The sequence below is a fragment of the Paenibacillus sp. FSL H7-0943 genome (assembly GCF_037963265.1).
GTDB lineage: Bacteria > Bacillota > Bacilli > Paenibacillales > Paenibacillaceae > Paenibacillus_AQ > Paenibacillus_AQ odorifer.
The window spans coordinates 3575630-3633300 of sequence record NZ_CP150148.1 but is presented as its reverse complement, the minus strand read 5'-3'; the positions used below and the strand labels follow the sequence as shown (position 1 = coordinate 3633300).

At 43.5% G+C, this 57671-nt stretch carries 39 protein-coding genes (1 of these 39 cut by a window edge); 4 read left to right on the top strand and 35 right to left on the bottom strand.

Going from position 1 to position 57671, the window contains the following annotated elements; all coding sequences use genetic code 11:
- Positions 1–30 precede the first annotated feature (30 nt).
- The 20 genes from NSQ55_RS15785 to NSQ55_RS15690 form a co-directional block, all read right to left on the bottom strand.
- Positions 31–1083 carry an LLM class flavin-dependent oxidoreductase gene (locus tag NSQ55_RS15785; protein WP_076141271.1) on the bottom strand — a complete coding sequence of 351 codons (1053 nt, stop codon included), beginning with the start codon at positions 1081–1083 and terminating at the stop codon, positions 31–33.
- A gap of 63 nt (positions 1084–1146) precedes the next feature.
- Complete coding sequence (locus tag NSQ55_RS15780) at positions 1147–2016, bottom strand: NAD(P)-dependent oxidoreductase (protein WP_248548657.1); 870 nt, start codon at positions 2014–2016, stop codon at positions 1147–1149.
- A gap of 157 nt (positions 2017–2173) precedes the next feature.
- Entirely contained in the window at positions 2174–2758 is a 585-nt protein-coding gene (locus tag NSQ55_RS15775) for a TetR/AcrR family transcriptional regulator (protein ID WP_339167946.1), read from the bottom strand.
- A 190-nt stretch (positions 2759–2948) separates the two neighbouring features.
- Positions 2949–3707, bottom strand: a complete 759-nt coding sequence (locus tag NSQ55_RS15770; RefSeq protein WP_076141269.1) for an ABC transporter permease — start codon at positions 3705–3707, stop codon at positions 2949–2951.
- Positions 3704–4477 carry an ABC transporter permease gene (locus NSQ55_RS15765; protein ID WP_076309489.1) on the bottom strand — a complete coding sequence of 258 codons (774 nt, stop codon included), beginning with the start codon at positions 4475–4477 and terminating at the stop codon, positions 3704–3706. Before NSQ55_RS15765 ends, NSQ55_RS15770 begins: the two co-directional genes overlap by 4 nt.
- The gene (locus tag NSQ55_RS15760) at positions 4474–5196 is read right to left on the bottom strand and encodes an ATP-binding cassette domain-containing protein (RefSeq protein WP_249267692.1); all 723 of its coding nucleotides are present in this window, start codon (positions 5194–5196) and stop codon (positions 4474–4476) included. Before NSQ55_RS15760 ends, NSQ55_RS15765 begins: the two co-directional genes overlap by 4 nt.
- Before the next feature lie 83 nt (positions 5197–5279).
- The gene (locus NSQ55_RS15755) at positions 5280–6287 is read right to left on the bottom strand and encodes a histidine kinase dimerization/phospho-acceptor domain-containing protein (RefSeq protein ID WP_339167939.1); all 1008 of its coding nucleotides are present in this window, start codon (positions 6285–6287) and stop codon (positions 5280–5282) included.
- The gene (locus NSQ55_RS15750; RefSeq protein ID WP_339167937.1) at positions 6284–6961 is read right to left on the bottom strand and encodes a response regulator transcription factor; all 678 of its coding nucleotides are present in this window, start codon (positions 6959–6961) and stop codon (positions 6284–6286) included. Before NSQ55_RS15750 ends, NSQ55_RS15755 begins: the two co-directional genes overlap by 4 nt.
- A gap of 202 nt (positions 6962–7163) precedes the next feature.
- Positions 7164–13961 (bottom strand): stalk domain-containing protein, encoded by a 6798-nt coding sequence (locus tag NSQ55_RS15745; RefSeq protein WP_339167935.1) that lies wholly within the window; start codon positions 13959–13961, stop codon positions 7164–7166.
- Between the two features lie 108 nt (positions 13962–14069).
- Positions 14070–15011 (bottom strand): hypothetical protein, encoded by a 942-nt coding sequence (locus NSQ55_RS15740; RefSeq protein ID WP_339167934.1) that lies wholly within the window; start codon positions 15009–15011, stop codon positions 14070–14072.
- A gap of 341 nt (positions 15012–15352) precedes the next feature.
- Positions 15353–20959, bottom strand: coding sequence for a hypothetical protein (locus NSQ55_RS15735; RefSeq protein WP_339167932.1), 5607 nt, complete (start codon positions 20957–20959; stop codon positions 15353–15355).
- Positions 20960–21255: 296 nt separating this feature from the next.
- On the bottom strand, positions 21256–22464 hold the full coding sequence (locus tag NSQ55_RS15730) for an SGNH/GDSL hydrolase family protein (protein ID WP_076184889.1): 1209 nt from the start codon (positions 22462–22464) through the stop codon (positions 21256–21258).
- A 17-nt stretch (positions 22465–22481) separates the two neighbouring features.
- Positions 22482–24713, bottom strand: a complete 2232-nt coding sequence (locus NSQ55_RS15725; RefSeq protein WP_339167929.1) for an FAD-dependent oxidoreductase — start codon at positions 24711–24713, stop codon at positions 22482–22484.
- 84 nt (positions 24714–24797) lie between these two features.
- The gene (locus NSQ55_RS15720) at positions 24798–26423 is read right to left on the bottom strand and encodes a response regulator (RefSeq protein WP_254857070.1); all 1626 of its coding nucleotides are present in this window, start codon (positions 26421–26423) and stop codon (positions 24798–24800) included.
- Positions 26420–28159 carry a sensor histidine kinase gene (locus NSQ55_RS15715; protein WP_076190274.1) on the bottom strand — a complete coding sequence of 580 codons (1740 nt, stop codon included), beginning with the start codon at positions 28157–28159 and terminating at the stop codon, positions 26420–26422. Before NSQ55_RS15715 ends, NSQ55_RS15720 begins: the two co-directional genes overlap by 4 nt.
- Positions 28160–28349: 190 nt before the next feature.
- Complete coding sequence (locus NSQ55_RS15710; RefSeq protein ID WP_076190275.1) at positions 28350–29936, bottom strand: extracellular solute-binding protein; 1587 nt, start codon at positions 29934–29936, stop codon at positions 28350–28352.
- Positions 29937–30002: 66 nt separating this feature from the next.
- The gene (locus NSQ55_RS15705) at positions 30003–30872 is read right to left on the bottom strand and encodes a carbohydrate ABC transporter permease (RefSeq protein ID WP_036677077.1); all 870 of its coding nucleotides are present in this window, start codon (positions 30870–30872) and stop codon (positions 30003–30005) included.
- A gap of 13 nt (positions 30873–30885) precedes the next feature.
- On the bottom strand, positions 30886–31833 hold the full coding sequence (locus tag NSQ55_RS15700; RefSeq protein ID WP_036677080.1) for an ABC transporter permease subunit: 948 nt from the start codon (positions 31831–31833) through the stop codon (positions 30886–30888).
- Between the two features lie 380 nt (positions 31834–32213).
- Positions 32214–32795 (bottom strand): TetR/AcrR family transcriptional regulator, encoded by a 582-nt coding sequence (locus NSQ55_RS15695; protein ID WP_076126541.1) that lies wholly within the window; start codon positions 32793–32795, stop codon positions 32214–32216.
- A gap of 91 nt (positions 32796–32886) precedes the next feature.
- Positions 32887–33897 carry a fumarylacetoacetate hydrolase family protein gene (locus NSQ55_RS15690; RefSeq protein WP_076184894.1) on the bottom strand — a complete coding sequence of 337 codons (1011 nt, stop codon included), beginning with the start codon at positions 33895–33897 and terminating at the stop codon, positions 32887–32889.
- A 166-nt stretch (positions 33898–34063) separates the two neighbouring features.
- Here NSQ55_RS15690 and NSQ55_RS15685 point away from each other — a divergent pair, with 166 nt between their 5' ends.
- Positions 34064–35086 (top strand): MBL fold metallo-hydrolase, encoded by a 1023-nt coding sequence (locus NSQ55_RS15685; protein WP_339167922.1) that lies wholly within the window; start codon positions 34064–34066, stop codon positions 35084–35086.
- Positions 35087–35287: 201 nt separating this feature from the next.
- On the opposite strand, the gene NSQ55_RS15680 is transcribed toward NSQ55_RS15685, so the two are convergent.
- The 5 genes from NSQ55_RS15680 to NSQ55_RS15660 all read right to left on the bottom strand — a co-directional run bounded on the left by NSQ55_RS15680 (position 35288) and on the right by NSQ55_RS15660 (position 39169).
- Positions 35288–36238 carry a hypothetical protein gene (locus tag NSQ55_RS15680; RefSeq protein WP_339167920.1) on the bottom strand — a complete coding sequence of 317 codons (951 nt, stop codon included), beginning with the start codon at positions 36236–36238 and terminating at the stop codon, positions 35288–35290.
- Positions 36198–36629 (bottom strand): sigma-70 family RNA polymerase sigma factor, encoded by a 432-nt coding sequence (locus NSQ55_RS15675; protein WP_339167919.1) that lies wholly within the window; start codon positions 36627–36629, stop codon positions 36198–36200. Before NSQ55_RS15675 ends, NSQ55_RS15680 begins: the two co-directional genes overlap by 41 nt.
- 9 nt (positions 36630–36638) lie before the next feature.
- On the bottom strand, positions 36639–36791 hold the full coding sequence (locus NSQ55_RS15670) for a hypothetical protein (protein ID WP_339167916.1): 153 nt from the start codon (positions 36789–36791) through the stop codon (positions 36639–36641).
- A gap of 224 nt (positions 36792–37015) precedes the next feature.
- Complete coding sequence (locus NSQ55_RS15665; protein WP_339167914.1) at positions 37016–37891, bottom strand: stalk domain-containing protein; 876 nt, start codon at positions 37889–37891, stop codon at positions 37016–37018.
- A 576-nt stretch (positions 37892–38467) separates the two neighbouring features.
- Positions 38468–39169: a cupin domain-containing protein gene (locus tag NSQ55_RS15660; protein ID WP_339167912.1), complete on the bottom strand. Its 702-nt coding sequence runs from the start codon at positions 39167–39169 to the stop codon at positions 38468–38470.
- A gap of 117 nt (positions 39170–39286) precedes the next feature.
- Here NSQ55_RS15660 and NSQ55_RS15655 point away from each other — a divergent pair, with 117 nt between their 5' ends.
- Both NSQ55_RS15655 and NSQ55_RS15650 read left to right on the top strand, forming a co-directional pair.
- On the top strand, positions 39287–41404 hold the full coding sequence (locus tag NSQ55_RS15655) for a DUF5054 domain-containing protein (RefSeq protein WP_339167911.1): 2118 nt from the start codon (positions 39287–39289) through the stop codon (positions 41402–41404).
- Positions 41405–41461: 57 nt separating this feature from the next.
- A complete protein-coding gene (locus NSQ55_RS15650) occupies positions 41462–43909 on the top strand; it encodes a glycoside hydrolase (RefSeq protein ID WP_339167910.1) in 2448 nt (815 codons plus the stop codon).
- A 445-nt stretch (positions 43910–44354) separates the two neighbouring features.
- Here NSQ55_RS15650 and cydC read toward each other — a convergent pair whose 3' ends face one another.
- The 5 genes from cydC to NSQ55_RS15625 all read right to left on the bottom strand — a co-directional run bounded on the left by cydC (position 44355) and on the right by NSQ55_RS15625 (position 52768).
- Entirely contained in the window at positions 44355–46082 is a 1728-nt protein-coding gene (cydC, locus tag NSQ55_RS15645) for a thiol reductant ABC exporter subunit CydC (protein ID WP_076184901.1), read from the bottom strand.
- Positions 46079–47923, bottom strand: a complete 1845-nt coding sequence (gene cydD / locus NSQ55_RS15640) for a thiol reductant ABC exporter subunit CydD (protein WP_339167908.1) — start codon at positions 47921–47923, stop codon at positions 46079–46081. Before cydD ends, cydC begins: the two co-directional genes overlap by 4 nt.
- A 68-nt stretch (positions 47924–47991) precedes the next feature.
- Positions 47992–49008: a cytochrome d ubiquinol oxidase subunit II gene (locus NSQ55_RS15635; RefSeq protein ID WP_076126522.1), complete on the bottom strand. Its 1017-nt coding sequence runs from the start codon at positions 49006–49008 to the stop codon at positions 47992–47994.
- Positions 49005–50369: a cytochrome ubiquinol oxidase subunit I gene (locus NSQ55_RS15630; RefSeq protein WP_248548643.1), complete on the bottom strand. Its 1365-nt coding sequence runs from the start codon at positions 50367–50369 to the stop codon at positions 49005–49007. The genes NSQ55_RS15635 and NSQ55_RS15630 overlap by 4 nt, the downstream gene beginning before the upstream one ends.
- A gap of 551 nt (positions 50370–50920) precedes the next feature.
- Positions 50921–52768: a hypothetical protein gene (locus NSQ55_RS15625; RefSeq protein ID WP_339167905.1), complete on the bottom strand. Its 1848-nt coding sequence runs from the start codon at positions 52766–52768 to the stop codon at positions 50921–50923.
- 80 nt (positions 52769–52848) lie between these two features.
- Here NSQ55_RS15625 and NSQ55_RS15620 point away from each other — a divergent pair, with 80 nt between their 5' ends.
- The gene (locus tag NSQ55_RS15620; protein WP_217696907.1) at positions 52849–53484 is read left to right on the top strand and encodes a TetR/AcrR family transcriptional regulator; all 636 of its coding nucleotides are present in this window, start codon (positions 52849–52851) and stop codon (positions 53482–53484) included.
- A gap of 82 nt (positions 53485–53566) precedes the next feature.
- On the opposite strand, the gene NSQ55_RS15615 is transcribed toward NSQ55_RS15620, so the two are convergent.
- The 5 genes from NSQ55_RS15615 to NSQ55_RS15595 all read right to left on the bottom strand — a co-directional run.
- Positions 53567–54556 carry an alpha/beta hydrolase gene (locus tag NSQ55_RS15615; protein ID WP_076184906.1) on the bottom strand — a complete coding sequence of 330 codons (990 nt, stop codon included), beginning with the start codon at positions 54554–54556 and terminating at the stop codon, positions 53567–53569.
- A gap of 254 nt (positions 54557–54810) precedes the next feature.
- Positions 54811–55083: a hypothetical protein gene (locus NSQ55_RS15610; RefSeq protein ID WP_076302957.1), complete on the bottom strand. Its 273-nt coding sequence runs from the start codon at positions 55081–55083 to the stop codon at positions 54811–54813.
- Positions 55065–55409: a class I SAM-dependent methyltransferase gene (locus NSQ55_RS15605; RefSeq protein ID WP_076302956.1), complete on the bottom strand. Its 345-nt coding sequence runs from the start codon at positions 55407–55409 to the stop codon at positions 55065–55067. The genes NSQ55_RS15610 and NSQ55_RS15605 overlap by 19 nt, the downstream gene beginning before the upstream one ends.
- Positions 55410–56165 (bottom strand): methyltransferase domain-containing protein, encoded by a 756-nt coding sequence (locus NSQ55_RS15600; RefSeq protein ID WP_339167904.1) that lies wholly within the window; start codon positions 56163–56165, stop codon positions 55410–55412.
- A protein-coding gene (locus NSQ55_RS15595; RefSeq protein ID WP_076302954.1) for a nickel ABC transporter substrate-binding protein crosses the window boundary here: on the bottom strand, positions 56162–57671 show its 3' portion. The gene runs 164 nt beyond the window's last position; the window shows 1510 of its 1674 coding nt (coding positions 165–1674); its start codon lies off the right edge, out of view; it ends in the stop codon at positions 56162–56164. Before NSQ55_RS15595 ends, NSQ55_RS15600 begins: the two co-directional genes overlap by 4 nt.

Below are 57671 nucleotides of genomic sequence, written 5' to 3'. Positions count from 1 at the left end.
GTTCGTTTACGTCTTATTCATAGATAATCCTTATCCCATTTGAGCTTCCCACTTGGCAATTTCCTCTCGAACTCGCGGCGCAACCTCTGTACCGAGCAGTTCTATAGCCCGCATAACCAACTCATGCGGCATCGTACTTAAGGGAACATACATCATGAATCGTGTAATCCCTACATGCTTACGCAGATGGATTATTTTTTGGGCGACTGTTTCCGGATCCCCTACATACAACGCACCATCAAAGCGTCGGGCAGCATCATAGCTGGAACGATCGTAGTACGCCCACCCCCGTTCTTTGCCGAGCTTATTCATACCGTACTGGGTAGACGGAAAAAAGAGTTCTGCCGCCTGTTCCGTATCTTCTGCAACAAATCCGATGGAATGTGAACCTACCTGAAGCCGCGATACATCATGTCCGGCATGAGCTGCCGCCTTTTTATACAGTTGTACAAGCGGTGCAAAATTGGTTGGGTTTCCACCGATAATCGCCAGGACTAATGGCAGGCCCAGAAGTCCTGCACGCACGGCAGACTCCTGGGTACCGCCACTACCAATCCATATGGGTAAAGAGTGCTGAACAGGGCGCGGGTATACACCCAGATTATTTATCGCTGATCGATGTCCTCCACTCCATGTAACTTTCTCAGATTCCCGTATTTTCAGAAGCAGCTCGATGTTTTCATTAAATAAATCCTCATAGTCATGCAAGTCATACCCAAAAAGCGGAAAGGATTCAACAAAGGAACCCCGGCCCGCTATAATCTCGGCACGTCCATTGGATAAGCCGTCAAGCGTGGCAAAATCCTGAAACACACGGACAGGATCAGCTGATGAAAGAACCGTCACAGCACTCGTCAATCGAATCTGCTTTGTTAGGGGGGCTGCAGCAGACAACACCACTGCTGGTGATGAAGCTGCATAATCTTCACGATGATGCTCACCTATGCCAAACACATCAAGTCCTACCTGATCCGCAAGGACGATTTCTTCGACGACTTCTCGTAATCGCTGTGCGTGACTCATCACAACTCCGGTCTCAGTATCAGGCTTTGTTTCTATGAACGAAGTAACACCTATTTCCATAGTTAATCTCTCCTTATATTTTCTCTTGCAATTCGCCCGACATCATCGGTGCAACCCAATTTTTTAAGAAGAATGCTCAAGACAACGGATTAAAGCCGTCCAATCCAACTCACCATAACCATTGGCAATTCCTTCAGACAAGTGATGGTGGATAAGCTGACCTAAAGGTAGAGGAGTTTGAACGGACTTCGCTGCCTCAATAGCCAATGCAACATCTTTTAACCCAAGCTTCATTTTAAAACCGGCCGGTTCAAAGCGTTGTTCGCTCATGATCGCTCCATAGTTCTGATATATTGGAGATTGAAAAAGAGCATTCACGACATTCATAAATCGGGACGAATCAATACCGTGCTTTTCTACCATTAGCTGCACTTCCGACAAAGCTTCCAGCATTGAAGCAATTAGAAAGTTAACGCCAATTTTCACAACGTTCCCTTCTTCGCCGTGATCCCCAATCTCTACTATCTCTTGACCCAATGCTGTTAAAACGGGAAGTACCCGTTGTCTTGCTTGTTCCGGACCAGCTAAAATAATACGCAATTTAGCTTCTTTAGCGGCATCTGGGCGCCCCATCACCGTGGCAGACACAAAGTGTTGCTTTCGCTCCGCATGCGAGACGGATAATTTTCGAGCCAGATCTACGCTGATTGTACTGGCAGAGATGTGAATTCCATTTTCCGACAATCCATTCAGAACACCATCTGGTCCCTCGACGACCTCCTTCAAAGCAGCATCATCAGAAAGCATGGTAATTACAAGATTGCTTTCTTTCACTGCCTCTAGCGGTGTTTTGGCATATCGTGCTCCCTGTTTCATTAAGGGTTCAACTTTTTCAGGGGTCCGATTAAAGATGACTAATTCATAACCCGCTTTCAACAGATTTTGGGCCATTGGGAGCCCCATATTTCCAAGCCCAATAAACGATACTTTCATTAGACACCTCTCCTTATTTTGAGGGATTTCTCAATAACGGAATGATCGTTCCATAATAATTAAAAAAAATATAGTCTAACACATACTCCTTAATTAGCACCTTCAAAATATGGGGAATATGATAACGGAACGATCGTTCCGAAATAATTAAAAAAAATTAGATTCCTGCTATTACAAAGCTAATCATCTCTTTTGCACGTTCCGGATTCTGATCTGCTTTGGCCATAATATTAATGCTTTGATGTAAATTCAACAATAAAAAAGACAACGCTTTGATATCAGTCGTTTTATCAATTTCTCCCCGTTGCTGGCCCTTTTCTAAAAGGTCACAAAAAGCTTGCTCTAATTCCAAAAAACTAGTCTTTATCAACTCATTAATTTTTTCATCTGGCGACTCCAATGTTGTAGCTACATTCGTAACAAAACACCCGCCCGGCAGGCTGGTATCGTATGCTGAAGCAATATGATACTCAAAAAATTGAAGAATTCCATCTCTAACGCTAGATGCATGTTCAAGAATAGCCTGCTTATTGAAATTCCCCTTTTTATAATGCTCAAGGGCATCTGTATACAAGGTTTGCTTGTCGGAAAACGTATCGTAAAGGCTGGATCTGCTGATGCCCATCACCTCAAGTAAATCCGGTATGCTAGCCGCTTCATATCCTTTTTTCCAAAACAACAGCATGGCTTGATGCAGGGCTTGATCTTTGTTAAATTCTTTTGTCCTAGCGATAAGTAACACCTCCCGTCATTGAAATATAACATATCTGAACTGATCAGTCCAGATTTATAAAATAAACGGACACTCATATTGGTGTCCGTTCTTAAGAGCAAATACTTATTTATTGAATTGCTCAAAAATATCTTTTATCCAAACATCAATGTTTGTTGCATATTATTCTAGTTTAATGATCAAATCAGCTAGTTCAGAGTTAGGCATCTCGTTTACGGTAAAATATAATAGCTGCTGTAATAAAGATCAGTGTCCATAACAGGGAGATACCTGTCCCTTCCATTGGTGTAAGGACATTTATTTCATTAGAGGAAGGTGGCATATACATATAATATCCTGCTGTATCCGGAAAAAAATATTTAGTATTGTCTAGAAAATCTTTCGACAATGGACTGACAATGAAGTAATAGCCAAGCAGTACCACTAAAGCAGGAGTAGTTCGTCTTAATAAAGCACCTATAGCTGCACTGAGAAGTGTGGTTAAAGTTAGATAGCCTGTTGCACCTGCTAATGATTTTATCATTTCGTCTATTTCAATCACTACTGCTGTGTCTTTCATCATGATAAAGGTATATAGTACACCTGATGCAGTAGTAAAAGACGCCGCAGGAATGGTTATAATGGTTAAGGCCAAATACTTCGTGGATAATTGAAACCCTCGCCAAGGTATCGTAGTTAAAGTAGTTCGAATCTGTCCCCCTGTATACTCTGAACAAGTAGCTAAGATACCAAGAATAATGAATCCTGCTTGAAGATATCCCATAGAAGAAAGTCCTGTATTCAGTATATTTTGCGTTCCTGCTGCCCCTTGTAGATCAACAGAAGTAAAAGCAGCGGCTAAACCTAAATTAAGAATGAATGTAACCAAAAGAGTGAGCCCTATCAATGGTAATGTAACTAATTTATCCAGTTCAGCACCCAGGATTTGTGTTATCTTTCTACTAGATGAGACACTCATGCTGCAACGTCCCTCCTATGGAATACAATAGCTGCAACAATGAAAACAACGACTACCCAGGCAAACATGACTAAACCGCCTGTGAAGGGGGTGTGAAACCTCTCGAATAAACTGCCTGTGGACGTGTTGTCCGTAAACATAAACATTTCAGCGCCAGCCCTATCTGGTAAGTAAAACGCCAACTTTGTAACCCTATACAACAGGACACTAAATGATACAACGGATGAATTTATTATGAGCACAGCAAGCGGGAGGATGCCATTCTTAGTTAGAAAAGTAATTCCAAGTGCTAAAAGAGCAGTGAATGTCCAGTAACAAATGGCACCGATAAGTCTGGACCATTCAAATGCAGGGGCATATTCACCAAGAATAAGATGCGTTGCAGACACAGTTGTCATAATAGCAACAATACAAAGCAGTATGCTGATCACAGTCACAGCACCTGCTTTTGCCAATAAAAAATGAATTCGGGATGAAACAACAGTTAAACTCGTTGTAATCTGTTGTCCTCCACCAGATTCACTGCTCTCTGTCAAATACTCACTGCTGACAGCAAGCACACCAAGAATAATAACGCCTTGCACACCAAGAGCTAACCCGATATAGCCAACTTCCGATAGCCGCGTGCTAACTCCAGCTATAATCTCCTCTTTTTGTGCTATGCTGTCCAAGGCAGAAATAAGCGCTGGGGCAAACGCTCCAATGAGAAAAGCAAGCCAAATACCCGGTAAGGAGAACAATTTAGATAGTTCCGCGTTGAATGCTCTCATACAACTTCACCCGCATTTTCAGATGTCAGGGCAAAAAAGGCTTCCTCCAGCGTGGAATAGTTACCTATTACTTCTTCCAATGTTCCATCTGCAACGATAGTTCCATGCTTAATAATCACCACATCATCAACCGTCTCTGCAAGCTCTCCCATTAGATGACTGGATAACAACACCGTATTTCCAGACTCAGCACGTTCACGTAAAAATGTCCGAATCCACCGAATTCCTTCTGGGTCGAGCCCATTTACGGGTTCATCTAAAATCAATACTTTTGGATCACCGAGTAGCGCAGCTGCTATTCCAAGTCTCCTCCCCATACCAAGAGAATACTTCCCAACTCTTTTTCCGGCTGCATTAGTAAGACCTACTATTTCCAGAACTTCCTCGACACGTGAGTTAGACAATCCTGCGGCACGGGCAATCCAACGCAAGTGTGCCCGTCCTGTTCGCATACGATGAGCTCCAAATCCATCAAGTGCGGCACCTACTGTTGATACAGGATTATGTAATTCTGCGTATGGCTTTCCATTGATTAGTGCACTCCCTGAGGTAGCACGATCTAATCCAAGCAGGATGCGAAGTGTAGAGCTTTTACCTGCTCCATTTGGACCTAGAAAACCAGTTACTCTGCCAGGTCTAGCTTTAAAACTGATACCTGATAAGATTTTCCCAGTTCCGCGATGTTTGACTAAGTTATTAATTGTAAGCAACCATAACACTTCCTTTCTGTTATGGTTCTAATTATAAAGAAGCAAAGTTACATCTCGGTTATCCTGCTGTTTACTTCTGGTTTAACTTTAGGTTAAACTCTACCAATAGCCACTGTTGTGCCGTTTTCATTTGATGTAAAGTCAGCTTTCAGCTTCATTTTATTCAACATATAATTTGAAGTCGATAAACCTATCCCCGCCCCACGCTCATAGGAAGAGTTATCCATCCCCGGACCTCTGTCTGCAACAATGATCTGTTCTTTTTCTACATCAACCACAATGTTTACATATTTCCCCTCTGCTGCATGGCGAAGAATATTCTGAAATAAATTATCCAGAACACGTGTCATCCATTTAGGATCTGCTTCCCAATAAAAAGTCTTCTCTGTCGGTAAATCAACCTCGATCCGGATTTCTTTTTCTTCAAATACAGGATACCACGCAGCAACAGATGCTCTTACTAAACGTCCAATATCTGTTGAAGTGGGCTCAAAAGGATGTTTTCCTGATGTAAGCAATGTATAGGAAAGTAAATCATCCATTAGATCTCCGACTCTAGTAATCGTATGGTTCATCTCTGATAATGAGTTTTGTCCTTCTAGACTCATTGATTCTTTATTTAATCGGGTGACATGTCCTCTCAAAATGGTAAGCGGCGTTCGTAAGTCGTGAGATAAATTCGCGATGAGTCGATGTCGTAACAATTCCTCTTCATGTTCTCGCTTGCGACTGTCTTCAAGCTGCTGAATCATCCAATTAAAAGAACTTCCTAACTGGTCGATTTCATCCATACGATCACTTTGAACGGATATTGGTTTAGGAAATGAATTATGATTAGCTGAAAATGACATGACTTCCTGTAAGCAGGTGAGACGTTTACGAAGACTCAAGAAGAAAATCCAAGAGATTACCACAAATGCGACAATAATAAAACCAAACAAAAGAAGTACAACGTAAAAATAATTTAACTTATTCAGCTCTTCTTCATTAAAAGGAGACGCAATGAACGCAGATAAGAAAATAAGTACGATCGGAGGTAAAAAGATAAATAGAAAATGTCCTTTTAGAAAACGACGAAATAATGATTTAGTCTGTCTCATAGTTTCACCCGATAGCCTATTCCCTTCAACGTTTCAATAATCTCTGGGGAGTCTGGATGGCGTTCCAGCTTTTGACGCAGTCGATGAATATGTACCATTAATGTTTTATCACCTGTGATATAAGCTTCTTCCCAGATGGCTTCATAGATTTGTTCTTTTGGTAAAACTTGATTAGGGTGGCGTAAGAAGTACTTCAAAATATGATGTTGTTTCCCTGTCAATATAATTTCTTCTCCTGTGTGTTTGTCAAATACCATTTGGATGTCAGGATCTACTTCAATATAATTCCCTAATGAAATGCGTTCGGAATGTGTTCCGCCCTTTCGACGGATTAATACTTCTAATCTAGCAATTAGTTCATCCGTATGGAATGGTTTCGTTAAATAGTCATCAGCAAATTGTAACCCTTCTACCTTATCATCTATCGATGTTCGAGCAGTTAACAGCAAAATAGGAACAGCAGGAGCTGCCTTTTTTAATCGTTTCCCCACAGTAAATCCGTCTAAACCGGGTAACATGATATCCAAAATAACGATTTCATGCTGATTTACTTCTTTTTCAGCTCCTTCACCAGAAAGCAGCCACTGTACTGAAAATCCTCGTTGTTCCAATTCTTCCTTTACCCAACTGCCGATCTTCTCATTATCTTCAATATATAACACGTTTCTTTTCAAGTAACTTCCCTCTTTCTAAACCGAGTTCACTATTAGACAGATTAACACAATCTAAAGAATTGTTTCCAGTTAAGACAATTTTATCGTTCGTGCGGACTTTCACCGCCAAGTTATCGTCCATGATTGCCGCACACTAGAAAACCCTCTAACATGGCAGTGCATGTTAGAGGGTTTCGAGCGTAGCTGCTAATTTTAGGAAATACTACTTCATGATACTAATAGATTTCGAAGTATTATCGAAGAATATATTTGCACCAAAATACTCAACAATGAAACGTAATGGGAGCATAGTACGACCGTTTACAAGTTCAGCTGCTACATCCATTCCTGGTGCAAGTTCACCGATCTTAATCGATAAAGTCTGACCTTTCAAGGTGATCATTACGGTTTTCGTAACGTTATCCCAGCTTACATTTGCTCCTAAGCTCTCGGCAATGAAGCGCAGTGGGACTAACGTTCTGCCTTTAACTACCGTTGAAGCAACGTCCATACTCATTTCGATTCCGTTTAATTTATATCCTGTCTTTCCTAAAGTGAATTCCAATTTCACAGGTTCAGGCTTGGCTGTAATGAAGATATAACCTAGTCCTTTTGCCGTGAAAGTAAATTTACCTGTCTCACGCTCATAGTTGCCGCCTAAACGCTCCATGTTACCGTTCAATTGAAGCATAACACCGCATAACATGTTAAGATCGTTTGTCGACAGCTTCTCTTTTGACAGATCGAAGGTTACGGGTATAAGCCCTGTATAATCCGTTACTTCCCGGCCATCCACGAAGATCTTTAATTCATATCCCCGCCCTATAGCTCCGCCTCTTTCATCTACAGGTATAATGACAACCTTCATCCGCTTTCCTGTATTCAACTGCTTCAACAATTCAGCGGACAATTTAACAGATATGGTGTCATTCGTAACGATTAGCGGTTTGTCGGCATTAATAATCGCACCGATCGTATCGCTTTGAATCTCAAGCTCATCTTTTCCGGCTGACATCGTCAATTCAATGGAATTACCCTTCTTCAGCTGCTCTTTGATTGTAGCATCAATACGCTCCGCTACTGATGACTCTGGCGAAGGAGTCGGCGTACTGCTGTGGCCATTTGAATTGCCGCCATTGTTATTGCCATTATGGCCACCACTGTCATTTGTAGTAATTACAATAGTTAACTCTATCGTATCCATGCCAGCATGATTGGAAGCCGTAATATTGAATTTGTAAGTTCCCGCTTCAGTAGGCACGCCTGAAATAATACCCGTAGCTCCTTCTAAATTCAGCCCAGCAGGTAAATAATTATCACTCACTTTCCAGGTAATCGGTTTGTCGCCGTAAACCGCTAATGTTACCGTATACGGTTGTCCAACGTTGCCGCTTAGCAGATTCTTAGTGATAATCTCCGGAGCTGTATCCACTGGCTTATCTTCTTTAATCTCGATGCTCAATTCTCGCTCATCTCTACCAAAATCATTCGTTGCTGCAACAGTGAATTCGTAATATCCCGCCTCTAGAGGCGTACCCGAGATAACGCCTGTTGCTTCATCTAGGTTCAAATCTACTGGCAAATCTCCTTCCTGGACCTTCCAAGAAATCGGTTCACTGCCATATACCGCTAGTGTTACTGTATACGGTTGTCCAACTTTGCCATTTGGTAAATTCTTAGTGATAACCTCCGGAGCTGTATCAACTGAGACATCTTCAGTGATCACTATATTGAACTGTTTTGTGTCACTGCCAACGTCATTGTTTGCTTGAACTTTGAACGTAAATTGACCCCATTGATCCGGTGTACCAGAGATAACACCTGCATCTTCATCCAAGCTCAATCCTGATGGTAATTGACCCTCTACAACAGCCCATTTGATCGGCTTATCGCCATCAGTGGTAAGAACTGCCGAATAAGGTTGTCCTACCTTGCCATCCGCATGCGAATTCGTCGTAATCGTTGGTGCCGTACCTGCGTCTTCAGCCCATTTCGCATATAATTCAATATCCCTTGTAACAGGATCAGCATCGAAATTCCAAGCATCGTTTAATCCTTTATCTTGATACCAACCGCCGAAAACAGTTTTATCTTTTGTCGGCGCTGTTGGCTCGGTAATTGTAGCGCCCATGTCAGCGAACTTCACCGCAACTTCGCTGCCCCCATTGGAATCAAAAGTTACCGCATAAGGGTTGTGCGCGCCGATGGAAGGCGTTCTGCCGCTAACTGAATTGCCGAAGAAGTCTGTTCTCTCCGTCATATGAGGCAGAGCATTCGCCCGATCCACATATGGGCTTACAATCTCGGCACCTGCACCATAGGCCAGGTTATTACCATCCGCAAGACGGAACCCGTTCATCGCACTGTAATCAAGCTTGGCATCCACTGTCCCACTGTTGGTAATCCAATGTTCAGGCGCAGATTTATAGTCTTTTAATATAGAATTCAGTTCCTCTTCCGTTACATAGCGGTTGTCTGTTGCTGTTACGCCTGCACCTAGATATCCGCCTCCACCTGCGTTCATACTGCCAAAAAGATTAGCCGGATATACAATGTTGTTCGTAAACCGTCCGGCTGCAAATGGAGCTGATGTTCCCCCGCCTTTAAGACCAACCTGGTTGTTTGCCCCAGTGTAGGCAAATATATTATTTTGGAAATAAATGTGCAAGTTGGAGGCTGTCGGGTCAAATACTAACGAACTGCTATTCTTTAATGGTGTGACGATGACATTGTTATAGTATAAGCCACTTAATTCCTCGCTCGTTGAAGAACCTCCTGCAAGCAATATTAGACTGTTAAAGCTCTTGTTAAAATCGGGGCTGCGGCCGTCGTTCACGCTAATATTATAGCGAACGATATTGCCCTTGGCAGCATTCATCTGTAAGTACCAACCACCATAGTTATTTCGGCTGTAATTGTATTCATACACATTGTCCTGACAATAGTTGTCAATGTCCCAAGCCATACCGTCATTACTTGCATGATAAGGGTTATCCACAGCTTCATTATAGCGGAAGATGGTGCCTTTACTTGCCATAATCCACGCAGCCGCATAGTTTTGCGAACCTAGATATGTTGGTGCTGTATTATTTGGCCCCCAGTTCGTAACCAGATTGCCGCTCTTATCGCTTAAATAGCTATAACCGTTGTCTGTGACCACATTTCGTTCCACAAGGGAGTTGTTCCCACCGGACATAACAATGCCATCTCCAACCGAACTAGAAATCCAGTTGTTTCTAAACACAGCGTTGGATGCCCAAGGATAGCTAGAATTACTCCAAGTAATGCCTGTGTTATTAGTCCCTGGATTGCTTGGCCCGTAGGCATTATTGCGAATACCTTCGTTATCACAACGAAGGGTTTTGTTGCCTTCAACCAATATATCCACATAACCATTAATAATGATGCCGCCGGATACCTTACTTGCTCCATTTGCTTGGTGCAGCCCATTAACATCATGAACATAGTTATCTCGAATGACGATTCCTTGCATACGAGCATCAGCATAATCTTGAATATTAAACTGACCTTGTCCCAGCTTCGAAATCCTTGACATTACAGCGATACCGGAGCGGCCGTCACCTGCCGCATTGCCGATGTTCGTTACTTCAATTCCACTGACTACCCAATAGTTTACGTCATATAACTCAATGGTACCGTTTAAGGATATGCCTGATGGGCTCGACGCTGTTCCTCCACCATTAATTACCGGGCGTTGGTTAGGGTCGGTCGTATTATATTTTGTAAGCGTAATCGGATTTCCTTCCTCACCATTGCCGCGCAGTCTGATTTGTTCGTTCCATACGCTATTCGCATCCAGATAAATAGTTGAACCTGGCATAAATACATATTCATTAATCTTGGAGATTGATTTCCATGCCGTAGCTGGTGTGCGTCCATCTGCATGATCGTCACCGTTATTGGAGAGATAATAATCACGGACTTCAAGGGGTACAATGTTCAACTCGAAGGTGATTTCGGCAGGATACAGATCAAGTCTAACGGTATATTTTCCCGGCACGATATTATTTCTTGTGAATGATTCTTTGTTAATCTTCAATACATTACCGCTAACCGTATAATCCACATCCCGCAGCAGAGTTACAGCGCCGATCTTCACTCCAGCCAGATCCGTTAAATCAGGATTTACGGTGATATTATAGTCATCCAGACCAATAACATATGTGCTGTCTTCCAAGTGACTATACTCTTTAGGCAAGAGCTTTAGCGTAATAGAAGCTGTTCCGGTTTGGGCTGCTATTCCACTATCGATAACATATACGTCATCGATAAAATGCCTGTTCTGTATATCCTTAACCGTTCCAGGCTTGTTGCCCCAGTTCGTAGCAAGCTGCAATGCATCGATCTTGGAAATATTGTTCTTAACTGGAGTATCAAAATTTCCGCCAGCTGTTGTTTGCCTTTGAATGTCTTGTCCATCGATTTTATAAGTTGTTCCTGTTGATGTAACGAACCATTGAAATTTATGCCAACCTTCGCTTCGCTGGACATCTACAGGATAGAATCTCCCGGATGAACCAGGCCTGACTGCGTAATTGGTCAGATTTTCCGCCCAGTCACCATCTCCATTGCCATAATTTATTGCGATATGTTCATTGGACGATGGGGTTAAGCCAAAGACAGCGTGGTCATTGGAAGCCGCTCTGCCATCATCATAGTACCAAGCAGTAACGATTGTTGTCTTACCGGTTGCAGGGGCATAATTATAGGTACCTGGAACAGTCGCCACCTGACCGGCGCCGCTTGATGTCGCGGCCTTTCCTCCGGTACGAGACATCACATCGCTGTGAACATATCCGTTCGCACCATTTGAAAATTTCTTCTCCCCTTCAAATCCATCGTAAAACTTAGTGTCAGCCTTATTGAAGTAATCAACGCTCACATGTACAGTAACTTCTTCGTTCCCTGTCGGAATATAACCTTTCTTAACCGTCACGAATCCGGCATCATCAACTTCAATCTTATCCTTGTCTTGATCCGCCGGACTGAAGCTGATGTTATCAGCAACGAACACATCAGCTGTGTCAACCATTAACCGCGTTCTATCTCCTGCCCGTAATGTATCGTTCTGGCGAATTAGCGCAATGTTCGCTGAATATTGTGCACTCTCCCCTGACTCATCAGAGTCTAAGAATCGTGACGTTGCGTTGCCGTTTGCTTTTATTTTAAATGTATCATTTAAAGTCGGGGACAAAGCCGCATCATTGCTTGTTGCTGCAATCGGGCTTCCATTAACCACTCCATTACTGAAGAGTTGAACCGAATAGGCAGATGCGTTAGCGACGCGATCCCATGTAGCGTATGTGCCGTTCCATCTGGCATTTGCCGGTGTAGGCAATTTCTCGATTTTCAATATTCCGGATGCTGCAACTTCTTCACTGATATCTCCCGCATTATTTATGACAATAGCTGTAACAGTGTAGTTGCCCACTCCCAGTGCCCTTGCATAGGGCAGAACATGATGCCTTTCATGATTGTTAGGCTGGTCGGGTCCCCCATTTTTCGATAAATAATAACCAACAGGTACACCGTCTTTGAACAGTGTTACAAGGGTATCCCCGTAATTGGAAGCGCCATTATAAATACCCGAATCCGAGTCAAGCGTTGGATTAATTGGTGCATTCACCTGCGTATTGGTGGTTATCAACAACGGTACAGCATGGGATTTCACTACAACTCCCTCTGCCGAGGAAACCTCGCAATAATAAAAATTGCCTTGTTGTGAAGCTGCGTCCACATTGGAAAGTGTTAATACTGCCTTATCAGCTCCGCTGACTTTTGTCCCGCTCAAGCCAGTCTCATCATCAGATACATACCATTGATAAGCAGTAGCAGCGGCTGATGCCGTAATGCTAAATGTTGCTGTTTCACCTTGTTTCACTTCTGCAGCTGTTGGCTGAGTGCTTATTTCTAAATTTGGCAATCCGCCGGGAGGCACCAAATTCACTGTTAATGTTCTGGTTCCTGTTGTTGTAGCCACATCTTTTACAACATAAAAATCGTCAATTAGATGTTTATTTTTAATATAAGCTTTGTTCCCTGTCTGGCTATTCCATCCTCCCGCTATTTTAGGCTGAATGGTTGTACCGCTCTTCATAGCTCTGTAAATATCACTTTGCGCTGAATCGGATATTAATGTTCCGTCTATTTGTAACGTCGCACCATTTGGTGTAATAAGCCACTCGAATTTATGCCAGCCTGTGGAACGTAAAGCCCCGCTATCTTTCCAACGGTTGCCTGCTGTACCCGCTGATGATGGTGCATAAGCCCAAGTATATTTCGTTGGGTTATGAATAACATCTGCCTCTGAACTTTGATAGAATGTCCCGGCAAAGGTGGCATTTTTACCATCTACAATAGCAAATTGCGTTCTATCCGTCGCAGTCTTCTCCTCATTAGGATACGGGTCAAAATACCATGCCGTCATCTTATAATTGCTGCCAGCCGGCAATGCCACATCTTGGGCTACCTTTTCATTATTCGTATCATCCGAAGGTGTAATCGCTTTCAATCCAGAACGGGACTGTGCATCGGACAGCGTGAATGACGAGCCTAATTTGCTCATAGATGTCATCGGACCATTGTTGTTCTCGAAGTCCTCCATGAATAACACTTCTGAGTCAGGGTAATAACCCGCCCTGGCCGTGATTGTCACCGGGACGCCCGGAGCATCTGGCGACGCAAATGTATAACCGTTAGATAACGTAATGTTCCCCTGATTATTAACAGTTAAAAGTTGCGAATTGCTGGAATCATAACTTACCTCGTCAATAACCGGTCCTTTAACCAGACTGCTTAAAGGTGAACCTTTATACGTAAGATTTACCCTACCTGTTTGACCTGCCGCTTGTGTCAATTCTAGTACAACGGAGTCAAAAGATTCGCTCCCTCCCGCAGCTGACACTTCGGATGAAGGTGCCAAGCCGAACAGAGCAGGGAATGCCAACGTTGTAGCTGTAACTATCGACAAAGCTTTTTGCATCCATTTCCATCGTATCATTCCAAAATTTCCTCCCTTTGAAATTAATAAATTTATACTTTATAAAAAATCTGTATCTATGGAAGTCTCAATAGACATAGATTTTTATAAACTTAAAAACTAACTATTCTAGTTCACTACAAACTCACTGAATCGATTACCGTTATACACGATCTTCAATTCATTCGTATTTGCAATTAACGCGCGCAAGTCAGACTCCGCCGATCCGTATAGAATGGAATCTTTCACTTCTTCCAGTTTAAGCTTGGTGATTTCCGGTTTTGTGGTTAATGTAGCAACGACATCCTCACCCATATATTTACCGATTACTGTCTCACCTACAGAAGCAGCAGCTAAAGACTCCCAGAACTTAAGAGACTCGGTATCTTCTTTGGATATATCTAAACGATTTAGCACTTTCTCTTCTTTGACTTGTCCCGCTGTCGCTAACGCAGCCGTTAATTTATCAGCTACACGAATATAATCCGCACTTTTTGATGCATACTCAACTTGTAACTGGGCGTCGCTCATTTTCGTTTTCTTTACCTGGGTTTCTATCAAATCCGGCCAACGGGCGCCACTTAAATATTGCATGTATTGATATAAATCAAACTGAGGCAACCCATAGTAAGTCTCTCCTGAATCATCCATCTTAGCTCGCTTAACATTTTCTTCTTCCATGTCGGATTTAAGCTCATCAAAGCTTTGGTAAGGGGCGATTCCTCGCTTGTCTGCAATAAATTGCTCCTGCTTGGACATTAGCAATGCTGTCATCGCAGAATTTTTGGCGTATTCAGAGGGGGTTTCATGATTTTTGCCGTATTGACGTGTCCAGAAGCCCTCATCTACTTGGGCCCCATAAGTTCTGAAGAAATAGTCTACCGTTATAGCTCTCTGCTCTTTGACAAAAGATTGAAATTCTTCCTCTGTTACGGCGTATCCATCTACTGTAAATATCCAATTTTCAGGCAGTTCCGCCTTTTTGTTAGTTAAGCCCAACATGAGTAAAGCAAGAACAATCAGAGCGGTAAACAAGATAATTACCGTTGGTTTTCGTCTTGTAATCCCCATGACAGCCTCCTCTCCAATATTCAACCTAGCTTTGCATGAAAGCCATGACAGTGAAATTCTTCGCCGTTGCAGGAGAAGTTCCCAAATTTAAATGGTTAGACATTATTGTAAGTTTAGCCACCCCCTAATGTAAGCGCTTATTTATACTGAATTAGAACAAATTTGACATGTTCAAATTACCACGTTTGGTTGAAAACGCCCTGCTAATCTAGCATGAGCAGTATTATGTAGATATCACCCAGTTGAGAGCCTTGAAAGAATAGCTTTTTGTATAGCTCTATACTAAATTCCAGGAAATAAAAAAGCCGAATGGATTGTTCTCATCCACTCAGCTCATAAGTTTATTTTACAATAATCTGTATCGTATCACTTTCCGTTGTTCCACTTCCATTCATAAACTCACCGCGATAGTGATAGATGCCAGGAGATTTCCCTGAAATTTGTGTAATGGCCGATTGAGCACTTGGTGTTTGTGAAGATAAAGATTGCGTCTCAATAAGTTCGCCATTTTCATATAATCGATACTGTACTGCGTTCGTGCCCCACCACATATTAGCAGTAATACTATAGTCGCCATCTTGATCCCAGTTGTCACTAGACAACACAGGTTTGCCGGGATTCGCCTCAGCCACGGTGACGGTGTGTGGATCACATGAAGTCGTTCCATACAAATTCGATAACTCACATGTATACACATAGGTTCCATTCGGCTTTCCTTGAATAGGAATAATGGAAGTCTGGGCGGCTGGCGAAACATCGGCCAGTGACTTCGTTTGGATCAATTGACCATTCTCGTACAACTTATACTGTGAGCCATTGTTTCCCCACCACATATTCATTGTAACCTCATAATTGCCATCATTTATACCTGTCGCAACACCGCTATTATTCGAAAGTATCGGTTTACCTGGCACCCCATTTGCAAGCAATTCCGGGCTAACGGAATGCCGTTCGAACTTGACTGCATCAGCCCTCGTATAAATCATATCGGCAGGTAGAGTTGGTGGATCTACCGTTGTCGGAGTAACCCTGGTTAGACGAACGTACTCGCTGCCGTCTCCAGTAAAGTCGAACGTTCCTAGATTAACCCAACCTGATGAGCCGACGGTTGCATCAATATACGTAACCTCGGTAACCGACTGATGCTTCACTTCCACTTTGACATAGTTATCGTTTGCCGTCGTATGGACGAGTTTGTAAATGGAGACCGTATATTTCCCCTCTGGAAACTGGCCTTTCCACGTCGCTGATGAACCTTGAACGGTAGAATAACGGGACTTAACCCCAATTTTGTATCCAGCTAAATTGCTTTGGCTCCAAGATCCTTCTGTCGTGTATAACCCAGTTGTATTCGTGCTGTCGACAATAACCGTTAAGTCCCTGATCGCAATTGTCATAGAAGGTGTTGTTAAGGTCACCCCGTCAATCGTTACAGTGGCCCATACCTCAATATGATCCGTTTCTCCGTCGAGAATTAGAAGGGTCAACATACCGCTACTGTCCACTTCAGCCAGATCGGTTCGATCAACGAAATACTGCACATTTGCCTGTGATAGATCACCAATCAGACCGTTATCCAAATAGCCGGTCACGCTTAGTTGTGCGGTTTGAGTCATTTGCAGTTCATCCCGATCCGACAGGATCACCACAGACTCCAATTGCGGCATACTGTTTGGATCCACCCACATCATCGCATCGGCAACTACCCGTGACTTGTTGGCCTTATTGGTTAATTCGACATATCCGCTATCGCCTGCTGCAAAAGGATAATCTCCCAGGTGCACCCAAGTCCCATTGGCCGTTGTCTCATCAACGGTAACCGTCTCGGAGCCTCCACTATAATAAACGGTAAATGAGGCATTCGTTGCCCAATTTTCACTTGTAGCGGTTATTTGCGGAAGCTTGTAATACACACTGTAAGTAACACTTTCCGGCAGCTCAGGCCGCCATTTAATTCTGCTTGTCGCTGTGCCGGCAGCCGATTTGGCGTACACATAGTTATCATAGTAATAGTCGTTAGCCGTTGTATCCCGTATCCAGACGCCTTCTGTCTCTGCCTCCGTATTATCCACAATGATCGATGAACTCTCCTGCCAATCCGGTTGAACTGGAGTTTCTTGTACTTGATCAGGCAAATAGAGTGTCCGCTTGCGGGTCTGTTTCCCATCCGATTCCACATAATAAGTGAAGGTTTGGGATAAATCGTTTACCCGTATCGACCATTCCATCGGATAGATCGTATCTGGAATGGTTGTATACGTTACTCCGCCATCCAAGGAATAATGGATCGTCGCTGGTTTTGTCGTTTTTGCCTGCACATAAGCATCATAGGCCGTTTCGTCGGGCTTGACGATCAGCATACCTTTAACCGCATCTATTGGACTGTGGATATCGAAGAAATAGCTTGCATCCGATGTATCAGCAGTTCTGACCTGGTGCAGCGGCACATCAATGTTGAGTCCTTCTACAATGATAGCGGTTATTCCCTTGCTTGAAACCGTGGCTTGAATGATTCCGCCACTCATAACCGCTTGCTCTGGTATGCCATTGTCGCGGATGATGGTTACGGTATAATCTTGTGCCGGGTTGAACCCAATGATTTGCGCATTCAATTCGATCGGAGTCTGGACTTCAGCTGACGATTCGTTACTTAACCCGATGTAGAATTTATTCCCGCTCTCTCCCGTTATCCAGTTCAATTGAGGATGGTTGGTCTTGATAATCCCCTTGGGCATCCAGAGCCAAACGTCGGAATTACCGTAAAAATTCCCTGGTTTATTTCCATAAAGGTGATATTTGAACCATAAAAAATTAGTTTCAAAAACAGAAGGAAATGTAATACTACCATTCGATTTCAACGTTTGTTCGCTGATCAAATAATCCATCGTTTGCCCGAGCTGTCCCGGGATATGGTGATAATAGATGGATGTAGCCCCGCTTGGGCCTTCCAGAGGAAACTCTGGCTCAAGTTGGCTAACGGCGAAGCCCTTATAGTAATAACCTGGATAACTAGAATATCGTCCAATAACTGCATTATGAGCAATATCCTGCAGCAGTTTATCACCTGTATAGAGCGACAATCTCAGCATGAATGGAGCTTCCTGAGCATTCATCCGATAATAGCCAGTTGTACTTCCCGCTTCAAACGTCAATCCATTGGGAGAAACAAGCCAACTATCCGCTTGTACGCCTCCGGCTACATCTTCTGGGAGCTTGATCCGAGGATATTGATATTTACCACTTTCCGGCCAATGGAACGACTCCGCGTAATTATACGTCTCAGGCTGCGGAATCGTAACGCTACCTTCAGGAACCGGACGAGCAACGAACATCGTTGCATACCGTTTGGCTTCCTTATAAGCAGCATTCAAGTATTTGGGATCCTGAGTTTCCTCGTAAAGCTCCAAGATCTCCATCCACAGCTTGCTATAATAATAAATGAACTCATTTTTACTAACATTAACAGATGCAGGCGTATCAATATGCTGCATGATATAGCTGTCGGCTGCATCCTTGGCAGCCTGTAAATACTGCGTATCTCCCGTCATACGATACATCATCAGGGGTTGAATGACAGGACCCCGGTCTTTCTGGTCAGGATCACGCACGAGGTATTCTTCCTGTGCCAGTGCTCCAATTCCTGCCGAAGTACCCATCATCTGATTGATAGCGGTTACGCTTGAAAAATCAAACGGCAAGGTTGCCATTTTCCATAACGACGGCACACCGTATACTGGCTTTTGCGTAGGCGACCAGCCTATACCATTTCGCGATAAGCCATACTGGACCGACGGCAATGCTCTCGTATCGTAGAGCTGGTTATCCCCAGTCAAATAGTAAGCCCCCAAAAGAACTGCATTCGAGCTTGTTCGAACGCTATCCTCGTTTTCGATGTCAATAAAGCCCTTGGCACGGCTCCACCACCCGCTGGGTGACGGGACATAATCAACAGAGTCATCCCCTTGCGGATCTATCTTAAGTAAATCGATCATATTGAACATCGCGTCAGTAAGCGACTGATCTGATACATTTTCCCGGTATGCAGAATAACCGTACTCTTTGCGAAGAATATCCGCGTAGGACTCATACAATTTGCTTTTTTGAGCGATTAGTCCCATATGAAATTGATAAGTGCTTTCTGCGTTCATTTGCGAATAGGTCCCTAATTGAGGAGCATACAAGATTGGCTGCACGCTGCCTTCGTTGTTGACAAGGCTCATGCCAAGCCTTTGCTTCGTAACGCCTCCCGTCGGTTCAAATTCAACCGGAAGCTCATCCGACGGTACAAATACCCCATATGTCAATGGATTCCCCGAACCGTCATTCTTCTCAATTAGACTCATCGGAGCGCTTAGTTCCCTTAAGCTTGTTGATTCCACTGAACCTACCATTTTGGCGTGTGATCTGAAACCATTTAACACTTCATTGACGTCTGAGATTTGCTCTGTTGTGAAGGACTGATAACCGATTACATAATTGCCATCCTTGCGAGGTGTAAAGGCGAAGGAAACATCAGGTTTGTCCCCTGACATAGACCAGTTCACTTGTAAATCGTAATCGCTTTCATGTGAAGAATCGGTTAATATCGCCGTGTGGCTGTCTGGGAAATTGATCTCGTCGAATGTAATCCAGCGTTTGTTCATCGTATCGTAATAATTGGTTCGACTCCCCGCATTCCCATCCAATAAGACCCATTGTTCTTCAAGTCTTTCCGCCACATTATTAACAGGCATCCAGTTCCCCGTATCCGTATCCTTGTAGAACATATCACGAACGATGGTTTTGCCTTCATCCCAAGCAGCTTCATAAAAGGTAGCCTTATAGCTGGCATTCTCGATGCTGCCTTTTTCCGTGTAACTGAGATTCGCCAATGTACGGCTGCGCAGCGGAGGCAACGGCGGAGCTTGCTGCCGTATATTCCCTTCAAATTTGACCGCATCGGCCCGCGTAATGATTTTTCCGGTCGTAGGTTGTGTTCGAGTCAGTCTGACAAATTCGCTATCATCACCACTGAAATAATAGGACCCCAAATCAACCCATCCGGCCGATGGCCCCGACGAGGGTCTCAGATCCATAAACATGACATCCGTAATCCCATTGTGAACAATTTCGATTTTAACATTACTGTCTGCTTTATCCGCCCAATCAAGCTTGTTGAATGAAATTTTCACCGTCCCTGCTTCTAATCGCGGATTCCATGTGATGCTTCTTCCTACTGCATCGGTAAATTTGGAACTAGAATTATTATATCCCTTCACTCCCGTACTTGTAGTCCAATCAGGAGCGGAGAACCCGTTATTTGCGTTATCTACATCAGTGGTGACGACATCATCAATCGTGAGGCTTCCATCATCAATGATGATCGTCTTATGAGGCTCTTTTTGCTGAATATTCCCTTCGAACTTGACCGCATCTGCACGAGTAAGTATCGTGCTGGTTGTGCTGGTAGACCGAGTTAATCTAACGAATTCGTTACCAACTCCGGAAAAATAGTACTCTCCCAAATCAACCCATCCCACAGAAGCGCCAAATGAAGGTCTCAAATCCATAAAGAGAACATCCGTCGTTCCATTGTGGACGATTTCAATTTTTACATTGCTATCCGCTTTATCTTCCCAGTTAAGCTTGTATAACGAAATTCTCGCCGTTCCTGCTTCCAATCGTGGATTCCATGATATCGTTCTGCCTGCTGTACTCGTATATTTGGAGCTGGAGTTATCATACCCCTTCACCCCTGTACTTGTGGTCCAATTTGGAGCCGAATATCCGTTGTTCTCGTTACCCACATCAGGTGTCACAACATCATTGATCGTGATGCTCCCGTCATCGATGATAATCGTCTTATACGGTAAGGTCTCTGCATAAGCGGTCCTTATTCCGTCTAGGCTGAAAGGAACTAATATCGTCACGATGAAAACGATTAAGAAAAACAGCTTCCTTTTTATCATACAACTCACAGCCTCCCTTAAGTTGATAACGCTTACAAAATAATAAAACCCTCCTTTGTTCTAAGATCATAAAGAAGCAATCAGCCGTATTCTTCTGGCTAAACCCGCTCCGTCGTTTTTATCATAGCATGTCACGTAACTGTGAAATTTCTTTGATTTCAAGAATTTCTTATAAGATTTTAAGCAAGAAGAAACGACTTTGTCTTCCTTTAAAAAAGAGACCTACATCATAACTGGCCGCTCAACTGCAGTCAGTATGATATAGGTCTTTCAATTGGAGAAAACCTTATGATTAATTATAATGGCGGCTGCACCAATAACAACTTCCCAAGCTGGATCACCGTTTGATCATACCAATCTGGATGCTGCCGAACATGCTCAATACTTCGTTCATTGCCGCATGCCTCAAATACAGCCGCTTTGTCTGTCTTTTCGGTATCGACTTCGAAGCGCACCGTATGTTTCCCATTCGGGAGCTCCGGCAAGAATACATACTGATTACGATTATGATCGTTGTGTAGTGTGAATCGATCGACAATAAAGGGTTCCCCACCATCCACCGACACCTTCAATCTGCCAGAATCAGGCCCCCCGATATCGAATAACCCGATATGGGTTCCCTCGAACTGCACCGTAATAGCCTCTCCAGGATCGACTGCTCGCCACAGGCCGGGGAACAACCAATTGTACTCGCGTACTAAAGCACAATCATCGGGAGTCATGTAAGACCATCCTGCGGAAAAATCGGTAAGACTATCCAATGACAGCATGCTCGCATATTCCCAAGGATTAGCCGGGACCAACGGATTCTGAGGTAAGTGATGTACTGACCTTCCTGGATGATCCTGAAGTTCTCTAATTTTCTCAAATGACCGGGTGATCGTATCCGTGTAAATCTGATGTCCTTCGGGAATAGTCGGATGGATCGAATCATGTGTAAAAACAACGGCTCCGGAAATGGACACGTCTTCCCTTGAGGTGAAAACGAGTTTTCCCTCCGACACCAAGTGACTGACCGCTACGCCCAGATGAATCGAAGGAATACCGTAATAGTCGGCCACTTCCTCTTGCATTAGAGCCCCCTTCTGGTATTCTCCAGACTGAAATAAGGCCACATCCCGCTCCTTCAGCGTATAAACGAACAGGATATCAGTAAACCGGCTCCGCTTGCGGATCTGACGGACAATCCCTTCGATCCGCGCCTTGGATTCGGGATCTCCGCCATCATTACCGACAAATTCAACAAATACTAGATCAGGTCGATGACGCAGTACATCTGTCTCCAAACGGGCACAACCCAAATCCGATCCTGTCCCATCAATGCCTGCATTCACAGAGCGGATATCCGCCTTAGGATATTGCTTACGAAACCAATCCGCCGTCATAACCCTGTAGCCTTCAGAACGTGTATTACTGCCGCCGAAATAGACGATTGTTACGGTATCCCCATTTTCCAATTTTTGAATTATATTGGGGAGCCCTTTACGAGGGAATAATTCCTTCATCGTGACTTCACCTGTCCTCATTTATCGATTTTAGGAGCAAACAATTTCACAGCAAACACTTCAAAATAAGGCGAACCATAAGTTGCTCCGAAATTTATCCGGATTCGGGTTACACCATTCGCATCTATCTTATGTTTATTCAACGTGAGATAATTTCCACGAGTTATGATTGTCCTCTCGGTTCCGTCTTCTAAGGTCAAGGTCATATCATAATCTTGGATAAGGGACTCAATCGGGTCGTTGAAATGCTCCAAATCCAGCTGCGAATTAAAAACAAGATGGATTTCGTCCAGATTTTTGGGGCTTGCAAAACAGAATTCCAACCATTCCTGTCCTTCCGAATGTTCAGAAATCCAGCCGTTCGGTTGGCCATAAGGTCTGGAGTAGCCATTGACAACATTCTCAGGACTATACATATTCTGAGCTGGCATCAGGTCCTTAAAGCAAATGCTCTTATTGAATTTCTTCAGCCTGGACGGCTCTTCCGGCCTATAGTGGAAGCTGACCGCTCCTGTCAATTTCTCTTCATTACCGTATATGGCAAGGCTCGCCGTGCCCTCCAATATGATGTAGATTTTGTCGTCAGCCGGTTTCTTGCAGTCCAAGTCTAGCGTAATCCAGTCGTCATGACCGGCTGTAATAACCAAGTGGTAGTCTCTCAACTCGCTGGTTGGAATGTAGTTTTCCTTCCATTCCCCGCCAAAAAGCTTCACATGTAGAGTTTTCGAATGATTGGAGCTATTTTTAATTTTGAACCGTACGCTTTCAGCCACGGATGTCTGAATCGGCAAGACCAAACATAACCCTTTCTCCAAGGAAATCTCTTCGGTTGGATGAAGATTGTCATAGCTGCGCTGAGACGAGGCACGAATAGTTAATCCGTCAGCGAAGTAAGGATCCAATTCCTCTTGAAGGCCTACAATGGTTTGTCCGTCTCGAAGCAATAGCGTCTGCAGCTCCCCCATATGAGCTTCGACTATGGCCGCGGGGTCTACCTCATATTTCGAGCACAACGAAGCAGCTGTTCCAACCGCCTGCCCCATACAACCGCAGGTTGCCATAACCCTTGTAGATCCGAAAGCCACATGGGTAGCACTTATATTGCGACCAGCGAACATGAGATTAGAAATATTTCGTGAATATAAACTGCGGAAAGGGATATTGTACAATCCAGGCACGAAATTCCAAGCTGTAGCCGGTCCCTCATCGTAGATGCCCTTATTAGCATGTAAATCCATATACCATCCACCGACGGATACAGCATCTTCGAAATGCGGCTTTGCTGTGAGATCGTTCTGAGACAACATGTGATCCCCAATAAACCGCCTCGACTCCCGCTTTCCCGGGATCGGGCATACATAATCCAAAATGAGATTGTCTACATCATCAAATTCACCGCTATTTTTGAGATAATCCCAAATCCCGTATACCAATTTCCGCAGCTCCAACGCGATGTCTTCATTATTTTTGATAATATCCATATGTCCGCCGTATTCCAGCCACCACAATCCGCCAAGCCCGTTGATTTTTCTTGGAAAAGCCCGATGGTTTAAGCCTTTTCTGATACTATCGAAAAAGGCCAACTTCGTAATATCATACGCAAAGCCAGGTCTTTTGTATGGAACGGAATATCCTACGTCACGGGCTTGAAACAGGATCGTATCGCCCATGGTGTAATGGTCCGCCACTTCAGGAGCCAATTCTTCCTTGTATTCATGTTTCGCTTCTCTCCCCCATCGGAAGAGAGCACCTGCCTGATATCCGACAACTCCATCTCCAGAGCAATCGATATAGGTTCGGCTTTCAAAACGGAATTTCCTTTCGGAAGCCAATTGAAGGCCTTCCACCCATTTAATTCTGCCGTTCTCCATGCCCGTCTCATGCACGCATGTATTCAGAAATAGAGAAATGTTAGGCTCAGCATAGACCATATCCAACAAGACCGTATCCGAAAGCGAAAGCATCAGCTTCTTGTTGTATAACGGATTATAGTGGAAAATCTTCAACTTGAGTTCTTCCACCAACCCTCCTTCGCGTGCATAATAGGATGGACTGTTTCCGAGATATGCCGACCCGTTGATATGAACCCTGACCTCGCTGCTCGCATTTCCCCCAAGAACCGGTCGATCATTAATAAGTGACACTTGCAGCCCTTGGCGTGCGGCAGCAATGGCAGCGCATATCCCAGCAATACCTCCGCCGACGACGGTTACATCTCCTTTAATAAGCTCCATTTTGATAACCTCCATGATTAGATCCTTCTATCATGGTAATCCTTTTGCTCCCTTTTTTTTTACATGATTTCGCGAAAAAATCACACATTTTTTGCAACCTTAATTGGATTCATACCGTGTCATTTTTATCCGATATTGCTTAGGAGTATCACCCGTATATTCTTTAAATAATTTGCAAAAATAACCTTCATTCACAATTCCTACTTCCTCACACAATTCCAATATAGAATAATCCTGAACATTTAACAGCTCGAGAGCTAATTGGATTTTTTTACGATTGATGTAGCTGATAACGCCTTCATTCATTGTTTTTTTGAATAAGCTACTAAAATACGATGGAGCTAAATTCACTTCCTCGGCAATCGCCTCGAGCGTTAATCGCTGTTTCAGATTTTTCTCTATAAACCGCATAGCACTCATGATTTCTATACGATGCAAAAGTTGGCCAGCGTGCACATATTCAAAGGTAAAGTCGCCAATATAGGCAAGCTGCTCCCGAAAAGCTAAAAATTCTATGGGAAACTCTGCTACTTCCGTGGCCAACTTGTTCCCCGATTTAAACTTCACAATAATGTCTCTGTACAAGTCTCTTAACATAGGCGCCATGATGGACTTATGGATTTTATGGTCCGTAACAAATTGGTTCAGATCAGCAAATGCTTTCTCCAGCTCTTCCTTGGAAACCTTTCTTTTCACCCCAGCAAGAAAATCAGCCAATTTCTGCTGAACTTCTTCTTTTCTGTCATTATGGTACTGGAACCGATGCATGGGTGTTTTTACAACTTTCTCTGTATGATAATAGAAATCATCACTCACATTTTGTGCTTCCGTGTAAGCTTGTTTGATGGATTCCCAGCCTCGGTGCGGACCTCCAAAAGCGACGGATACTCTTTGATTCAAATATTGATGCAAATGGGAGACGATCTGCCCCCCCAATGTCTGGCAATCATATTCCGTTTCCAGATCACTGCGATTATTTTCCCAGGATAGAAAGCCAATAAAACGATTATCGGATAGATCCGCAGCTACACCACTGCCACCATTCATCACCGTTTCTTCGATTATATTTGTAATCGCATACCTCAATATGTTCTGATCAGACGCTGAATAATCATTTCGGAAACTTTCATACATATTCATCTCGACAATGAAGCAGCGATAGTTGGCTTGAAAGAAATGAAACTGCATACGATTGGCAAAATCTGATGCCCGATGAGAAGGGATTTCGCCTCTGATAAGCTCGTTAAAGAATTGCTTGCGGACTCTATATTTATTTTCAAGCACGGATACGTTTAAAGATTGAAATTCCGCTTCTTTTTTCTTAACTTCATTTAAAATCCCGGCTGCCTTATCTAAAGCCCGATCCAAATCCGCATCTCTGAGCGGAACCTTAACAATGTACTCCAATACGTTGGCTTGAATAGCTCTCTGGGCGTATTCAAAGGATGAATAAGCGGTCAAAAGAATGAATTGGGTATGGGGAAGCTTTGGCTTTAGCTGCTCAATCATGGAAATTCCATCCATTCGCGGCATGACGATATCAGATATTACGATATCCGGCTTAAGCTTTACGATCTCCTCTATCCCCTTCAGCCCATTATTCGCTTTTCCCACTAAATGAAATCGCTTATCCCTAAGGGAGCGCTCGTGAAAAAACAATTCCAATCTCTGAATGATTAGATCTTCATCGTCAACAATGAAGCAGGTGTAGTCTCTCATCATCATGCATCTCCTTTAAACAAGCCTGCTGGGAATAAGGCGCGAACCCGGGTTATTTCCTTAGGTATGCTTATGATTTGGAGCCCGAACTGCTCTCCGTAGTGAAGTCTGATTCGGTCATGAATATTGTTTAACCCGATTCTTTTCCTTTTCAATTCCACATCCCCCGGTTCTGAAATTAAAATATGCTTTATTTTATCAGTTGGAATTCCCTCGCCCTGATCAACTACTTCTATGATGACGTTGCCACCCTCCCTGTACGCATGAATAGTAATAGGGCCTTCGATCCCCCCTCCGTTATAACCATGGAAGATACTATTCTCCACAAGGGGCTGCAACAGCATTCGAAAAACCGGAAAATCTATTAGCCCTGCTTCAATATTTTCGATTAAGTGGAAGTTTCGGTTATAGCGGATGTTCTGGATCGCGATATAGTCGGATACATTTTGCAATTCCTGACGCAGTGATACCTTCTCCGAAGCGTCGGCTATCCCATATTCCAATATTGAAATGAGAGACTCGATCACCACATCTACTTTCTCTATTTGTCCGAGTCGTATGACATTGCTGATAGAACCAAGCGTGTTATACAGAAAATGAGGGTTTATTTGAGACTGCAGCACTTGAATTTCCAGCTTTCGTTCAAGTTCGTTATGAAGCTCTGCTCCCCGAATCAGTTCCACAATTTGCTGTAGCATACGATCGAATGCTCGGGAGAGATCTCCAAACTCATCATTTCGGTTAATCGATATTGTAGTTGTGAGGGAGCCTTGCTCCACCCGCTTCATTTTTGTTTTGAGTGCATAGAGCGGGTTCCTTATATATTTGGCAATAAAGAAGGAAACGAACAGACTTAAGAGAAAACCAGCAGCTAGAAGCTCGATATAATAGGTTTCCAATCTGGATAAAGCAGCTTTCAAGCGTGATTCATCGTTGATTGAGATGATGGTCCAGTTGAATTTTTCAGTCGGTTTTTTTAGAAGGGAGACTTGAATCCCCTCCTTGGTGTGCAGTTGAAGGTTTGTTTCTGTAGTATCCAGAATTTCTTCTGCTGACGTTTCACCGATTGAAAAAGTATGATCTTGAACATTCAGGGGGCCTTTATTTTCCGAAAATCCGGCAATGATTTTTCCCGATGCGGTGATTAGAGCCAAATTCATTTGTTCTTTTTTATTAATCTTGAACAAGGTATCTTCAATGGCATTTAGATCTAAATCTACTGCAATGGCCATAGGAAACGGAGCACTGTTCAGATATCGGACCATCGTAACTGTCCAGCCGGAATATTTAGATTTGTAAGGATCACTGACAAATGTAATCCTTCTATTCTTGTCAGCTGCATCAAACAATGGTTCTCTTTCAGCTAAAGGTTCATCAAATATTCGGGTAGGTGTACTTCCGCCTAGAATAGATAAATCGTTTTTGATCAAATAAATATTACTGACGTAATTACTGTTGAGTTCATAGAGCTCTCTTAATTGCTTTTTAATCACGTCCGGATTGTCAATGTTGGCTTTCACCGATGACTCGACCGAGAACAGCATCGTCTGGAAGGAGGAAAAATTAACTGTGAAATACTGATCAATCTTATCAAGTATCTGGTTGGTGTAATAAATGTCAGAGGTTCTTATTTCCTTTTGGACATAACGATAAGACAATTGGCTTATCAAGATTATGCAGCTTAATACAAATGCAAACACGATAAAAAATAGTTTTAAAGGCAAGCTGATTCTTCTTCGCATCGATCATCTTCCTTTTAAATCTGTAATAAACAAATAATAGCATATGATAAGAAGAAACGCCTTCGGCGTCCTTTTTAAGGACGATAAGCGTTTCTTCGAAAAATAGAAGGATAAAGTATAAAGTAAAACTTATAATTTCTTATATTTCAATAAAGAGAGGGGCTAATTATAGCCGCTCTCTTCGTTTGATTTACTTGATTAAGCCTGCTTCTTTAAATTGCTTGATTACTGAATCTTTATACTTCTGCATGTCAAACTTAGTTTCCAATGTATTGAGGAAATTGTCCCAGTTCGAAAGAGGCTCTTTGCCAGTCATAAATTTGACCAAGCTTTCATTAATGTAGCGTTGGCGGTCAGCTGCCAATGAATCGTTCGGGTCTTCAGTCAATAAATTCCCGGGCAACGTAGCCGCCACGTATTTCTGATTGTTTTCAAAAGCTTCTGCCGTCTTAGGATTCTGGAAGCTGAAGTACTCAGCATCATCACCACGACGCGGCATTCTATAATGATCGACCCATAAGTACTTTTCTTTCATTTCCTTTGATAATTCGGAGGTTTTATTTTTGATCTTGCCGTCTACCAAATCCCAATGAATCCCTTTAATTCCGTATGCAAAATTCGGATATGCGTCTTTGTCGGTAAAGAGATAATTCAGCATGGACAAGATCCGAATGATTTTGTCCTTATCCGCTTTCTTGGATATGGCCCATGAATTGCCTTGGAACGATTTTCTCTCTACAATTTGATCACCATAAGGACCTGTCATTGGAGGAATGACGATCCATTCCGGCACCTCTCCACTGATTTCTTTCATTTTTTGCTGATAATCTGGTTCCAGCCTGCGGGCATCTCTTATCATAAAGCCAACTTTACCCTTAAATAGCTTTTGGTCCAATAAATCGGGAGTATTCATCGTCACCCAGTCTGGATCTACAACTTTAGCTTCCATCATTTTATTGATATAAGCGAGCGCTTCTTTCATTTTTGGGTCGGTAAACAGGAACACCGGTTCATTGTCTTTCACATCAATGGCTGAGGGAGGATTGACTCCAAACATCCACATCAAACTATCGAAGCCATAGGTTTGCAGATTGCCTTCTTTATTCATACCGCCTATGAATCCGTACGTATCATTTTTACCATTGCCGTCCGGGTCTTTCTCTGTAAAGGCTTTCATAACTTCAAATAGCTCGTCAGGTGTTGTTGGCACTTCCATATTCAGCTTTTTCAGCCAATCATTTCGGATAAAGAAGCTTCGACTAATACCGTTTACGTTATCATAACCTGGAACCCCAATGGTTTTTCCCTGATAGGACATCGCCTCCCAGGAGTCGTTGCTAAAACGTTTCTGCAGTTCAGGGAATTGATCCAGATACGGTGTCAAATCCGCAAGAACGCCTTGGTCATAATATTGCGCGAGATCAGCCCGGCTCTTTAAAAAGATCAAATCTGGAATATCTCCGCCAGCAATGAGCGTATTTAATTTAGTCGTTGCTTGCCCTGATTGAGGAATCATCATTTCCAAGTCGATATTTACTGCTTTCTCCAACATTTGGCGTTGGATATCTTCTTCACGGGGAGGAATCGGAGCAGCAGCATTGAAAGTTCCTTGGTTAAACATCGAAATTTTCAATTTGGTTTCAAAGGGACTAGACTGGCCTTGTGAATTACCCGAAGCTGTCGATGTAACCTCTTTTTGTTCCCCACAGCCTGACAATACTGTTCCCACACCGACCATTGCTGTCAGAATAGCAAATGTAATCGCTTTACGTTGCATAATGACCTCTCCTTTGCTTCTATATTATCACGGTTTCCCCGTAACAACTCAGGTTGGAATATCTTTTTAACCTTTAACCGATCCCAAGAGCACACCTTTGGTAAAATGCTTTTGCATAAATGGGTAAACGATCAAAATCGGAACTGTAGTTACGACAACTGCTGCCATTTGTATAGCGAACGTACTAACAGCTCCGGTATTGGCAAGCGAATCAGCACTTTGTGTTGCGACGTTAAGCAGGATGTTGCGCAAGATCACTTGAAGCGGCATTAAGTTGGAATCATTGATATAAACAATAGCATCGAAGTAACTGTTCCAATGCCCGACTGCGTAAAATAAAGAAATTGTGGAAAGGACGGGCAATGACAGAGGTAAAATGATCCGCCATAACGACTGAAGTTCACTTGCACCGTCTACCCTCGCTGATTCCTCGATTTCAGCAGGCAATTGCTCGAAAAAGCCTTTAATGATCACCAGATTAAATGCACTAATGAGATTTGGAATGATCAATACCCACGGACTGTTTAGCAATCCCAGAGAGCGGACTAGTAAATAAGTCGGAATTAATCCTCCCCCAAACATCATGGTAAAGACAATGAATAGTAAAAATGGGCTGCGACCCGGCAAATATTTTTTGGATAACGGATATGCCGCGATTACCGTAAAGAACACATTGAGAGCAGTGCCTACAATCGTTCGAAACAATGTGATTTTATACGCCTGCCCAATACCATGAGAAATGAATACTTCTTTATAGGCTAGAAAGGTAAAGGTTTCTGGTATAATAACAATTCCTCTTCTTAGCACTTCCGATTCTGGCGTTACTGAAACAGCAACCACATATAGAAAGGGTAGTAAGCAAAGTAGAGCTAGCAAAATAAGAATAAAATAAACGAATGCTTGCCAGACCTTTTCTCCGATTGTCAAATTGATCATTTTGATAACCACCTCACCAAATTTGCCCATCGAATTTTTTGGCGAGCTTATTCGCTGCCAACACTAAAACAAATCCGATGACCGCTTTAAATAATCCCACAGCAGTAGCCAAGCCAATCTTAAGTCGCTCGAGCCCTTCACGGTATACCCATGTGTCGATAATGTCGATCTTCTCCTGATTAAAGCTGTTGGCAAACATGAATATTTGGTCAAAACCAGCATCCAGAATATGGCTTAATTTAAGGATCAGCATCAGAATCATCACGCCTCGAATGCCGGGAAGTGTTACATGCCATAGCTGTCTCCACTTGGAAGCGCCATCAATTCTAGCCGCTTCATATAAGCTTGGATCGATTCCTGCTAATGCTGCAAGGTACAATATCGCTCCCCATCCAATATCCTTCCATATTTCAGATAAGATGATCAGCAGTCTGCCCCAGGCAGGTTCCGTTAGGAATGAGATGGGTTCAACTCCAGTTTCCTTCAATATCATGTTAAAAAGACCATCCCCTGGGGCTAATAATGCCACCATCATTCCATAAACAATGACCCATGATAGAAAGTGGGGTAAATAAGTGATCGTTTGTACGATTTTCTTAAACCATTGGGTATAAACTTCATTGAGCAGCAAAGCAAGTATGATAGGAGCTGAGAAACCGAACAACAGCTTATAGAGGGATATGATAATCGTATTTCTCATGATGTCCCAGAAATAAACGCCGTTCATAAAATCTGTAAAATTTCTAAATCCCACCCATGGGCTATCCCATAGTCCCAAAGCTAGGTTATAGTTTTTAAAGGCAATAATGATTCCCGCCATAGGAATGTATTTGAATACGGCAAAGTAAACTAATGCCGGGAACAAGAGAGCGTACATCACTTTATACTTTTTTATCGTCCTTATCCATGAGTTCCGCTTTTTGGGGAGGGGAATGGCGTCCGCTGCCAATTTTGCTTGCATATCATCACCTCGTCTTTATTTGTATTTGTATAATAGCATCCCCCTATTGGATAAATTTCTGTAATTTCAAGAATTTCTTATAAGATATTAAGTAAGTACAGCCCTGGATAATTCCAATGCAATAGGCATGATTGTCTTGATTTAAAGCTGTACAATAACTCTGGCTCGAAAGTTTGAGTATAGACCAAATACAATCCTGAGGACCCAAACAAAAAAAGCCCTAGAAAAAATTGGGCTTAATTTAATGAGTCATGTTTTTTATATAATGCATCCACGTATTTTATTTTCCATTACTAAAAACTACATTCATGAGCAAAAAAAGGTATCCTCCATCCCTGTTCACGTAAGATTAGACTTCCCAATATATAAATCAATAATGCTTATGACTGGGCTAAAATTCCTTTAACAAACAATGAGACACTATGCTTGTAGAACTCTTCCTCGGTGACGAATTGGGATTGATATTGCCGGTGAATCAGCTCGCTCATCTGAAATCCGTAGCACATCGAGAGAAAAGACATTGCGACAAGACGCTCATCCTGTCTGGCGATAACTTTTTTCTTCTGCAATCGTTCAAAATATTCAACCAGCAAGGAGTGAAGCTTCGCCGGCGGATCGGCGAGCACTCTGTCTAATTCGGGAAGCATTCCTTTGTCGCGGATGCCAATCAAAATGATGTCCGCATTTTTATGGAAAAATAAACGGTACTGCTGACTTACATTCAGCAGATCGACTTCCGGATTATCGGTCGCTTCCTCTTTTAACAGCTTCTCAAATTGCGGAATATCCGAATGTCTTTCAATGATGGCTTCCAATATGCCTTGCTTGCTTCCAAATTGCCGAAAAATCGTAGATTCATTGACTTTAGCTTCCGTTGCAATGGCTTTGGTGCTTACTCCTCGATAGCCATTCTTTTTGATGAGCTGTGTCGCGGCTTCAATGATTCTGTCTGAAGTTTGCATTGTAGTTCTCCTTTTGCATATGTTAATCCTATTCTACTACAAGTTCTGCATATGCAGCAGGGTCGGGGTTCATCATTTTGATAAACGTTTTTTAAGGCAAATCGCTTCTTTTTTCCCAGCGGCTTGGTTCCGTAATCTTGACATGATCAGGCACCAATTGCGTGAGCGTGCCTAATTTATCAAATGTAATCTGGATTCGGTCAGAGGGCAACAGCCATTCTTCGGTCTCGATTGCGCAGCAATCCGGTATCGTCCCCATTCCTATAATCGTGCCCGGGAGCGGCGTGAAAACTTTGAGAACCTCCTCCATCACTTTTGCAGGGTGTGCAGAATACTCGGATGTGCTCCCCTTCCAGTGCAGTCTCTCCCCGATGCATACATTCACATCCAGTACCAGCGGATTGTCGATTTCATCCGGCGTAACCAGAAATGGCCCTATGCCTTTGCTGCGATCAAAATCTTTGCAGCGCGTCGGTCCGGTCAGCCCCTGGAAATCCGGCCATTGCACATCGCGGACAGTACTGTCATTAAAAATAACATAACCTGCAATGCAGTTCTCCATCCCTGTAACAAAGGCCAGCTCCGGCTCAATATCCAGGTAGGAAGAGTACGAAGGCCAATGAATCGTATCTCCATCGCCAATTAATGCATTATGGTTACATTTGTAATAACTGAAAGTTACTTTATTCGGATCTTGCTGGAATTTTTCAGCGATTTTTTGTTTAAGCTCTTCTCTTTCCGGCCCTGTATATTCTCTTTGCAGCAGATTTACGCCAGCATTTCTCAGATGTCTTGGCGTCAGCCCGAAATCGATAAGCGCAGCCGGATTTGGAACTGGCGGCAGCAGTTTTACCGTTACAATCGGGCAGATTTCATTTTCATTAAATTGATGCGACTGTTCGACAGCATATTGCATCAATTCCTTAGCGGCATCATAACTTGCCGGCAAATAATGAAGATAGCTGTCCATACTTTCAAGGCTGTCAACGAATGTTCCCTGCTTTTTCATGATTGCGGCAAAAGACACGACAAATTTCTCGTTAATTACAAGCCCAAACAAAGGTTCCTGGGATATTTTGGTTTGAAAGGTTACTAGCTTCATGTTGCAGCGCCTCCATCCATGTAGTGTGATGTTGTTCTGTTACTATCATATCGCACAGCATAAATGCATGCAAGTACATGCTTGCATTTATGTTTTCCGTTCTCTATAATAAAGCCATAGTCAGTATGCCTTACCCCAAAAACATATACGAAAAAGGAGAATTTTCATGAAGTATGGACGTATTATCCAAAAACCTCGCGTTAAATTTATTGAAGTCGCAGATGGCGTTTTTGCCGGTATTTCGCCGTATCGCGGGATCAGTTGGGCCAATGCCGGGTTCATCAACAAGGGTGAAGGGCTGGTGTATGACACGTTCTTCGATTTGTTCCATGCGCGGGAAATGAGAGAGGCTTTTATGGAAGTAAGCAACGGCGGCTCTCCCGCATATGTGGTGAACTCGCACTATAACAGCGACCATGCCTGGGGAAACAAAGTGTTTGAAGATGCTTGCATTATTATGCACAAGGAAGCCTCCAGAGAGCGTCTCACCGAAAATATCACCTGGATGGACAGCGTCATCAGAAGAGGAAAGGATTCTACGGAATCGACTCCGGGCGAGCGATTTTTTGCAGCGGAATTTGAAGGATTCGACCTGGAAGGCGTAGAATGGGTGCTCCCGAATATTGAGATAAAGGATGATATCAACATCCGTCTTGGCGATACGGAAGTTATGATTTACAGCGTAGCTCCAGCCCACTCTGATAGTGACTTGCTGTTGTGGATGCCAAAAGAAAAAGTGCTGTTCGCTGGCGATGTCGTGTTTAACGGATGTACGGCATACAGTGAAGAGGGAACCCTCAATTGGGTTAAAGTGCTTGATCGCATTATTGATGAAATTAAACCCGAAATCGTTGTTCCAGGACATGGCGCCATATGTGGCCTGGAATTCGTGAAGGAGCAGAGAGAATACCTCCTAAACCTGATTAGCGAGTTCAACAAGCATTACAATGACGAAATTGATTCCTTGTCTCTGACCAAGCAAATGGATATTTCCCGCTTCCTTCATTGGATTCAGCCAGAACGCTTGTATGTTACAGTGGATATCCTATTGAAAAGCAAACGAGGGTTACCACCCTTTCCAATTTGGAACGAGGTGCCTGCTAAGCTGGAAGACATGAAAGCTTTTTTGGCTGGAAAATATGGCAATCAGATCAAGCCATGGGACCCTATGAGTGTTTGGCAAGAATAGCAATTTACAGCTAACCTATGAAAAACAAAAAAACGGCCCTGTCGCAAATGATGCGAACAGCGGCTGTTCTTTTGCATTGTTCCACGGAATTAAAATCGGTGCTTAGAAACGATTATGATAAAAAATGAAGAAGGACTATGGTTTACTAGAGGGGAATCCCCCCAATTGGATGGGAGGAGATTCCCGTTGTTGTTGTATTTATTATTCCAAATAGCCTTCGGCAAGTTTCATTAGGGTTTCTTTGCTAACTTTATTTAGGTCACCTCGTAAAGTATAGGCGTATTTCAGCTTTTTGTCTGGGCTCTCGTATACCCATTTCAGCTCGTGCGACTGCGAAGGAGCAAATTCTGTATGCAGCATTTCTACTCCCTTCACTTGAACCTTCTCCTGCTTAAATTCAACCTTCTCGTCAATATACATTGTAGGATCGCTCTTTCCACTCAGATTAGTGATATCAACCCCGATTTTATCTTCGCCATTTTGATACGTAGCAAAGAGAAGGAAAAACTGATCTGTCATTTCAACCGGCATCATGGCATATCCCTGATTGGATTCTTCCGCCTGCCTTCTCAGCTTTTCTGCCATTTTCTTTTTTTCTTCCGAAGAAGGAGGATTCACTTCCTGAGCATTTTTAAAGATTACGTCCGCCTTTTGGAATGTATAATTTCCATTGATGTTGTCTGCGATCTTAATGGATTTATCCGTAATCTTATCGCGCAATTGAGATGGATCATGGAAGATCGTCAACTTTGTTCCAAGATCTGTTTGATGATTCGGGTTATTGGCAACCATATAGAACAGCCCAGCTTCCCCGTTCTTAAGCACCTTTTCCTTCAGTTCAAAAAATGCCTTGAACCGCGCTGCCTCATCTTTCGTTTCTGTTTTTACGTAATCTTTTGTAGATTTAGTTTCATATACGACTTTGCCATCTTTATTGGTCAAAGAATGATATTGAACTGCCGCATAACCCGTGGAGGCCATTAACATCATCCCTACACACGCAGTCAGAACAACTTTATATTTCATAAAAAACCGTTCCTTTTCTTTTGGCTTAGCATGTAATATTCTCATTACTTTTCCTGTCAAGTCGGCGTCGGGAATGCGCGGGTCATCAAACAGTTTTTTCAAATCCCGATCCCTGTCCATATTCATACACTCCCACTCCCTTCACTTGAGCGTAATACTTTCGAAATTTTGCAGATGTACGTTCGTACCTTTTACGAAGGCTGGCGCTGTTTTTACCGAGAATCAATCCAATCTCCTGATAGCTTTTATCCTCGACACAACGTAAGATTAACAAATTACGCTCTTCCGCCGATAATTTTGCCATGGCCTGATGTACGGATTCATCAAAATAGTTGGCTTCAATATGCAAATCGACTTCATTATTTTCTTTCTCATCTTGGTAAAAGAAAGGCAAATATTTCACCAACTTTCGCTTACGAAGGATGTCGATACATTGATGGTAGGCAATCTTGTATACCCAGGCGCCAAAATCCATCTGATATTGGGTATATTTTTTCAAGGTGCGGAAGGTCTTCAAAAATACCTCCTATGCGTTTTCCTCGGCTTCGGCATAATTGCCCAGCATGTGATAACAGTAGAGAAAAATCGGCTTTTGATAAATCTCCATGATTTTCTCGAATTGTTCTGTGTTCCCATCCAACACATCTGCAATGATCTGATTTAACTCCGTATCATTCAAGCTGTCTCCCCCCCTTTCACTCTATACAACGAAGAGCTCAACCTAAAATGTGACTGCAATAAAAATCTCAAGAATAAATCTTCTTTATTAACCCCTCGTTTTTTAGCATCTCCCCTGGCACATATTGCTTTTCAAACTTTAATATTAATAAACATAACAAAAAAGCCCTTCTTGTGAGGGCTTTCTTTGTTTTTCTTACTCAAATATCAGGAGCCTATGAATAATTATTGAGGTTGAAAATCTGAGAACCCTGAGATTAGTACCCTCAACCCCTTGCTGACGCTATCGACCTTCCATACACCATTCGTAAATACGAGAGTGATCGTACGATCCTCGGCATATTGATCTTCTCCTGTTAGACCATTTGCCAATATAACCGATTGCGAAAGCGTGGCTAAAGTCTTGTTAATGTATACTGGCGACGAGGCAGGCGATTCATAGGTACTAGCTGTATTCAAGCCTTTATTTTGAACGATAGACTTAATTAATTTATCGGTAAAGTACGGTTTGAAGTAGGAACTAATATTTTTAATTGAAGAGATATCAGCTGCTTGATTTAATTTATCGGAGAGTTGTTTTAACCGTGGATCCATAATTTTCTGCTTATCAGAGATTTGAATAGATTGTTGCTCCATGTTGACTACGAGTTCCTTACCCCCCAATGTTATGGTCGCCTGCTTAGACTGTTGGTTCCATAAGACATTTGCACCTAGCGATTGACCGACAAAGCGTAGCGGAACATAGGTTGTTCCTTTAATGACCTGCGTGGCAGTATCTATATCAATATATTCCCGGTGCGGAATATCCGGGTTATCTGTAGTCGGTGGTGATTCAATAATTGCGCGTTTGAAATTTGCAGCAAGCCAGAGGGTCGAGTCTCCATTTTTAATCTTTACTTCTTTCTCCGTTTGAAACCATTCCACACTTGCGCCTAAATTTTCTGAAACAGCTCGTAACGGAATGAGAACTCGACCGTTGTGAATTTGGCCGTTATTTATGATCGTAGGTTTGGATGTATCCGCTGCAAAGCTATGCACCGGTATTACTGGAAGCACAAGTAAAGCTGAGGCAAATAAGGAAATCATCAATTTTTTCTTCATAATAAAACCTCCCATAATAGATTTATCTTAATAATAGAAGTTTTCCTTTCTTATTTTGTTTGAGTTGTTTGAATACCCAAATTGTTATAAGTTTATCCAATATTTATACACTATTACATGCAACGAATCTAGAGAAACTTCCATACTATTAATGAGCTGTAGCGTAAGCGATGCTGTATCTCAGAATCGCGTCCGTAGAAACATCAACAAATTGCCGAAAGCTTTAAGCGCTTTATTTGACTTGAAAGATTTAAGTACATCCAATGCGCTAGTTGAGAAGCACTGTCCGGGCCGGCGTTCGAGAATAAACCTGTTCATCAAGTCCTGCCGATCAATCTTTAAGTTCATATGACCACTCCGTTATATGACGAGTGTTTTCAAAATTTCAATACCAAATTCATCGCTGCATATTCTGCTTTCTCCAGGCCTTCGGTGTCACCCCTATCATTTTTTTAAATACTGTAGCAAAATGCTGACTTGTCTTAAATCCAAGTTCCATGGCAATATCCGTGATGGACATCTTCGATTCCTTCAGCATCTGGCTTGCACAATCTATACGAACTCGTTCCATATACACTATAGGCGATTGTCCATTCGTCTCTCGAACACACGATAGAAATGCGACTCACTCAACCCGAACTCCTTTGCAAGCTGTTCAATTGAATAACGAGCAGATGGATTCTGCTGAAGTCTGTCCTTCAGCTGCTGCGTGTAGGTATGCATGTTTGGGGAATGCACAACAAGCTGCGAATGATGAAATAGATGCAGCAAAATTTCCATGACATAATGCCGAAGTTGAAATTCCAGCAGTACCGTACTCTGGTTCTGTAGAAGCTGCTTCAATTGTTTGAAATAGACGACAACGTCCTTGCTGACCAATTGAATGCGTGGACAGTTCTGCATCCAATTAACGAAGATCTGACGCTCCTCCTCTTGAAGCCCGAACCATTCCTTGTTTCGGGCTGGGTCGCGAATAATCATCCACCAAATGGTGGATGGACCAATATAATCAAATTTGGCACGGTGCCGCTCCCCCGGACTTGTATGTATAACTTGCTGGGCATTCGTATGGTATGTTTCGTCTCCGATCTCCCAGTCGACAGCCCCCTGATCTACATAGACGAATTCGTATGCATCCTCATGCACATGATTCGTTAAAGGCATCGCTTTGCTAAAATGGTCATACCCCATTAACAATAAATCCTTTACTCGAGCCGAGTTGCCATTCTCTCCCTCTATGACATATACCCACCGTTCATTTTTGATATGATTCGCCACAATCTATACTCCACCTCTGCTTGATTTGTTTCTGATCCTATTCAATATAAATCGAAAAGTCAAATGAGATAAATTGCTATACACTGAAATCGTGATTATGAGGAAGGAGCGATGAACTTGAATCAGAGCGCAACACACATTCACGTTATATTCAAAACACACTTGGATATTGGCTACACGGATTTCGCGAAAAATGTGACGGACCGATATATGAGGCGATTTTTTCCAAGTGCGATTCAAACAGCGAAATATTTTGCCGAGAACCCGGAGAAAGGTTCCTTTATCTGGACAACGGGCTCATGGTTAATCCATCATCTATTAAAGCACGGTTCCGACGAAGTAAGACAACAAGTCGAAGAAGCGATTGCAAAGGATTATTTAAGATGGCATGGTCTTCCTTTCACCACATATACCGAGTTATATGATCGCGAATTGCTTGACTATGGCATTCAAATGGCGACGCGACTTGATGAGCGATTTGGCAAGCGTACGATCGCAGCCAAAATGACGGACGTTCCCGGTCATACACGCTCGTTAATCACGCATATGGCAAAGGCTGGTCTAAAGTATTTGCACTTAGGCGTTAACCCTTCCAGCTATGTTCCTAACGTTCCTGAAATGTTCTTATGGCGAAATACGGACGGATCTGAAATTGTTGTCCACTACAGCAAAGATTACGGCACAACCTTTGACATCGAAAGTTTGAACGATATCCTTTACTTCGCGCATACCCATGATAATCATGGCCCTTCTACGGTGCAGCAGATTGAAGCTGAGTTCGCCAAGCTGCGAGAAGCTTATCCGCAGGCAGTGATACAAGCTTCCACATTAGACCAGTATGCCGAAAAGGTATGGGCTATTCGTAATACCTTAACTGTCGTAGAAGAAGAAATCGGCGACAGCTGGATTCACGGTTCTTCCACCGACCCTTACAAATTAGCATGTTACCGAGAATTGCTACGCTTGAAGAGTAAGTGGCTGCAAGAAGGGGCGTTAACAGACAGCGATGAAGAATATCGCAATTTCTGTGATGAGTTAATTATGATTCCTGAGCATACGTGGGGTGTAGATATCAAAAGATATCTTGCAGATTATATCCACTATGGTAAAGATGACTTCCAAGAAGCACGCATACGCGATAAGGTCGATATCAACTTAAACCCGCTGGAATATCGGTTCTACGAAATGAACTCCCGCGCTGAAATGATTGAAATGTTTGGTGAGGAAGCCGATGCCAAGCTGAATGCACGTTCCTTTAGTCTTATAGAGAAGTCTTGGCAGGAACAGCGTGAATACTTGAAACAAGCAATCCAAGCACTTCAACCTGAACGACAAGAGAAAGCCGAAGTTGCCCTGCTCGCGTTGAAACCATCTCGTAGCACTCTAACGGATGCAACTATCTTATCAAGTGACCAGCCTTATGTATTAGGAGATTTTGAGGTTGTGTTTGAGGATAGTGGCGCAATTGTCGGACTGAAAGATGCTCGCGGTCGGGCATGGGCCGGTCCAAAAAATCAAATTGGTTTATTCTCCTACGAAACTTATTCGCAGGCCGATTATGACCGATGGTATCGTGAATATCATCTCAGATGGAGACATACGCATGTGTGGGCAACCGGAGATTTTGGGAAACCAGGGATGGACTTAACCCACGAGTGGATAGCACATGAAGTTATGACACCAAGGCTTCAGTCTTTGCAGGCTGTCTTTTGTGAAGAGCAAGATGTCGTGCTTGCAAACCTACGTATGCCGAGAGCGGCATGTGAGCGTATGGGCGCTCCACGGGAATTAACGCTTGAGTATGTCTTTAAAAAACATACGCATACAGTGGAATGCAAGCTGCAGTGGTTTGACAAAGATGCCTATCGCCTTCCTGAAGCTTCTTGGATGAGCTTTAATCCGATCGTGAACAATCCAAATCAATGGAAGCTGGACAAAATCGGACAACTCATCTCACCTTTGGATGTCGTTCAAGGTGGAAATCGCAACATGCATGCGGTTCAGCAAGGGATGTACTATGCAGCAGCAGATGGAAAAGTGCAAATCGATACGTTGGATGCTGCACTTATCTGTCCTGGGAAGCCACGCTTGCTTCAGTTTGATCATACTTTTGCTCCGCTTACCGGAGGTATGCATGTGAATTTGCATAACAATGTATGGGGAACGAACTTCCAAGCATGGTATGAAGAAGATGCTTTGTTCCGCTTCAAGCTGTATTTTCAATCTCATATATAATTTCCCTTCGTTTATATCTCGATTCGATAATCCTGTAATTCCGAAAGGAGCTCTACGATGAATCAGCACAAACCTTGGACAATTTACGTCATTCAACATTCCCATACCGATGTCGGCTATACCGAGCGTCAAGAAAAAATTCGTCAATATCATGTCAATTATATTCGGCAGGCTCTGCAAATTGTACGTGATATTGAGAGCGGCGCCAGACCTGACTTAAAAGGCTATAAGTGGGTATGTGAAACCTATTGGCCTGTTGAATCCTTCCTATTGAAAGCCACAGACATAGAAAAAGAAGAACTCGCTCATGCGGTGAAGAAAGGTTATATCGGTCTCTCCGGCACCTATCTCAATTTCGGTGAGCAATTAAATCAAGAGATACTCTCTATCATGATTAAGCGGATAACAGATTATGGACAATCGATTCAATTCCCGGTACGTTCTGCGATGACGGCAGACATTACAGGCTTTGGTTGGGGATACAGTCAAGTGCTGGCGGATGCAGGTATCGAGAATTTGATTACATGTATTCATACGCATCATTCCATGTTTCCACTGTGGAAGAAGCAGATTCCGTTCTGGTGGGAAACGCCGAAAGGAGATCGTATTCTCACCTGGAGCGGTGAGCATTACATGTTCGGCAATGATCTTGGATTGACCCCAGGCATTGGCGGATCTTATACGATTCGCGATGATCATGATGTCCGAAACGGTGTATCCTTTGTAGTGGCCGAAGCACGTTTTGATCGTTATTTACAGCAATTGGTTGCTGATGGTTACACGTTCCCGTTCGTACCGGTGATGGTGTCCGGACTTCCTACCGACAACGGCTCGCCGAACGCAGCGTTGATGGATTTTGTGAATCCATGGAATGAGAAGCATGGCGAACGCATCCGGATTCAACCGGCGACCTTGGACGATTTCTTTGCAGATTTGAGAGCTTATGCAGAGGAGCATCCCGAGGAAATCGAGACCTTCCGTGGGGACTGGCCAGATTGGTGGACAGATGGCTCGGCGACGACGCCGATGCATGTACAGATTTTCCGTGAAGCACAGCGTGTCTATACAAAGGTGAAGCTATTAGATCCCGCATGCGAGATCGTCTCCAAAGAACGTCTTGAAGCAATGGAATATGAGCTAGCGCTATTCGCTGAGCATACATGGGGTTATCATTCCTCGGTCACCGAACCTTGGAATCCGTTCGTTCAAGAGCTTGGCTGCAGGAAAGAAGCCTATGCGGCCAATGCCAGCTCACTCGCTCATACCGCTTTATACGACATCCTTGAGGCTCGCGGTGACGCTTTGCTTCGTCCTAATTGTCCAATGAAATTTGAGTTATATAATCCTAATGATTTTGCGCAAACTGATTATGCTGAACTCATTATGGAAGGCTGGAATATATCGGAATTGAAGAACGGTTTTGAAGTCATGGATGAATCGACGGGCACTGAATATGAGGTGCAAATGGTTACAGGGCACCGCGGTGTCATCCTAACCATTCCGGTAACGCTTCAGCCAAAGCAGCAGGTACAATTGACGATCAAGTCTCTTATCAATCACAAACCTGTAACTGCGTATCGAACAGATTACGTAGGCTCGGATCGTATGTTGGATATCATCCCGCCAGTCGCACCGAAGCTTCAGGTTACGCCGAAATATATGGAATCGCAATACGTAAGACTTGAATGGGAGATCGGTGCTGGCATCACGAAATGGATCGACAAGACCGTGAATCAGAACCTGCTTCGTGCAGATCGGAATCACCATGCATTTTCTCCTGTTTATAATGTGACTCGGGCAGCTAACGAATTTGGTATGTATGATGTTCGGCGCAAGATGGGACGCAATCGTAGAGGTCCTGATGCAATTACTTCTGTGGGAACACTGGTTAATGTTGATATTGTTGAAAAAGGCGCACTATACGCTAAAGTTCGTCTGACATACAGCGTCAATGGCTGCAGTCATTATTCCTTACTTGTCACCTTATACAGTGATCGTGCGCGAATTGATGTTGCCGTACGCATGCATAAGGAAAGTGTATGGGACCCAGAAAATCTATACATTTCTCTTCCGTTCGGAAGTGCTCCCTCTTCACCGCAGCAAGAACTATGGATTGAAAAAACCGGTGCGTCAGTACGACCGCGTATCGACCAACTCCCGGGTTCCCTTGCCGATTTCTACTGTGTTGATGAGGGTGTGGCGTATATCAGTGAAGGACGAGGGATTGCGATTGCCATGCCGGACACGCCGCTGATTCAAATCGGTTCATTAGACTATGAGGATCGTCTTCTGAGCGGCCATCCGGAGCTTGCCCATGATCCAGCCCACCTGTACTCATGGCCCATGAATAATTATTGGGAGACAAACTTTAAGGCGACACTGGGAGGATTCTATGAATTCCGATATTATGTTACTTGGGGTGAGGAACTTCATACCCCAGAATCTGCAATGAAGGCGTGCAGGAGCATGAACGCGGGTATCCTGTCTTGGAGAACAAATTTATAAGCAATAATCATTGAAAATAATCTCCCTACAAGATGTCTCTTCTCCCTTAACATAGTAAACTAAAAAGTTGATCTGCAAAATAGATCAACTTTTTAGTGTCACGTAAATTGAGGGCTTCTCCGAGATTAAACCTCCCCATCGTTCAACATGCCATCATTAATGGATATAATGGATATTTTACTGTTTAATTTTATATATTTCTTCTTCCAGACGTTCCAATTTACGTGTGCTAATACAATTTGAGCCGGTTTAGCGTTTTTCTCTGAAGCGATTTTTATTACCAGTTTTTGAAGAACTGCTCATCGTTTAAGACAAACGTGGATTATAGTCTAGGCGAGAATCGCAAAACAGGCTAAAGAACTGCTCCCGATATTACACCGGAAGTTATTCTTTAGCCTGTTGCTTGGTAAGATTGATCGAATGCTCAGAGGAGCTCTTGCTTTTTTTACACTCCAACTTCTCCGATCATTTGCTGTTCGATTTGTTTCATCTCATAAAAATAGCCTTTTTGCCCCATCAACTCCGAATAGGACCCCGTTTCGACTACCCTGCCTTGGTCCATGACCACAATCTGGTCCATCTCTTCCAATCCGGTTAGCCGATGACAAATCAGGAGAAGCGTATCATTAGCTGCCTGTGCGTAGAGATGCTTCAAAACATGATGCTCTGTCACATAATCCAGCGATGAAGTGGGTTCGTCCAGAAGCCATACCCGTCCTTTGCGGAGCATCGCTCGCGCCAGAGCCAACCTCTGCTTCTCGCCGTCTGACAGATTCTCCCCTTTTTCATACACCATATCGGTCAACGATGTATCGGGCAGCTGCATTTTTGCTAGCACATCCAACAATTGTTCGTCTGCATGTTCTTCTCCATTCAGCAGCAGGTTGTCCCGGATCGTTCCCCGGAAGAAATGACTTTGCTGAAACACTACAGTAGCCGTTTGCCAAATGCTCGTTTCATCCAGTTCCTTCACCGAAATGCCGTTTAACCGTATATCACCGGCCGTTGGTGTTCGCAGCTTGAGCAGCAATTCGATAATCGTTGATTTTCCTGATCCACTCGGCCCGACAATCGCCGTTTTGGAACCAGGTAAAATGTGCAGGGATACATCCCTGAGCGCCGGTCTCCACTCCCCTTCATATTGAAACGTAACATCGGATAGCTCCATCGTAACGGCATGATCAACAGACAATGTGCCACTTGGCTGCGAAGACTGCTCATCAAAGGTCTGAACTGTTTCCGTCAGTCGTTTGGCTGCGTGTTCGCTATCCTCTTTATACGCGGGTAATGTGGCCATAGCCGCCGCTTCTTCAAATACGGTTTGTGATGCCATAACCAGCATGGCAAGAAATACGCCTGCAAGCGCTCCTTCCATAATTAAATAGGCGCCAAGCGTAAGCACTCCCCAGGAAACGAAAAACGTAACAAAAGTGTGCATCGATTGCCCGCGCAGCAGTTGCCCGGCTGCTCGTTGCTGCTCAGCTGCCAATACAGTGGAAGCATGCTGGAGATGTTCCTCCCGCTGTGCCAATTGACCATATACTTTTAAATCCCGGAAACCGTACAACACTTCGGTAACTTCCGTGGACAGCTGCGCCCTCTGCTCACGAACGCGTCCATGTATTCTCCGCTGCCCGAGTAACACAATTCCCGGTACAACGAATGCCGTTACCAGCATACCTATTACAAACAAAACGGCAATCCAGATCGAAAAGGTAGAAGTAAACAGCACCGTAGCCAAAAACACCATGACGACCATGATCGGAGGATAAGCGACTCGCAAAAAATAATTTTGCAAACTTTCCACATCCCCAACGATCCGCGCAAGCAGATCCCCGCTTCGATTTTTGTTCAATATACCAGGCGTTAAAGGAATAAGCTTGGCAAAAAAGGATGTACGTAAACGGCTAAGCATGGAGAATGTCGCCCGGTGAGAATACAAGCGTTCTCCATAACGACTCGCCGCCCGAAGCAGACCCAGCAGTTTGACCATGGAGGTGAGTACAATTAAAGTATAAAGCGGTGGCGCAAATACCGTTTGCGAAATCAGATATCCGCTCGCAGAAAAGAGTGCCACACCGGCTATGCCGGCGATAAATCCACCCAAAATCGAAAGAATGATATCCTTGCGCTCCTGAATCATCGCCTTTGACAGAACAGCCAGTTCATTCATGAGGATATCCCCCCTTTCCGCTCTACATCAATCATCTCGGCATACTGAGGCAGGCGCTCCAGAAGCTCGTCATGTCGTCCCGAGTCCACCAACACTCCATTGTCCATAAACAAAATCTTGTCGGCTTGTTGAATCGTATATAATCGGTGAGCTACCGTAATCATTGTAGCCGTTTTTGCCAGTTTGGCTATGGAGCGTTGCAGTACCCGCTCGGTGTGCAAATCAAGTCCAACTGTGGGTTCATCAAACAAAATGATAGCAGGACGCTTCAAAAAAGCGCGTGCTAAGGCAAGCCGTTGCTTTTCCCCACCAGACAGTCCCCGGCCTCCTTCACCAACAAAGGTATCAAATCCATGCTCTAATTGGGCTGTAAGCGCAGCGAGTCCTGCTTCTTCCCCCGACCGCTCAATTTCTGCTCTGGAGATGCTCCTACGAGCACCAATCGCAATATTTTCAGAAAATGTGCCTGCAAAAATATACGGATGCTGTGTAATGTAGCTAACATGTTCGAACCATTCGGTTTCATCGTATTGCGAGAGTGGACTTCCATTCACCAGAAGCGTTCCCGATTCTGGTTTCAGCAGACCGGCAATGAGATGTAGCAAAGTCGTTTTTCCGGAACCGCTTTTGCCAACAATGGCAATGTGTTCTCCTGGACTAAGCTGGATCCGCCCCGTCTTAAGCTCGAAAGAATCTGGAGCATACTGAAACCGGAGTTGGTCAATTACGATGGACGGCGGTATTAAAAGGTCTCCAGAATGGGTGAGTTCCAATTTGCTTATTCTGTCGGTCCTATCACCGACCTTATCCATGCTGTCGATCTCGTCGATTCCATCGGTTGTTAATGCTCCTTCAATGCCATTAGCGTCCCTGCTCCCCCCTGCCGTTTCCTCAAGCATCTGTTCCACCTTACGAACCGCACCCATACTTGTCCGGCCACTGTGAAAGGCCGTTCCCGTATTCTTTAACAGGTTGTAAAACTCGGGAACGAGCAGCAAAACGAGAAAGGCGGTGTGGAACGTCATAGCTTTGAAAACGAGCAACTGGATGGCCAGTTCAAGAGCGACAATGCCAATGCTAAGCATTACGATCGATTCCAGCATGAAGGTATTCGTAAACGCAATCTTCAAAATGCCCATTGTGGCATCACGATAACCCAAGCTACTGCGCTCGATCTCCTGTTGCTGACGGTAAGCCCGTCCAAATATTTTCAATGTCACCAGTCCTTGAAGAGAATCCAGAAACGTCCCTGAGAACTCAGCCAGTTGCGCATATTTTTCTTCGGATTTGTTCTTCGTTTTCAGCCCTACCAAAATCATGAACAGCGGGATGAACGGAGCAGTAAACAATAGAATGAAACCTGTGTTGGCATGTTGGATAAATGTAACGACCAAAATCAGAACCGGGATGATAGCAGCTTCCATCATACGCGGCATGTATTGACTGAAATAACTATCGGCCTCATCCACAGCATCCAGAGCAACACTGACCTTTCCTCCCGTCTGTCCACGAAGGGTTGAAGGCATGGAGGCATGAGTCAAGTTTTGCAGCACGGCAGCGCGCATATTTGTCTTAGCAGTGGCAGCCATATGTAAGCCAACTATACCGTTTCCATAAGACAACAGTGTGCGTACAGCCATAACAGTTAGAAGTATGCCGAGCAACAGGATAACCGATGAAAATGAAGCTTTCTCGACAAAAATCCGTTGGACTGCTTCAGCAAGCAGTCCAGCCTGACTCACAATAGCTATACCGAGCGCGAGCGAAATGATTGCGAGGAGAGCCCTGTTTTTCCTTTGTGAAGACATTTGTTGAGAAATCAGACTGGATTTCCTCTTCACAGATCACACCTCCTTTATCTATAGGCTTGTAGGGAAACCTCAAACATGCCGTAATGGATTAAACAGCTTTATTTTTTCCCTTTTACATAATCCGCATCAAACAGGAAGAGTTTGAAGACCAGAATAAGGGATGGGATCAACAGGCATAGACCGCCGATAAACACAATTACTAACGCTAAACCCATTGCCGGTGAAGTTGCACTGCTCTGAATCGTGATATACGGATCAAGAATATAAGGGTATTGCCCAATCCCATAAGCGAAAAAGGCACAGAAAAACTGCAACATGACGCATATAAAAGCTAATCCGTAACGGCGTCCGTTATATAACAGCCACATCGCGATCATAAAGAAAGCAACGGAAAGTGCCAGCAACCACCATAAATCCATCATATTTTGAAAATGGCGCTCATTGTGTTGACCCAAATAGATAAATGCTGTCAGTGCGAGGATTATCGTCGGTGTGCTCCAAAACAGGGCGTAGTTGCGCATCAGCTTCAACGCGGAATGATCCTCCGCCCGAGAAGCGTAAAATGTCAGAAATGAGCCGCTAATGAACAAAACGGACACGATTGCCAGTCCAACGATACTCCACGATAACGGATTGGTAAACAGCGCCCAGTAATCCAGAGAAACCGTCTCCCCCTGCTTCACGATAAAGCCGCCTTCAGACAAAGTTAGCGCCACTGACAACGATGCTGGAATAAGCAAACCTGTAGCTCCGTACAAAAAAAGATATACTATGTTTTTCTTGGAACCGTAATTTTCAAAAGCATAGAATGAACCGCGAATCGCAAGAAGAATCACTGCAATGCTTCCCGGAACAAGTAACGCGGAGCCATAATAATAGGCTGTGTCCGGAAAAAATCCGACGATGCCAATATAGAAAAAGATAAAAAATACATTTGTAATCTCCCATACGGGTGATAAATATCGGGAAATCAGACGATTAATGAGATGATCCTGCTTCGTTAAACGTGCATAAAAGGCGAAGAAGCCCGCTCCGAAATCAATGGAAGCTATAATTAAATAGCCGTACAAAAACAGCCAGAGCACCGAGATGCCAATCAATTCGTAACTCATCATTCAGTGCCCCCCTTTTCCGCAGATTGATTAGGATGATCCTTCATCCATTTCTCCATCTCAGCTTCTGCCGGATTATTGTTGAACAAGCGTCTTAGCACGATTACACACATACTGCCGAGTACGATGTACAAGAGCAATAAGGCGAAGAATATAATTCTTACATTCGGTGAAGACGTGGCCGCCTCCTCAACACGCATATATCCACGGATAATCCACGGCTGTCGGCCAACCTCCGCATAAAACCATCCCAGCTCAACAGCCAGAAAAGCGAGAGGGGCGCTCAGTGCGATGATGCGAAGCATCCATTTGTTAAGCTCATTACGCTTTTTCCAGAACACAAACAGAAAATATAGAAACGAAATCGCGAGCAGAGTAAATCCGATTCCGACCATTAAATCAAACAGATAATGAACGAGAAGCGGTGGCCATTCTTCCTTGGGGAATTCCTCGAGCCCCGTCACCTCTGCATTAAAGTCACCAAAGGCCAGGAAGCTGAGCAGCTTCGGCAGATGAAGAGCCCCTAGAACTTCATGCTCTGCATTCAGCCATCCCAATAGCACCAAATCCACACTGCTGCTCGTCTCAAAATGCCACTCTGCCGCTGCAAGCTTCTCTGGCTGATGCTCGGCCAAAAACTTGGCGGACACATCACCGGCTAACGTGTTCAGCAAACCGAATAGTAAAACGACTGCCATCATTAGATTTAAAGATTTTTTGTGGTATGCGGACACACCTTTTCTCAGCATCGCGAAGGCTGCAATCCCGGCTAACAAGGCAGCTCCAGTCAAATAGGCCGAGCTTAATACATGGAACACTTTGGAGAACGTCGCCGTATTCAGCATCGCTTGCACCGGGTTAATCGCTGTGAATTGGCCTGCTTCCATGACAAAGCCTTCAGGCTGGTTCATGAATCCGTTCACCGTCGTAATAAAAACGGCAGACATGCCTGCCCCGGCGACAATCGGAATCGTCAGCAGCCAATGGATATACGGATTTTTGAAGCGATCCCACGTATACAAATAAATGCCCAAGAAGATAGCTTCAAAAAAGAACGCGAACACCTCCATGAATAACGGAAGTGCAATGACATTCCCAGCCAGTTTCATAAAATTCGGCCATACCAGGGCCAGCTGTAGTGAAATCGCTGTACCGGTCACGACACCAACCGCCACAGAAATGACAAATCCTCGAGACCACCGCTTTGCCATAAGTGTATAATGGGGGTCCTTCTTCCGAATCCCGATAAACTCTGCTATAGCGATCATTAGCGGTATACCGACGCCAATCGTCGCAAAAATAACGTGGAACCCGAGAGTCAAGCCTGTCACCAGCCTGCTCCATAGCACCGTATCAATTGCCATTCTTTAATGCTCCCTTCAAAACACTGTTCATTTTTCTATGATTAGGCCTGCTAACTGTTGGCTGCATTCAATATCAGGTTTAGCAAGGTTCAGCGACATCGTTGCCTGTTCGTTTTAGTATGACGTTCATCGTTCTTTGCTATGTAAAAAGAGAAAAAATTCACAAAGCAAGAGTTGGCGAGCCCGATTTACCTGATACTGAGCAGTCAAAATTATAATGTGACCTAATAATTAAAATCATCTTATCTTAAATTGCAAGTAATTCAATCACAGATATCTCTTAATCCCTAAACGTTCAAGAAAGGGTCAAATCTTTCTGACAACTCAGTGAATAACACAAAAAGTACCCAAAGGAGCTATTGATTGATTAGTGCATATGTGATGTCACAAGTTCCCTCCTACTTCGATGCTGGCAAAAAAACGATATTTTCTCTATTTTTGAGCCGTAATATATCCCCCTTTTGCAACAAAAAACACTGACTCAAATCATCAGTGTTTTTTGAATTAAAGCTAATGTCATCTTCGTCATGACAAATCTTGATCTGCCAATATCATTTAGTACGACCGTAGAAAAAAGAATACACATCTGATTTCCCAAGCTTAGTCGTCTCCGTTCCGTCCACTAGCTTTACCGCTTTCAACAACGATACAATTTGCGTATGCATTAGCTTTGCATCAAATTTGTCCATCTCTCTGTTGTCACTTTCCACGAGCAGATAGTCGGGCATTGGAATGAAACCAATCACCGGTATCCCTGCTTCAAATAAGGGCTGACTCTCTCCAAACTCAAACTTGTTATGTCCACGCAATAATACAGTACGTGTGCTATCTGTCTTTTCAATAGCCTTCAGCCAAATGGCTGCCATCATTTCATTGCCCGCATAGGTATATTCTGTACTTATTTGTCCAGTTGGACCATAGTGACCCGTATCATCGTCCTTCCACTCCATGCTGCCTAAATGCTCAACCGTAATTCCAGCTACAGCTTTTAAATGGCCATTCTTGCCATCCCACAGCTCTCGATGCCCCTCCATCCAGGTGGAAGTTGCCTGAGAGGAACCTTTGAACTCCGGTAATCTAAAATGCCCTGTCACAAAAGCAAATATCATCGTACGTTCCGGCTGCTCCTGCTGTAAGTAACGAATCATAGACAGCATGCCCACAGCGCCATTCTCCTCCACCACATTTATCCCATCCGTATGAGTATTTACGATAATTGCTTCGTCTTTATTCTTACCGTCAATTTTCACATAAAAGGATTCTGTTGGGGCATCTTTTTGTATTTCCGCTTCTAAAATAACCGTACCTTCTTTATGCTCCTGAGCTGCGCTGATCACCTTTTTCCCTTCCGTTTCATTAACCCAAATCGCAGGGATTCCAGCATAATCGGTGGTAAAAGGCACATATTGCTCTTCAACCTTATCGTCAGATACCCCTTTCCAGACTAAAACAACAGCTTTTACGCCCATTTCCTTCGCTTGCTCCAATTTAGCTTCTTTTAATGCTGTAGTGAGGACCAGATCGCCTTCATTTGGGGCAATTTGGTTGTCCATTGGTGATGAATCCCGCATATTCATAACGATCCCACTTGGAAAATTTCTGAAATTCTCAATTTCAATGACAGCAATTTTTCCGCTGGCCTGGCCATATTCACCACGCTTCGTATACACCAGCTCCCCAGTTACACCTTTTTCGTCAGTTTCCCCGGAATAGGGAAAAGCTGAAGAGACATGAATTTCCTGCTGATCAATCATTAAAGTACTGTTCTTTTCTTCCCATCGGTCAAAAGTATAGCGATCACGATAAACTTGCAGCCCCATATCAGATACCTGCTGCTCCAGCCAAGCAATAAACTGATTGTGACCCTCAGAGCCGGTTGTACGGCTTCCAAAAGAATTCATTACTTCAATATCTTTGAGCATCACTGCTGCAGAATCCAAATTGCGTTCATCGATCGTCACTGTCGTATCAGCAGCTAATGCTACAGGTGTTGTAATAGGTTTTGCATAGACTCCAATACCCCAAAGTGCAGTAACGATAAGTGCAGCAATGCTGAATAACACTTTACGAACCACTAGAAACGGAGTAACTCTTCTGCTTACCTTTTGCCCCAAGAGTCCTCTCCATATGCCCGCTATGATCAGCAAGAGGATAGAAAGCGCAAGCAGCCAAAAATTTCTTGTTAGTAAGAATAACCCTTCTGCCACCATCGCACTAATAAATACTACATGTAACTTCTCACGCTTCTTTAATAGTAAAAAAGAGATGCCTAATTCTGCTAATAAAAAGATGATGGTCACGATTGAGATTACCGTTTCTTCGCCAATGAATACCGTAGCACTTAGTGCTAGGATCAAAAGCAGCACTGCTGACAATCGTCTATATAAGATTTCTAACATGACGCCCTCCCATTTTAACTAACGATTATTTTGACATTACATTTGTAATGCCTTATGGTTTTAGCATATTGAAAAGACTCATGAAAAACAATGAAACGAACATCAGAATGTACAAACGGAGGGGAAATGTCATCTCAAATCATGAATTATACAGTCCAAATACCTCTCAGCATCGTTCCAATAAAGAAACCAACCGTTTGACAAGAGAAGCCATCTGTACGGCATTAGTCTTCTTGATCCAGGAACAGCCTTTTGACAAAATCACCATCACCGATATTGTGAAGCGCGCAGGGGTTTCTCGAACAGCCTATTACAACAACTATTCCTCCAAGCAAGAGATCCTGGTGGATTTGGTCGATTCGCTTATTTTTGAAATTAATCAAAAACTCTTACCTTACACCAATGAATTAACAGGCAAAGCTAAAGAACCTCAAAAATTTATCAAAGTGCTTTTTGAAGTTATTTTTCAGCAGCGGAACATCTACAAAGCACTTCAGAGTGCAAAGTTTGATCATGTAATTCTGGATTGCTTGAATGAAATGATGCTTTCTACTGCTCATGACAAAAGCGACGAGAATGTGTACCGAATATACTTTAAAGCGGGGGCCCTCTATAATGTTCTCCTTAAATGGATACAATCAGACTTTGCAAAATCCATAGACGAAATGACCAAAATTTGTCTTGAGGTATACCATACTCCAATGTCCCAGGAATAAGGTTTAAAAATCGTGTTTATAAATGAAAAAACAAAGAAACCACGGAACCAAGTTCGGCTCCGCAGTTTAATTATCAACCCTACTATTGAATTTGAATTTGTTTCATGTACTCTTTGAATGCCTCGGCGATTTCTTTGTATTTTGTATGATGCAGATAATGTGAACCTTCCATTGGGATCATTTTGCCCTGTGCGGATTGTTTGACTTGCTCCTCATGCAGCGGAATCCACTGTTTATTGTGCTCGTTATTTGATTGAACGAAGAGAAGCAGCGGCAAGTCATTTGGCATTGTGATTTTTTCTCCATTTTTGAAATTGGAACCGAGGTGGCCCAGTTCATTCATCAACGTTGGATTGGTCGCGACTTGATTCGAAATCAAACGCATCTGTTCTTTGGTATGCTCATCGAACGCAAGCGATTCATAGGGATCTCCGCTCACTTTTTGGACCAATCTCATTAGACCTGATTTTTGAAGAAATTTCATGGCGTTCAAAGGTAATTTGACATCCATTCCGGGTTGATTGGGAACGCTGCTATCGATGCCGACAAAAGCAAGAACTTCATCCGGATATGTGTTCACATAGGTCGCTCCGTAAAGTCCCGCGATGGAATGTCCCATTAGAATGTAACGGTCTAAACCCAGTTGCTGCAATGCTTCGTGAACCTCACTTACTATATTCTCAGTCGTTCTCTCCTTCTCGGTTTCATCGCTCAAACCATAACCGAAAGGCTCGACCACCACGACTTTATAATTAGGGGTAATTTCATCGATCAGCAATTTGAAATCAAGTGCAGGCGTCGGGGTTCCTTGTCCCGGTAGGAGTACAACCGTTTGTTCTCCACTGCCTTGAATAAGCACATTCATCTTTTTCCCATCCACATTGACATACTGGCCATACGATTCGATTTTCTTTTTCTCTACCCCGTCGCTGATTGCATCAACGATAAAAACGATGCCCATGAACAGCACGAGCGCCCCTACAATACCTCCGATTATTTTTAACCATAGGTTCCGTTTCTTGTGGCTCTTAGTCCCTGTTGTTTTTATTTCTACCTTATTTGCCACGTTCATCTCTTCCCTTCCTTGTCCCTGTATCTGAAGTGCCGCCTTGACGACATATTCAAAGTGTAATCAATCAAGATGTACTCTTCGTGACGACAATATGAACGGAATATGAACAAGACAAAAAAAGAAGTTTTAGATTAACATCAAATCGGAAATGAAATAATGTTCTTGTCCTTTACTCAAAAAGCAGCGTTTCTCATTAGAGATCGCTACTTTTTATTGTATACTTCATTTAATATGTGTAGGTTCTCACTATTCTATTATTTCTCAGCACAAATCATGAATATCGGTGTTGACCGGTTTAAGACTTGCTGTTTCTCATCCAGAATTTTTGCGTTCAAATTCTCTTCAGCAAAAATATTAGCGAAGCCTTCTTTTTTGAGAGTCCGTATATCCCACTCGGGACGCCATTCTCTGGTCAGCGGCAATACAAGACTCAGACGGTCTGTCTCCTCTATGTCCTTATGATGCGGGAGTTCACCAAAGCCCTTATCTACATAGGTTTGCTGATCCTCTACTCGCTTTTGCTGCATCTCTTCGTCCCAGAGATGGCGATTCCAGTTGGCATCAAAAACCAGCAGCCGTCCCCCAGGCTTAAGTACACTTCTCCACTCTTTGTAGGCTGACTGCGGGGATCGGTAAGGCTCCAGGTGACATTGCGGCACACGATTAGATCGAAGCTCTCCGCAGCAAAGTCAAGCTTGTGCGAATCCATCTTGCGGAAAGTAACGGTTACACCTTCCCGAATGGAGTGGGCACGTGCTTCTTCCAGCATATTGTCGGTACAATCGATCGCAGTAACCAGATGCCCGGCACTCGAAAGAATCACAGAGAAGAAGCCAGGAAACCCATTTATCATTCACTCCTTCTTGGCAAGTATCATGAACCGGTTTACATTCTGGTAACCGTATTTCAAATAATCTAGCGGCATCGCACGGGCAGGGATAAAGTTCCGGTGAACATCTATGGTTCGGAACCCGGCCTGTTTCAGCGCTGTCTCGTCAGCTTCAGGCCGTAATACATTAACATATGGCAACTCGCTTAGCAGGCTTTTATCTTGACTGCTTCGCTGGCGGATTCTTTGTTCTGTGAGTAGAATCAGTGTCCAGGACAAGGCATACCAAAATCTATGGAATACAGTCTTGCTCTCTTTATACAAATAGTTGCCGTCAAAAATAATCAGGGTCCCGCCCGGTTTTAGAATCCGATACCATTCAGCATAAGCCCTCTGTGGATCAGGAAGCGTCCATACTACATCCCTGCAGACCACTGCCTCAAAGCTATTCTCTAGCTCCATATGCAAATCGGCAGCATCAGCGACATAAGCTGGAACTTTATATCCATAACTCTCAAAATTTCGTGAAGCTCTATCGATCATTCCCTGAGAGGTATCCACCGCTGTAGGCAGATGACCCATCTGTGATAAGAGTATGGAGAAAAAGCCAGGCCCTGTTCCCACATCCAGCACCTTTTGCTGGGTAGTTGTTCCCAACCCTTTAATAAGCAGTTGTTTCCAGAGGTTTATGGTTTTTTTGCTGCGGAATTGAGTCTGTATGACTTTGTCATAACTCTCCGAGCTTGATGTCCAGTATTTCGAAATCTCTTTTAACATCATTTTTCTCCTATGTCGAGTAGATTCCAGAAGACCGGCATAAAGGTGGAGTACCCCGGTTTAAATCCAGTCACTCTATTATTTACTGCTAAGATATCGTCAGGGAAATAAATAGCTGCAAACATAGCCTCCTGATACAATTTGGAGAAAATGGAGTCATATGCGGTCTGACGTTCCTGAATATCGGTTGTTCCTACTGCTGTGTCAATCAGTGATTCTAGTCCAGGATCAGACCATACGACAGCAGATGCGTCAGCTGTTTTATGAAATAGGGACAGCAAGAATGCATGCGGATTATAAGCATCATCATAAGTCCGGTACATGATTAGATCATAAGCTTTGCTTGTCCATAAGGCATCATAATAAGCATTCGGCTCAAGAACCTGAAGATTCACTCTAATGCCAATCTCCTTTAACTCAGACTGAACCAGTTCACTGATGGACTTCCATTCGGGATATTCAGCCTGCTGCAGCACGAAATTAAGCTCAAGCTGGGCTCCGTCCTTCTGTACAATTCCATCTCCGTCCGAATCCGTGTAACCGGCAGCTGCTAGCAGTTGCTTCGCTTCCAGCGGATTGAAGCCGTACCAAGTATTATTGGACTCCGTCACATAAGGAACTGTCAGCGGGAACAGGCCTTGAGCTTCACTGCCGATACCGTCCATAAGATCTTCGACAATGCTTTTTTTATTAATTGCCAAATTGATAGCTTTGCGCACATTCAGATCTTGAAGTGCGGGCGTTTTGTAGTTAAAGATCATGAAATGAGAGTTTGTTCCTTGTGCTTTTTGCAAAGTTAGTGAAGAATCCGCTTCAATCACTGGCACGCTTTCGACTGGAATCTTTCCCATTTGTCCCCCGGCAATGTCAATGTCTCCAGCTTGCAGCGCTAGTACTCTGGACTGTGGATCTGGGATTACCTTCAAAATAATTTTCGACAGCTTCGGCATTTCTCCCCAATAATTCGGATTTCTGACGAGTATGGCTTCCTGATCTGTTTTGTAGCTCTCTGCCATCCATGCGCCAGTTCCAATCGCTTTGATGAATTTACCCGTAATATCTCCTGCGGGTTCCACAGCGGAAGGGCTGATAATTCGGACCGGTCTTGCAAAGGATAACTCGGTTAAGAAGGGATAATACGCTTTGTTGAATGTCATTGTGATCGTATGTTCGTCCACAACAACAAGGGATTGCATCGCAGTTGCTACATTTAACGAATTGGCTGGATCCTTAATCCAGCGTTCGAAGGAGAATTTAACTGCGTCGGCATTAAACTCCGTACCGTCAGAGAATTTGACGTCATGGCGAAGATGGAACGTATATACTTTCCCATCTTCTGAAATATCCCAAGACTCCGCAAGCGACGGCAGTATTTCGCCTTTTTCACCATACTCCACTAACCCCTCATATATCATCGCGTGCACATTCATCGAACCATCATAGGCACCGGCATCCAATCGGTCTATACCGGCATCAGACGATATAGCAACAGTGACTGTCTTGTCCTGA

Excerpts from the sequence above, each read along its gene's own strand:
- NSQ55_RS15605 (WP_076302956.1), bottom strand. The coding sequence starts at position 55,409 with ATGATAAATGGGTTTCCTGGCTTCTTCTCTGTGATTCTTTCGAGTGCC.
- NSQ55_RS15635 (WP_076126522.1), bottom strand. The coding sequence starts at position 49,008 with ATGATGAGTTACGAATTGATTGGCATCTCGGTGCTCTGGCTGTTTTTG.
- NSQ55_RS15745 (WP_339167935.1), bottom strand. The coding sequence starts at position 13,961 with ATGATACGATGGAAATGGATGCAAAAAGCTTTGTCGATAGTTACAGCT.
- NSQ55_RS15715 (WP_076190274.1), bottom strand. The coding sequence starts at position 28,159 with ATGCGAAGAAGAATCAGCTTGCCTTTAAAACTATTTTTTATCGTGTTT.
- cydC (WP_076184901.1), bottom strand. The coding sequence starts at position 46,082 with ATGAATGAACTGGCTGTTCTGTCAAAGGCGATGATTCAGGAGCGCAAG.
- NSQ55_RS15755 (WP_339167939.1), bottom strand. The coding sequence starts at position 6,287 with ATGAGACAGACTAAATCATTATTTCGTCGTTTTCTAAAAGGACATTTT.
- NSQ55_RS15705 (WP_036677077.1), bottom strand. The coding sequence starts at position 30,872 with ATGATCAATTTGACAATCGGAGAAAAGGTCTGGCAAGCATTCGTTTAT.
- NSQ55_RS15730 (WP_076184889.1), bottom strand. The coding sequence starts at position 22,464 with ATGAAGGAATTATTCCCTCGTAAAGGGCTCCCCAATATAATTCAAAAA.
- NSQ55_RS15600 (WP_339167904.1), bottom strand. The coding sequence starts at position 56,165 with ATGATGTTAAAAGAGATTTCGAAATACTGGACATCAAGCTCGGAGAGT.
- NSQ55_RS15695 (WP_076126541.1), bottom strand. The coding sequence starts at position 32,795 with ATGCAAACTTCAGACAGAATCATTGAAGCCGCGACACAGCTCATCAAA.
- NSQ55_RS15690 (WP_076184894.1), bottom strand. The coding sequence starts at position 33,897 with ATGAAGCTAGTAACCTTTCAAACCAAAATATCCCAGGAACCTTTGTTT.
- NSQ55_RS15680 (WP_339167920.1), bottom strand. The coding sequence starts at position 36,238 with ATGAATATGGACAGGGATCGGGATTTGAAAAAACTGTTTGATGACCCG.
- NSQ55_RS15725 (WP_339167929.1), bottom strand. The coding sequence starts at position 24,713 with ATGGAGGTTATCAAAATGGAGCTTATTAAAGGAGATGTAACCGTCGTC.
- NSQ55_RS15720 (WP_254857070.1), bottom strand. The coding sequence starts at position 26,423 with ATGATGATGAGAGACTACACCTGCTTCATTGTTGACGATGAAGATCTA.
- NSQ55_RS15685 (WP_339167922.1), top strand. The coding sequence starts at position 34,064 with ATGAAGTATGGACGTATTATCCAAAAACCTCGCGTTAAATTTATTGAA.
- NSQ55_RS15630 (WP_248548643.1), bottom strand. The coding sequence starts at position 50,369 with ATGGCAATTGATACGGTGCTATGGAGCAGGCTGGTGACAGGCTTGACT.
- NSQ55_RS15615 (WP_076184906.1), bottom strand. The coding sequence starts at position 54,556 with ATGAACGTGGCAAATAAGGTAGAAATAAAAACAACAGGGACTAAGAGC.
- NSQ55_RS15765 (WP_076309489.1), bottom strand. The coding sequence starts at position 4,477 with ATGAGAGCATTCAACGCGGAACTATCTAAATTGTTCTCCTTACCGGGT.
- NSQ55_RS15625 (WP_339167905.1), bottom strand. The coding sequence starts at position 52,768 with ATGTTAGAAATCTTATATAGACGATTGTCAGCAGTGCTGCTTTTGATC.
- NSQ55_RS15740 (WP_339167934.1), bottom strand. The coding sequence starts at position 15,011 with ATGGGGATTACAAGACGAAAACCAACGGTAATTATCTTGTTTACCGCT.
- NSQ55_RS15735 (WP_339167932.1), bottom strand. The coding sequence starts at position 20,959 with ATGATAAAAAGGAAGCTGTTTTTCTTAATCGTTTTCATCGTGACGATA.
- NSQ55_RS15780 (WP_248548657.1), bottom strand. The coding sequence starts at position 2,016 with ATGAAAGTATCGTTTATTGGGCTTGGAAATATGGGGCTCCCAATGGCC.
- NSQ55_RS15610 (WP_076302957.1), bottom strand. The coding sequence starts at position 55,083 with ATGCAGCAAAAGCGAGTAGAGGATCAGCAAACCTATGTAGATAAGGGC.
- NSQ55_RS15710 (WP_076190275.1), bottom strand. The coding sequence starts at position 29,936 with ATGCAACGTAAAGCGATTACATTTGCTATTCTGACAGCAATGGTCGGT.
- NSQ55_RS15650 (WP_339167910.1), top strand. The coding sequence starts at position 41,462 with ATGAATCAGCACAAACCTTGGACAATTTACGTCATTCAACATTCCCAT.
- NSQ55_RS15700 (WP_036677080.1), bottom strand. The coding sequence starts at position 31,833 with ATGCAAGCAAAATTGGCAGCGGACGCCATTCCCCTCCCCAAAAAGCGG.
- NSQ55_RS15785 (WP_076141271.1), bottom strand. The coding sequence starts at position 1,083 with ATGGAAATAGGTGTTACTTCGTTCATAGAAACAAAGCCTGATACTGAG.
- NSQ55_RS15770 (WP_076141269.1), bottom strand. The coding sequence starts at position 3,707 with ATGAGTGTCTCATCTAGTAGAAAGATAACACAAATCCTGGGTGCTGAA.
- NSQ55_RS15620 (WP_217696907.1), top strand. The coding sequence starts at position 52,849 with ATGAAAAACAATGAAACGAACATCAGAATGTACAAACGGAGGGGAAAT.
- NSQ55_RS15665 (WP_339167914.1), bottom strand. The coding sequence starts at position 37,891 with ATGAAGAAAAAATTGATGATTTCCTTATTTGCCTCAGCTTTACTTGTG.